This is a genomic window from Herbidospora galbida (assembly GCF_005233835.1).
GTDB classification, from domain to species: domain Bacteria; phylum Actinomycetota; class Actinomycetes; order Streptosporangiales; family Streptosporangiaceae; genus Herbidospora; species Herbidospora galbida.
In genome coordinates this window covers 1-47492 of sequence record NZ_SZQA01000048.1, presented here as the reverse complement: position 1 = coordinate 47492, position 47492 = coordinate 1, and the positions used below count along the sequence as shown (strand labels likewise).

Sequence of the window (47492 nt, the reverse complement as noted above, 5' to 3'; positions counted from 1 at the left end):
AGCGCGGCCTTCCCGGCGGCGGCGCGGGCCAGCCGCCCGATGGGCCACCGCATCGTGTGGTGGGGCCGCCCGGCCACGCGCAGGGCCCGGACCGGCCGCCACCCGAGCCGGGTGAACAGCGGGACGGCCCGCTCCTGCACGTCGGCCTCGAAGCGCAGCACGCCGGCCTCTTCGGCGAACGCGCACGCCGCCCGGACCAGCGCGGGCCCCACCCCGGGAGCCCCGCGCAGCGCCGGGTCGACGACCAGCCGCGAGCCGCGCCACCAGCCGATGTCGGGCCCGTCGTCCTCCGGCCCGAGCCGCACCCCGCCCAAAACGACCCCGGCGGCGTCGCGGGCCACCAGGACGACGGTGCGCGGATCCTCGTCGCGGTGGTCCAGGTCGTCGTCCTCGAACAGGCCCTGTTCCTCGACGAAGACCCGCCGGCGGAGCAGCCGGTAGGCGTACAGGCAGCCGCGGTCGGCGGTCGCCTCGACGACGAACCGGGCGGGTTCGCGCCCGATCAGCCCGGCCCCGAGCAGCGCGGGCACGTCGAGCGGGCGCGCGGCGGCGGGCCCGGGCGAGCCGGTGAGCAGGACGTCGCAGACCGATGCCACGCCGGTCACGCCGGTCACCCGCCCGCCGTCGCCAGGGCGCTGCACGCGCCGCAGGCCGCGCATCCGGCGCCCTGCTCGGCGCCGGTCATCCCGGCGCCGCGCAGCATCGCGGCCACGCGTTCGGTCACGTCCCCGACCAGCTCTCCCGACGGCGCCGGTACGCCGTCGCGCCGCCCCAGCGTCCCGGCGAGCGGCCGGTAGGGCACCACGAAGGGGTAGACGCCGCGCGCGATCAGCTCGGAGGCGCCCGCGACGAGTTCGTCCGCCGACTCCCCCAGCCCGATCAGCAGGTAGGTGGAGACCCGGTTGCGGCCGAAGACACGGACCGCCTCGTCCCAGGCGGCCCAGTAGTCGGCGAGCGGCGTGCGGGCCTTGCCGGGCGTCCACCGCCGCCGGACCGCGTCGTCGAGCGACTCGACGTGGATCCCGATCGCGTGCGCCCCGGCCCGCTTCAGCTCCGCGATCCAGGCCAGGTCGGCGGGCGGCTCGCACTGCACCTGGACCGGCAGCTCCGGCACCGCCGCGAGGACGGCCCGGACCGACCGCGCCAGCACCTTCGCCCCCCGGTCGGGGCCCGACGTGGTCCCGGTCGTCATGACCATCTGCCGCACTCCGTCGAGCCGGACCGCCGCGGCGGCCACCTCGGCGAGTTGCGCGGGCGTCTTGGCCGCCACGGTCGCGCCGGAGGCCAGGGACTCCTCCACGGCGCAGAACCGGCAGCGCTCCTCCTCGGCGTACCGCACGCAGGTCTGCACCACGGTCGTGGCCAGCACGTCGGCCCCGTGGAGCTTGGCGATCTTCTCGTAGGGCACCCCGTCGGCCGTGGTCAGGTCGTAGAACCGGGGCCGGCGGACGGCCCGGACGGCCACGCCCATGTCGGTGCCGCCGAGGTAGAGCCGCCCGTCGCGGACGACGTAGGGGCTGGCGGGGTCGAGGGGCAGCGCCGCGTTGGCGCCGTCGACGAGCAGGTGCCCGTCGTCCGACGGACCGGCGCCTCCGGTCCGCCGTACGGGCGCGTCGAGCCGGACCCCCCGGATGGCCACGTCGACGCGGGTCGAGACGCGGTCGGCCATCAGAACATGTACGTCGAGTTGATGACGGCGCCCTTGCGGGAGTAATGGATCAGCGCGTCCTGCACGTCGAGCGGGTGCGTCGGGATGACCCCCTCGATGAGGTCCTCCTCGCGCGCGCCGTGCAGTGACAGCCCGAACCGGCAGCAGAACACCTTGCCGCCCTCGGCGATGAACGTCTTCAGCGAGTTGTTGATGTTGTGCTCGCCGGGGAACGCCGAGTTGCCGGTCGTGGGGAAGCCGCGGGTGGCCAGGCAGTTCAAAGATCCTGGCCCGTAGAAGTAGATGGCCGACTCGAAGCCCTTCCGGAGCGCCCGGGTCGCCTGGAGGATCGCCACGAAGCTGACCGACGACTCGTGCGCGATGCCGTGCACCAGCGTGAAGTACGTCTCGCCGTCCTCGGCCTTGTAGTCGGGGAAGACCTTCGTCTCGCCGTAGAGGCTCGACCCGTCGGGCAGCGACGGGTGGGGGATCTCGGTGAGGCTGGCCTGCTCCAGCTCGGTCAGTTCGGTCATTTCCGGGCTCCTGTCTTGAGGGCAGCTATCCATAAAGTTTTTCGAAGGTGTCGTGGAAGACCAGCCGGGCCAGCTCGCCGTCCCCCACGGCGGCGCTGAGCCGGGCGTGCTCCCCGGGGTGGTCGCCCCAGGGTTCGTCGCTGGCGAACAGCAGCCGGTCGTGGCCGAGGCCGCGCCGGTCGATCTCCTGGGCCAGCCAGCGCGGGGCGAACCCGATGGCCCAGGAGAGGTCGGTGTAGACGCGCTTGCCGGCCGCGATCCAGTCGAAGAACCGCGACCCGGCGAGCTTGATGTGGCCCGACGCGCCGCCGCCGAAGTGGACGAGGTGGATGGCGACGGCGTCGCCGTACCGCTCGACCAGGTGGGCGATCTCGTCGACGTCGGAGGCGGCCCCGGGCGAGGTGTGGACGTGCACGACCAGATCCCCGTCGCGGGCGACGGTGAAGATGCGGTCGAGCAGCGCCCGGCAGGAGGGGTCTGCGGGGCGTCCGCCGAGCAGGAAGCTCAGTTTCAGCGCCCGGACTCCGGGTTCGCTGGCGAGGGCGAGCGCGGCCAGCGTGCGCGCCTCGTCGGCGGGCAGCGGCGAGACCCACAGCCCGGCCCGGATGCGGTCGTCGCGGACGGCGGCCTCGACGCAGAGGTCGTTGAAGGAGAAGGCGACGGCCGGGTCGGGCACGCCGTAGTTGGGGATCACCAGCGCCCGCTCGGTGCCCTCGCGGTCGAGGTCGCGCAGGAGCTCGGCGATGGTGGCGCGGGCGCCGACGTCGGGCCGGACCGGCGGCCCGCCGTAGAAGGGGTGGGCGGGCAGGATCCCCAGGTGGCGATGGGCGTCTCGGATCATCACGTCCCCAATAACTCGGGGTGGACGTGGTAACCGGAGGCCGAAGGAGCCCGCCCGGCGAGGTGGGCGGAGATGTGCCCGGCGAGGTGCTCGGCGTCGCGGCCGACCCCCACGATGCGGCCGGAGCCCCACGTGTGCTGCCAGGGCAGGCCGAGGAAGTAGAGACCGGGCCAGCGCGTCACCCCGCGCGTGTGGGCGGGGTAGCCGGTCCCGTCGAACACGGGGACCCTGATCCACGAGTGGTCGCGGCGGAAGCCCGTACACCAGACGACCGAGGCGATCTCCTCGGCGCGGACCGTCGAGGTACCCGCCGGCGGCCGCCAGACCGGGACGTAGCGCTCCTCGACGGGGGCCGGGATCCCGTTCGAGGCGATGTACGCGTCCACGGAGTCCTTCACGCCCTCCGACACCGCGTCGGCGTGGTCGAGGTTGGCCGCCAGGTCGTCGGCGAACTCGAGAACGCCCCCGGTGATCCCGGTGAGCCGCCCGTGTAAGCGCATCCCCTGAAGGGCGAAGGCCCGCAGGTCGATGTCCCGTCCGCCGTCGCGTCCGGTCACGTAGTGGTTGGCGCGGGCCCGCACCGCGTCCGGGTCGTCGAACTCGGTGATCGGCCGGTCGTAGTGGCCCATCAGGTCGAGCCACTCGACCACGTCGCGCCCCCGGTAGCGGCGGGCGACCCGGGGCGCGGTCCCGACGGCGAGGTGGACGGTCCGCCCCGCCAGGAACAGGTCTTCGGCGATCTGGCAGCCCGACTGCCCGCTCCCGACGACGAGCACCGGCCCGTCGGGCAGATCGGCCGGGGCGCGGTAGGCGTCGGAGTGCAGCGACGGCACGGTGAGCCGCTCGGCCAGACGGGGCACCACCGGCGTCTGGTAGGGCCCGGTCGCGACCACCACCTGCCCGGCGGTGACGACGCCCCGGTCGGTGGCGACGGCGAACCCGCCCTCGACGGCGGTCAGCCGGGTGGCCGTCACGCGTTCGGCGACGGGCGGCGCGAACGAGGCGGCGTACCCCTCCAGGTAGGCGACGATCTCCTCCCTGACCATGAAGCCGTCGGGATCGCCGCCCGCGTAGGGGTATCCGGGCAGGTCGCACTGCCAGTTCGGGGTGACCAGGCAGAAGGAGTCCCAGCGCCGGGAGCGCCACGACTCACCGACCCGGCCACGCTCCAGCACGACGTGGCCGACGCCCAGGCGGGTCAGACAGTGGCTCATCGACAACCCGGCCTGGCCGCCGCCGATCACGACCACGGGGTGGGCCGAACCGTCGACTCTCATGCCCCTCAGTGCATGAGCGGGCCGTTGCCGATCGATGTCATCCGGAACAAATCCCCGTCAACGGATGCGCACGCGCCGTGACGGGGGCTCGTTACTTGAGCAGCTTGCGGATCTTCTTCTTGGCGCGGTAGCCGTAGCGGAGCACCTTGGGCGGCACCTCGATGCGCAGCCGGGCGCGGCGGCGGGCGGCGGCGTGCTGGGGGCCGTCGAGCAGCGACGACGACGGCGTCAGGGTGCCCGCGCGGGCGGCCTCGACGAGCGCGAGGGTGCGCAGGGCCCAGTCGTTGTGGGCGGCCTCGTGGAAGTAGTTGGCCGCGCACCACTCGGGGGTCGGGGTGCGGAAGTCGGCCTTGGCGAGGTCGTCGAGCGTGCCGAGCGAGCCGGAGCCCTCGAACACCAGGTTGATCATCTCGGCGCTGACCCCGAAGTCGGACAGCACGAGCAGCGGCACGCCCTGGGCGATGGCCTCCAGCGCCGCCGTCGAGGAGACCGTGACGAACCCGTGGGCGCGGGCCAGGTGCTCGTGCATCGGCCCGGCCTCGAACGACAGCAGGCCGGCCGGGACCCGGCCTTCGGCGGCCATGGTGTTCCAGAGCCGCTCGTAGTGGTGCTTCTCGTTGTGGGTCTGGCGTTCGTCGTCGCGGGCCCGCAGCTTGACGACCACCCGCAGGTCGGGCCGGGCCTCGGCGAGCGCCTTCAGCGCCAGCAGCACGCTCTCGCGGTCGTCGCGCCTCACCGGCACCTTGGCCTGGGTGGCGAACACGACCCGGTCGCGGGTCTCGCCGGCCGAGGGGTGGCCGGTCAGGTCGAGGTAGGGCAGCCGCGCCAGCGCCACCTGGCCGCCGCCGCCGAGCCGCTGGGCGATCTCGCCGAACTCCCGCACCTCGCGGCCGGAGTGGAGGATGAACAGGTCGCAGCCGCTGCGGTAGATCCAGGCCTTCTCGGTCGCCGGGACCGAGATGCCCGGCAGGCCGGTGACGAACACGGGACGCGGCTTCAGCCCGGCCAGGATCTCGCTGACCAGCGCGTCGACGACCGGGCCGGTGCACGACACCAGGATCACGTCGGGCCGGAACCGCTCGGCGGCCTTGCGCAGCGCCCGCGCGCCCAGCGTCGGCACGTCGTGGAAGCGGGTGCCGCTCACGGCGGCGGCGATCTGCGACTCCGAGGGCGCGATGGGGGTGCGCACCACGGCGAGTTCGAGCTTCCAGTCGCCGGGCGCCCCTGCGACGAGCCCCGCGGCCCATTTCAGGTAGGAGTCGGAATCGGCCACGGCGAAAACGCGGATCAAGGAGCGACTCTTTCGTGTGCGAAAAGCTGGAGGTGGGAGCGGAGCGACGGACCCGCCGAGGCGGTCCACCATTCGTCCGGCACGTCGACCGTCTCCACCGAGACGCCGCGTGCCCGCAGCAGGATACGGAGAGAAGTGACCGCCGTCGACGGCAGACTCAGCACCCGCTGACCGGGCCGCAGGTCGCGCAGCGTCATCTCGGCGGGGGCGCCGCTCTCGTAGACCGTGACGCCGTCGATGCGGCGGACCCGGTCGAGGTCTTTGGGGTCTTCGCGGCGGTGCGGGTAGTAGGCGACCGGCTCGTCGAGCCCGGTCAGCCACTTCACGTAGGCCTCGCGGTGGATGAGCCCGTTGCGCACCAGCGAGGTGCCCAGCACGACCGTCTTCTCGGCCGGCGGACGCCTCCCGGGCTGGCTGCGCAGCCACGGGAAGTCGTGCTTGACGACGGCGGCGCCCAGGGCGCGGACGGCGTCGGCGACGTCGTCGGGCACCGGCAGCGCGGTGAAGACGGTGAGGCGGCCCCGGCGGGCCAGGCGGCGCAGCCGCACCCCGGCGACCGTCCCCATGGCGGTGCGCGCGGCGCCCGGCACGGCGCGGGCGCGCAGCAGCGGGCGGCGCTCGGCGAGCAGTTCGAGGAGCCGGATGGTGGCCAGCCCGTCGTCGACGAGCAGCAGCCGGCGTACCGGAGAGGTCAGGAGGCTCAGCTGGACGCGGCCGGAGAAGGCGTCGCCGACCGCCCACGACCGGCCGGGCTTGGGCATCTTCGCCGACGGCTCGGCGAAGCTCAGCCCGTCGGGCAGCGCGAGCCGGGAGATCTCGTTGCGGGTCAGCCGAAGCGCGGGCAGGCCCGAACGCGGCACGACGACGGCGTCGTCGCCGAGCAGACCCGCGTGCTGCGCCTCGATGACGCAGAGCAGCTGAAGCGGGGACTCGACCCACGCGACGGACGAACCGCCATTACTCGCAGAACTCTCCATGGACCCGTTCACGACGGGCTCACGGTAGCCGCCGATCGCAACAGGACAGGGAACGACGGGTGAACAGCCGAATACGTGAACCCCCGGATCTCATACGAGTCACTGTCCCGGAGGCGTTAGAACGGTGCAACCGGTTGGGAGAATCAACTACGTAACGTGTACGATCCGCTGCTAAATGTACGTTTTCGCAGGTGTAACAGTGGCAATGATCTGCCTCATGTTGAAGAGGAGTCTCACCTTCGGCCTCGCCTTGGCCCTCTTGGCGGCGCCGCTGACCATCACGCCGGCCACGGCGAAGTCGAACCCGAAGGCGCCCGCGAAGGCGTCCGTGAAGGCTCCTCCGAACGTCGTCTTCATCCTCGCCGACGACCTCGACACGGCCGACCTCCACCGGTTCCCCAACATCTCCCGGCTGGCGGCAAGCGGGACCACGTTCTCCCACTTCTACGTGACGAACCCGTGGTGCTGCCCGTCGCGCTCGTCGATCCTGCGCGGGCAGTACATCCACAGCCACGGCGTGACCAGCAACCGCTTCCCCAGCGGCGGCTTCCCCCGGTTCAAGCCGCTGGAGGAGAGCACGATCGGCACCTGGATGAAGGCCGCGGGCTACCGCACGGCCCTGTTCGGCAAGTACCTGAACCAGTATCCGAGCCCCGAGGTGCCGCGCACCTACATCCCGCCGGGCTGGGACGAATGGGCGGTCCCGGTCACCAACCTCTACCGCGAGTACGGCTACGCCCTCAACGACGACGGCATCATCGTCGAGCGCGGCGAGCAGCCGGAGGACTATCTGACCGACGTGCTGGCCCAGAAGGCCGCCGGGTTCGTCAGCCGCAGCGACCCGTTCTTCCTCTACCTGTCGCCGACCGCGCCGCACCGCCCGGCCAACCACGCGCCGCGCCACGCCGACGCCTTCGAGGGGGTCAAGGCGCCGCGCACCCCGTCCTACAACCAGGAGGACGTGTCGGCCGAGCCGCTCTGGGTGCAGCAGCGCGGGCGCATGTCGAAGCGGGTCAAGCGCAACATCGACCAGATGTACCGCGACCGGCTGCGCTCCACGGCGGGCCTCGACGACCTGGTCGGCACGGTCGTCTCGGCGCTGGAGCAGGCCGGGAAGCTCGACGACACCTACATCTTCTTCGGCTCGGACAACGGCTTCCACCTGGGGCAGCACCGCCTGCGGTCGGGGAAGACGACGCCCTACGAGGAGGACATCCGGGTCCCGATGATCGTGCGCGGGCCGGGGGTGCAGGCCGGCCGGGTCGACACCTCGCTCGGCTCGACGGTCGACCTGGGCCCGACCTTCGCCGAGCTGGCCGGCGCGCAGGTGCCGGGCTTCGTCGAGGGCCGGTCGCTGGTCCCGCTGCTGCAGGGCCGGCGGGTGCCGTGGCGTGACGCGGTGCTGGTGGAGTTCGACAAGCCCGACTACGCTCCCGGCTGCCCGCCCACCTACCGGGCGCTGCGCACCGAGACCCACGCCTACGTCGAGTACGCCACCGGCGAGCGCCAGCTGTACGACATGATCAGCGACCCGCACCAGCTCACCAACCTGGCCGCCACCGCCGACCCGGCACTGGTCGCCGGTCTGTCGGGCCGGCTGGCCGCGCTGCACGCGTGCTCGGGGGCGGGCTGCCGGGTCGCCGATACGATTTTGGGCGAACGCTCAGATTTCCCCCCGTCAGGAGTGCAATGGATCGGACCCCGACCCCAGAACGCGCCGCATGTGATCGGCTGAGCCCCGGCTTCGGGCACCTCATCCGGTCGGCCACCGCGCTGGAACGCCTGATCGACAGGGCGTTGCAGGAGGAGGTCGGGATCAGCCACGTGATGTTCGAGGTGCTCCTGCGGCTCTACCGCGACCACGGCGCCTGCACCGCGATCAACGCCCTCGACCTGACCCTGACCAGCGGGGGGATGACCCGGCTGCTCGACCGGATGGAGAAGGCGGGGCTGGTCACCCGGGGCCGCCACGACGGCGACCGCCGGGTGACCCTGATCCGGCCCACCGACGAGGCTTCGGAGATCTTCCTGCGCGCCGTCGACGTGCACGTACGCGTCGTCGACCGCCACTTCGAGGCCCCGTTGTCGGCCGTCGAGCGGGAGACGCTGCGGCGGGCACTGGCCCGGCTCGAGGAAGTCCTGGCCGAATAAATTGATTGCACGGGAAGATATTGCACGAGCAGAAGGTTGTTGGGCAACATGAGTGCCATGACAACCCAGAGCGCCCTCGACGTCACGGGCCAGGACCTGCTCTTCCGCGCCGCACGGACGGCCAACACCTTCACCGACGAGCCCGTCTCCGACGAGACCGCGCACGCGATCTACGACCTGATCAAGTGGGGCCCGACCGCGATGAACACCCAGCCGCTGCGCATCGTCTACGTCCGCTCCCCCGAAGCGCGGGCCAGGCTGGTCGACCACATGTCACCGGGGAACAAGGCGAAGACGGCAGCCGCCCCGCTGGTCGCGATCCTGGCCGCCGACGTCGAATTCCACGAGCACCTGCCGAGGACGTTCCCGCACTTCCCGGGCGCGAAGGACGCGTTCGCCGACCGTGACCAGCGGGTCGAGTCGGCGCGGTTCAACGGCGCCCTGCAGGTGGGCTACTTCATCGTGGGCGTGCGCGCCCACGGCCTGGCCGCCGGGCCGATGGCCGGATTCGACAAGGCCGCCCTGGAGAAGGAGTTCTTCCCGGAGGGCCGGCACGAGGTGCTCGCCGTGGTCAACATCGGCAGGCCCGGCCCGGACGCCTGGTACGCCCGCAGCCCCCGCCTCGACCTTCACGAGGCCGTGACCACCGTCTGAGCGCTCCCACACCAGTGGCCCGTCTCCACAGTGAGATGGGCCACTTTGTGCTGTATGAACTGGGAGCGCTCCCAACTGCGGGTATGTACTTTTTGTCGATTCATGTCCATTTCTACGCCTCTAACCGTTACAGGAGTAACAGTTAGGTTTCGGCATATTGACGGGTGCGTTGCCCATAGTGGACTCTTCGTGGGAGCGCTCCCAACCTGCTGAGCAGTCGGGGATCGGCCGGGAGCCCACCTTCTGTCACAGATTCGGGAACCACCTGAGAGGGGTCCGGAATGATGAACAACACGCGCCGCGGTGTGCTCGCGGCCGTGGCCGCAGGGACGCTGGCCTTGACGGCCGCTGCCTGCGGCGGCGACGAGGCACCCGCAGCGGCACCAAGTGCGGGCGGCTCCGCGGCCCCTGCCGAGAAGATCGAGATCACACTGAACACCTTCGGCGGCGGCGAGAACTTCGCCTACGACGACGCCGTGGCCCAGTGGAACGCCGCGAACCCGAACGTTCAGGTCAAGTACGTCAACCTGACGGACCGGTTCGAGGACACCTACCTGCCGCAGGTCCTCCAGTGGCTGGAGGCCGGCAGCGGCGCCGGCGACATCATCGCCATGGACGAGGGCGCGATGGGCCTCATGGCCGCCCGCCCGCAGTACTTCGCCGACCTCGGCCAGTACGGCCTCGACAGCCGCAAGGCCGACTACCCCGCGTTCAAGTACGACGTGGGCGTCAACACCGAGGGCAAGCTGTTCGCCCTCGGCACCGACATCGGCGGCATGGCCATGTGCTACCGCACCGACCTGTTCGAGAAGGCCGGCCTGCCGACCAACCGCGACGAGGTCTCCAAGCTCTGGCCGACGTGGAACGACTACCTCGAGGTCGGCAAGAAGTTCAAGGCGAAGGTCCCCGACGCGGGCTTCGTCGACGGCGCCAACACCGTGTACAACTCGGTGCTCGCCCAGGAGGCCGGCAAGAACGGCGGCCTCTACTACTTCGACAAGAACCAGGCCCTCGTGGTCGACAAGAACCCGGGCGTCAAGGCCGCGTTCGACTACGTGCAGTCGCTCAGCTCCGCCGGCCTGACCGCCAAGCTCCGCTCCTGGAGCGAGGAGTGGAACACCGCGATGCAGAAGGGTGGCTTCGCCACCATGGGCTGCCCCTCGTGGATGCTCGGCGTGATCTCCGGCACCTCCGGCGAGTCCAACGCGAAGAAGTGGGACGTCGCGGCGGTGCCCGGCGGCTCCGGCAACTGGGGCGGCTCGTGGCTGATGGTCCCGTCGCAGAGCAAGCACCCGAAGGAGGCCGCCGACGTCCTCAACTTCCTGACCGGGAAGGACGGCCAGGTCGCGGCGTTCAAGGAGGGCGGCAACTTCCCGAGCGCCATCCCGGCGCAGCAGGACCCGACCGTCGCCGAGGCGAAGAACGCCTACTTCAACGACGCCCCGAGCGGCCCGATCTTCGCCGCCTCGGTCGCGAAGCTGGCCCCGGTGTTCTTCGGTGAGAAGCACGCCCAGGTGAAGGCCGCCGTCGAGGAGGTCCTCGTGGGCGCCGACCAGGGCTCGGTCAAGTGGGACGAGGCCTGGACCCGATTCGTGGAGGAGGGCGTGAAGGCCGCGGGCTGACCCCCCGGCCGTGCCCGACCGGCCCCTGCACCGAGGGGCCGGTCACTCACTTGAGCGGCCGGATCCCCCCGGCCGCTCCTTCCACGAAAGGTTGACGATGAGCCTCAGCGTCGACGCGGGCTCCCGGACCCGCACGGTGCCACCCGGGCCCCGGCGGCACGCGCGGCCGCCGGGCGGCCGGAGATTCTGGTCCTGGCTGGACCTGCGGGCCACTCCCTATTTGTTCGTCTCGCCCTACTTCATCCTGTTCGCGATCTTCGGCGTCTTCCCGCTGATCTTCACCGCCTGGGTGTCGCTGCACGACTGGCAGCTCGCCGGCGACAAGACGTTCATCGGCATGGAGAACTACACCGAGCTGCTGGCGGACGACAAGTTCTGGAACTCGGTGCTCAACACCGTCGGCATCTTCGTGATCGCGACGGTGCCGCAGCTGCTGCTCGCGCTGCTGCTGGCCAACGCACTGAACAAGAAACTGCGCGGCCGGCTGGTGCTGCGGCTGAGCGTGCTCGCGCCGCTCATCACCTCGGTGGTCGCCGTCGCGGTCGTCTTCACCCAGCTGTACGGCCGTGACTACGGCCTGGTCAACTGGGTGCTGGGCGCGTTCGGGGTGGACCCGATCCACTGGCAGAACGAGAAGTGGTCGTCGTGGATCGCCATCGCCACGATGATCGACTGGCGCTGGACCGGCTACAACGCGATCATCTACCTGGCCGCGATGCAGACGATCCCCAAGGACCTCTACGAGGCCGCCGCCATCGACGGCGCCTCCCCGCGCCGCCAGTTCTGGGGCATCACGGTCCCGCTGCTCAAGCCCACGATCATCTTCACCGTCATCGTCTCGACGATCGGCGGTTTCACCCTGTTCGCCGAGCCGGTGATGTTCGGCGCCGGCCTGATGACGGGCGGCACGACGGGCCAGTTCCAGACGGTGGCCATGTTCATCGTCAAGGAGGGCTTCCGGGACTTCCAGTACGGCTACGCCGCGGCCGCGGCCTGGATCCTGTTCCTGCTCATCATGATCACCGCGCTGATCAACTTCGCCATCGTCCGCGGCATCGGGAGATCACGATGACGACGATCACACATCGGGCGCCCCGGGCCCCGCGCCCCACGGGGGCCGGCACCTCGCGGCTCGACCCGTTCAGGGCGACCGTCCTGACCAAGGCGAGCCTGGGCCTGGCCATCTTCCTGTCGATCTTCCCGATCTACTGGATGATCGTCATCGCGACCCGCACCAACGAGGACGCGCACAGCATGCCGCCGCCGCTCCTCCCGGCGGGCAACCTCGGCGAGAACATCAGGGCCGTCTTCGAGGCCGAGAACGCCCACTTCATGACGGGCATCATCAACTCGATCATCATCGCCTGCACGGTGACGATCGGCATCGTGATCATCTCGACCCTGGCCGGGTTCGCGTTCGCCTCACTCACCTTCAGGGGCCGCAACCTGCTGCTGCTGTCGGTCGTGCTGACCATGATGGTGCCGCTGCAGCAGATGGGCATCGTCCCGCTCTACCAGATGATGGTGACGCTGGGCTGGACGAACACCCTCAAGGCGGTCATCCTGCCGTTCCTGGTGAACGGTTTCGGGGTGTTCCTCATGACGCAGTACACGCGCCAGGCCGTACCGCGAGAACTGGTCGAGGCCGCGCGGGTCGACGGCGCGAGCACCCTGCGCATCTGGTGGAACGTCGCGGTGCCGGCGGTCCGGCCCGGCATGGCCGTGCTGGCGATCCAGACGTTCATGCTGATCTGGAACGAGTTCCTCTGGCCTCTCATCGTGCTCACGCCGGACAATCCGACTGTGCAGGTCGCGCTGAGGGCTCTGAACGACCGTTATTCGACCAATTACGTGCTCATCTTCGCGGGCACTACGGTCTCGATCATTCCTCTTCTGCTGGTATTCGTCTTTTTCGGCCGCCAGATCATCGGCGGACTCATGGAAGGTGCGGTCAAGGAGTGACCCAGAACACAGAGACCCAGATCGACACCCCTGGTCTGGTCTTCCCCACCGGCTTCGTCTGGGGCAGCGCGACGTCGGCCTACCAGATCGAAGGCGCGCTCACGGCCGACGGCCGCGGCCGTTCCATCTGGGACACCTTCGTCGCGCAACCCGGGCGGGTCGTCGAGGGCGACGACGCCTCGGTGGCCATCGACCACTACAACCGCTACCGCGACGACGTGCGGCTGATGGCCGACCTGGGGCTGAGCGCCTACCGGTTCTCGGTCTCCTGGACGCGGATCCAGCCCGACGGCAAGGGCGAGGTCAACGCCAAGGGCCTCGACTTCTACAAGCGCCTGGTCGACGAGCTGCTCTCCTACGGCATCTCGCCGTGGGTGACGCTCTACCACTGGGATCTGCCGCAGACCCTCGAAGACGAAGGCGGGTGGCCGTCGCGCGACCTGTCGAAGCGCTTCGCGGACTTCGCCGCCATCGTGCACGGCGCCCTCGGCGACCGGGTCGCCAACTGGGCCACGGTCAACGAGCCGTGGTGCGCGGCGTTCCTCGGCTACTCCTCGGGCGAGCACGCCCCCGGCCGCCGGAACCCGGCGGAGTCGATCAAGGCGGCCCACCACCTGAACCTGGCCCACGGCCTGGCCGTCCAGGCGATGCGGGCCCAGCGCACCGACACGCGGATCGGCGGCTGCGTCAACCTCTACGCGATCAGCCCCCAGAGCGACAGCGAGGCCGACCTCGACGCGGCCCGCCGCATCGACGGCATGCAGAACCGCTTCTTCCTGGACGCCCTCATGCGCGGCAGCTACCCCCAGGACGTCCTCGACGACCTGACGCCGCTGATCGCGCCCGAGGAGTACATCAAGGACGGCGACCTGGAGCTGATCGCGGCGCCGCTCGACATGCTGCTGATCAACTACTACAGCCGCTTCACCGTCACCGGCGCCGAGGGCGGCCCCAAGTCGGCGTCCGCGGCCCCCACCGACAGCGGCTCGGCGTGGCCCGGCAACGAGCACGTCGGCTTCGTCAACGGCGGCCGCCCGGTCACCGGCATGGGCTGGGAGGTCGACGGCAACGGCCTGCTCGAAGTCCTCACCCGGCTGCGCGACGAGTACCCCGCCGTGCCTCTGTACATTTCAGAGAACGGCGCCGCCTACGACGACGTGGTCACCGACGACGGCGCGATCCACGACGTCGAACGCCAGGCCTACATCGACACCCACCTGAGGGTCTGCCACCAGGCCATCGAGGCGGGCGTGCCGCTGGAGGGCTACTTCGCCTGGTCGCTCATGGACAATTTCGAGTGGGCGTGGGGTTATGGCAAGAGATTCGGCCTAGTGTACGTGGACTACCCAACCCAGACGCGCATCCTGAAAGATAGCGCTCTCTGGTACGCCGAAACCATCCGGCACGGCGGCCTCCGGGGTCCGGCACAATAGCTTGAACGTGGTGAGGGGGCAGGACTGATGAACGGGGACCGCCGCTCGGTCGCGAGACCGACGCTCGAAGCCGTCGCCGCGCGTGCCGGAGTCGGGCGAGGAACGGTTTCACGGGTCATCAACGGCTCACCGAAGGTGAGCGAGAAGGCCCGCGACGCCGTCCTGCTCGCGATCGACGAGCTCGGATACGTCCCCAACCGGGCGGCCCGCACCCTCGTCACCAACCGGACCGACACCATCGCCCTGGTGGTGTCGGAATCCGAGCAGCGCGTGTTCGACGAGCCCTACTTCGCCGGCCTGATCAGGGGAATCGGGTCGGCGCTGGCCGAGACGGGCCTGCAGCTGATTCTGAGCATGGCCCAGAACCGCAACGAACACGACCGCCTGGAGCACTACCTGACCGGGCAGCACGTCGACGGCGTCCTGCTGACCTCGGTCCACGGCGCCGACCCCCTGCCGGGACGTCTCGAAGAGCTGGGCGTGCCCACCGTCCTCGGTGGCCGCCCCGTGGGGCTCAACCCCTACAGCTACGTCGACATGGACAACCGGGCGGGGGCCCGGCAGGCGGTCAAATATCTGCTCGGCAAGGGTCGCACCCGCATCGCGACCATCGCAGGTCCCCAGGACATGGGCGTGGGTGTCGACCGACTGGCCGGCTACCGCGACGCCCTCCTCGCGACCGGCCTGACCGAACGCGTCGCCTACGGAGACTTCTCCGAAGAGAGCGGCTCGACGGCGATGCGCGAACTGCTCGACCGCCACCCCGAGCTCGACGCCGTGTTCGCGGCCTCCGACCCGATGGCGGTCGGCGCGCTGCGGGTGCTGCGGGAGCGGGGGTGCGCGGTGCCGCAGGACATCGCGCTGATCGGGTTCGAAGACTCGAAGGTCGCCCTGCACACCGAGCCGCCGCTGACCAGCGTCCACCAGCCGACCGAGGCGATGGGCCGGCAGATGGTGCAGCTCCTCGTCGCCCGCATCAACGGCGAGCCGCTGGAGCAGCCGGTGGTCATCCTCGACACCCACCTGGTGATCAGGGCGTCGACCTGATCAGCCGGTGGTGAAGAAGGCCGGGTAACCCGCGCAGCTCGCGCTCTGCAGCCGCTTGGCCGAGGAGATCTTGTCGTTGAACTTCCAGCGCGACGAGCTGAGGTTGGGCACCGTCTCGCCGGGCCGGATGCAGTAGTGGCGGTCGCGGTAGTTCTTGTCGTCGTAGACGACCCAGGCGTTCCAGTCGTAGTTGGTCAGCGAACTGGTCTTGTCGCTGAAGCTGGTGAGGTCGGGGTGGGAGATCTGGGTGCGCACCCAGAACTGGCCGAGCTCGTTCCACACGAGCGTCATCAGGTGCCGCCACCCGCCTTCGTACCCCGCGTCGTCGTAGAGGCTCAGGGTGTAGAACTCCTGGTTCGCGTGCGCGGGGGTCGCGGCGCCGAAGACGCCCAGCGCCACGATGGCCGCGCCCAGGAACCGCTTGCTGATCATCGACATGACTCCTCCTCGAGACCGGCTGACCCGGTGTCTGCGAAGAGCCTGCCGATCACGGCTTGGCGCTGACTTGTGACGGCGCTTGGTGCCGATCGAACTCCCCGCGCGTCGCGCCGCCATGGCCGGTTCCCCAAGCGGCCGGCCCGGCTCTCCCGACCGGACCGGCTGCTCGACTCGGGGGTCAGCTCATCGCGACCAGGACCCGGCGGGAGCCGGTGAAGGGCCGGCGGCCGTGGCCGACCAGCACGTTGTCGATCAGGAGCACGTCGCCGGTCTGCCAGTTCACGTCGACGGCGTGCTCCAGGCCACGGTCGCGCACCTGGATCACATGGTCGGGCGGGATGGGGCTGCCGTCGGCGTACTGGACCGACTGCGGGAGGTCCTCCGGCGGCATGATCTCGGCGAGCATCATCGCGGTCTCGTCGCCGAGGGAGGCCGGGTGCCACTGGTCGGACTGGTTGAACCAGACCTCCGCCCCGGTGACGGGGTGGCGGGTCGTCGCCGGGCGGACCTGGCTGACCCGCAGCCCGCCGTCGGGCCGCCACGACCACTCGGCGGCGGAGGCGTCGAGGAAGGCCTCGACCGCCTTCGTGTCCGAGGTCTCGAAGGTCTCCTGCCAGCTCTTGCCGAGGCCCATCCCCCCGTGCAGGTTCTGGGTGTAGCGCACGCCCTTGGCGAACGCCTCCCGGACCGGCGCGTCGAGGGACTCCAGCCACGTCACGCCGTCGACGACCGGCGTCGCGCCGCCCGACTCGGCGGCCTTGGCGCAGAAGAACATCAGCCGCGACGGCCAGGACGCCGCGTAGGACAGCTCGTTGTGCATGGAGATCGTGTACTCGGCCGGGTACTCCGTCGAGGTGTACACGTTCTGGCCGACCTTGGTGCGCGGGGAGTTGCCGTGGACGTAGGCCAGCCGGTTGGGCAGCAGCAGGTCCATCGGCGCGTCGAGGGAGGCCTCGGTCACGCCGAAGCCGCGGAAGACCAGGGCCTTCTTCTCGACCAGGAGGTCGTCGACGGGGGTGTCGCGCAGGAAGTCGGCCAGAGGTCTGCCGTCGCCGCGTAACTCATGGGGTTGCCAGCTCATCGGGATCCTTTTCGGAGGTGGCGTCGGAGCGCTTCGCGCTGGGATTCCGTGAGGACGGGACGAGCCGGGCGCGGCGGGCCGAGAAGCGAGGCAACGAGGGCCGCCGCTTTCGTGATGCCCGCCGACGGATCGAGGTCCTCCGGTGCTGCCGGCCGCTCCCCCGATGTGAGCAGGTCGCGCAGCTGTTCCCCCGCCTGGGGCCATTTCCCGGGCGGAAGCCATCGTGCCAGCCCGAGTTTGGCGAGCCGGGCGGCGTTGTCGGGACGGTCGGCGCCGTCGGCGAGCACCAATTGCGGGGTGCCTGCCATCAACGCGCGGGTGAGAGTGCCGATGCCGCCGTGGTGAACAACCGCTCTGACTTTCGGTACGACCTGGTCGAACGGCAACCGTTCGAACCAGCGCACCCCGTCGGGCAGCGGCGCGGGCAGCAATTCGGGATAGGGCGTGACGACCACGGCCGGAAATCCCTCGACCGCTTTCAGGGCGGAGGCGTAGAAGGCCTCGTTCAGCATGCGCCCGGTGCCGCCCGAGACCAGGACCGGGCGATCGGCGACGACGTCGTCGGAGAACGTTTCCCGCGATGCGGCGTCGGGCACGGCGAATCCGGCGAGTTCGAATCGGGCCGGTGATTTCGCGCCGGCCTGGTCGAACCAGCGGGGCCACAGTCCTATGTCCATCGTGGCGCCGGCGAACCAGCCATGCCAATCGGCTATGGGCGGCAGGCCGAGGTCGTCGCGGACCGACTGGAAGCCCTCGGCGAGTTCGGTGGCGTACATGTGGGCCGCGAGGCGGGCGCCCATGACCTGGATCGGGGAGACCGCGACCCAGGCGACCGGGCAGCCGAGCAGCTCGGCGGCGAACCGGACCGACAGGGCCGAGGTGTGCCGGCCGACCAGGACCGTCCGTCCCGGCTGGTGCCGTTCGGCGATGGCCTTGACCTCGAAGGAGAGCTGCTCGAACAGGCCGTTGCGCTCGTAGAAGGCGAGCCAGCCGAGGCCGCCGCGGGTGTCCATGAGCTGGGCGGTGTCGGCCTGGTGGCGGGCGAACTGCTCGGCCGTGTCGATCGCGGTGAAGTCGAGGCCGGCGGCCGCCGCGCGGTAGGGCTCGTGCGTGATCAGGGTCACCTCATGGCCCTGGCGGCGGAGTTCGGATCCGAGCCGGACGAAGGGCATCACGTCGCCGTCGGTGCCATGGGTGACGGCGATTATCCTCGGCACGCCACCCGCCCGGCGCCCGGAATTTCGGCTGACAGTGAGTTGCGCATGAAAGTTTCTGTTCCCTTGCATCGGTGGCGGCCGGTGGGTGATACTCCGACTGAGAAAGCGCTCTCTTGTTCCCGGATGCCCGTCCTGGAATGCAACCAAAGAAGCAGTAGCGACATGTTCCTGTCAACGGTGATCCCGCATAATGGAACGACGCTTCCCGTGCTCCGGGATTGTGGGGCAGACTCATGGTCGTGACTTTTTTTAAGTTCTATACTATCCTGCTTCCGGATGCCTGACCTGCGCAACAGCAGAGTGAAGGAGGGCTGCTCGCTTACTCATGGGTAATTCGCGGGTAAGCCGACATTCCCCGACGGGGCGTGGCGCGCACTTGCGCGCGGCGAATAGGTTCCATTAATCTCTTGTGGGGGTGCAGTGGGAGCGCTCCCATGACGGTTAATTGGGTTCCGCAAGTTTCTGCAACTCAGTGCAACATTAGGATGGCGCTTATCGCGCCGGCCTTTTTCGGGTTGCCTTGGACCGTTCAAAGAAAGGCCACTCCGTGGCAGTGACGTCCACCTCCACACCCGAGTCCGCGCCTCGTAGCTCCCTCGGCGGGCTCTCCCCCGCGCGTCAGGCGGCCCTCGCCCGCCTGCTCACCGCGCGTCCGAAATCCCCCATCCCCGTCGTCCCGCGCGACCAGGGCCCCCTCGCCTGCTCCTTCGAACAGCGGCAGATGTGGCTCGGCGCGCAACTCGACGGCGTGTCCCCGGCCCCCAACGCCACCCTGGGCCTGCGACTCGACGGCCCGCTCGACGTCCCGGCGCTGACCGCCGCCCTCGACGCCCTGATCGCCCGACACGAGAGCCTGCGTACCGTTTACGCGACCCCCGGCGACCAGGCCGCTTACGGCGACGAACCGCTGCAGACCGTCCTCGATCCGTTCCCGATGCCGCTGGAGTTCCACGGCGGCCCCGACCGCGCCGAGGAGATCACCGCCGAGGCGGTGACCCGGCGGTTCGACCTGTCGAACGGGCCGGTCGTGGCGGCCACGCTCATCCGGCTGGCCGAGGAGTCGCACGCCCTGCTGGTCGTGTGCCACCACATCGCCGCCGACGGCTGGTCGATGGGCATCCTCGCCGACGAGCTGGCCACGCTCTACCGGGAGGCGCTCGGCGGAGAGCCGGGCACGCTGCCCGCGTTGCCGGTGCAGTACGCCGACTACGCCGCCTGGTCGCGGGCCGAGCTGACCACCGAGACGCTCGATCGCCGCACGGCCTACTGGCGGACCGCGCTCGACGGCGCCCCGTCGGTCGAACTGCCGGTGCGCCGTGAGCGGCCGGTGCCCGGCGGGCGGCGTACCAGCACGAACTGGAGCCTGCTCGCCCCGGGCACCCTCACGGCGCTGCAGGCCGCCGGCGGGCCGGGCACGACGCCGTTCACCGCCCTGCTGGCGCTGTTCTCGATGCTGCTGGCCCGCTACACGGGCGCCGACGGGGTCACCCTGGCGACCACCAACGGCGGGCGCCGGCGGCGCGAGCTCGAAGGCGTCGTCGGGTGCTTCGTGAACGCGGTGCCGATCCACGGCGACCTGTCCGGCGATCCCACGTTCCCCGAGGTCGCCGCGCGGATCCGGGCGGCGGTCGGCGGCGCGCTGAGCAACCAGCTGCCGCTGTCGGTGCTGGCCGACGCGGTCGGCCTGAAGCTGCCGGTCAGCTTCTCCTTACGCGGCTTCCGCGACCAGCGCGGCGACTGGCCCGGCCTGACCGCCTCGATCTGGGACCACGAGGTCGACCACCAGGGCTACGAGCTGTCGCTGCTCGTCCACCTCGACGGCGACGTCACCGGCCTCGACTTCACCTACCGGCGCGACCTGCTCGACGACGACGTCGTCGACCGCATGGTCGGCCACTACCACCACCTCGCCGCCCAGATCGCGGCCGACCCGACGGCCACGCTGGCCGAGCTCGACCTGGTGACCCCCGAGGAGCGGGACACGATCTTCGGGACGTGGAACGACTCGGCGCGGCCGTACCCAGAGAGAGCGCTCCCTTTGTTGCTCGCGGAGCACCGGGAGTCCACCGCGACCGCGGTCAGGTTCGCCAGCCGGGACACCTCCTACGCCGAGCTGCACGCCCGCGCCAACCAGATCGCCCGGCGGCTGCTCGCCGAGGGGGTCACGCCGGAGAGCACGGTCGGGGTGCTGCTCGACCGCTCCCCCGACCTGATCGCGTCGTTGCTGGGCGTGTGGCTGGCCGGGGCGGCGTACGTGCCGATGGATCCGGCGTTCCCGCCGCAGCGCATCGCCGACATGCTCGAGACGGCGGCCACGCCGCTGGTGCTGACCGAGCGGAAGTACCTCTCCCGGTTCGACGGCCCCACGGTCGTCGAGGTCGCCTCGATCGACGGCGACACCTCCCCCGTCGACGTCGAGCCCGACCTCGACCGGCTGGCCTACCTGATCTTCACCTCGGGCTCGACCGGGAAGCCGAAGGGCGTCCAGGTCACCCACCGGGGGCTGGTCAACCACGTGTGGTGGGCCGTCGAGGAGCTCGCCTCCCGGGGCGAGGGCGGCGCGCCGCTGCTCGGGTCGGTCGCCTTCGACCTGGTCGTGCCCAACCTGTGGGCGCCGCTCGTGACGGGCCAGGCCGTGACCGTCCTCGACCAGGACTTCGACATGGGCGAGCTCGGCGAGCTCCTCAGCGGCAAGGACTTCAGTTTCATCAAACTCACCCCCGGCCATCTGGAGGTGCTGGGCCACCAACTCGACGACGCCCGCGCCGCCGCGCTGGCCGGGGTGATCGTCGTGGCCGGGGAGGCCCTCCCCGGTTCGCTCGCCGACCGCTGGCTCGAGATCCTCGGCCCCGGACGGTTGATCAACGAGTACGGCCCCACCGAGGCCACCGTCGGCACGTGCGTCTACCCGGTCACCCACCGGCAGCACCACGAGGTCGTCCCCATCGGGGCGCCACTGCCCAACATGCGCATGTTCGTTCTCGACCCGCACCGCCGCCTGCTCCCCGCGGGCGTCCCGGGCGAACTGTACGTCGGTGGCGTCGGCGTCACCCGCGGCTACATGAACCGACCGGACCTGACCGCCGAACGGTTCGTGGAGTTCGAGGGTGAGCGCGTCTACAAGACGGGCGACCGGGTCCTCTGGCTGCCCGACGGCAACGTGGCGTTCCTCGGCCGGTTCGACGACCAGGTGAAGATCCGCGGTTACCGCATCGAGCTGGACGAGGTCAGGGCCGCGCTCCTCGACCATCCGGGCGTGCGGGACGCGGTGGCGGCGGTGCACGAGGAACGACTGGTGGCCTACTACGTGCCGGTCGCCGAACCGGTGCGGGGCCTGGACGAACACTGCGCGCTCCGGCTCCCCGAGTACATGGTCCCGGTGGTCTTCACCGAGCTCGACCGCATGCCGCTCAACGCGAACGGCAAGGTCGACCGCAAGGCCCTGCCCCTCCCCCAGGTCACCGCCTCCGCGGGAAGAGCGCCGAGCACCGAGACCGAACTCCTCATCGCCGGCGTCTGGAAAGAGGTCCTCAACGTCGAGACCATCGGCGTCGACGACGACTTCATGGCCCTGGGCGGCCACTCGCTGCTGCTCATCCGCATGATCGCCAAGCTGCGCCAGACGATGCCGGACAAGCCGATCAGCGTCGTCGACGCGCTGGCCAACCGGACCGTCGCCGCGCTGGCCGCGCTGGTCGACGGCCCGGCCGAGGAGCCGGGCGGCCTGCTGGTGCGCCTCACCCCACCGGTGCCCGCCCCCACGATGACGCTGGTCTGCGTGCCCTACGGCGGCGGCAGCGCGGTCGTCTACCAGGCGCTCGCCGAGGCGCTGCCGAAGGGCGTCGCGCTCCAGGCCGTCGCCCTGCCCGGCCACGAGCTCGGCGTCGACGAGGAGATCCTCCCCTTCGACGAGGCCGCCGAGAAGATCTGCGCCGAGATCCTGGCCAAGGTCAAGGGCCCGCTGGTCCTGTACGGCCACTGCGTCGGCAGCGCCCTCACGACCGAGATCGCCCGCCGCGTCGAGGCGGCCGGCCGGGAGGTCGACGCCGTCTACATCGCCGGCAGCTTCCCGTTCGCCGTCCCGACCAAGGGCCTGAGCGGCCTGCTGAACAAGCACTACTTCAACAACCGCCGGCTGCGGAACAACAACTCCGAGGCCAACTGGCTGCGCGCCATCGGCGCCGACCTCGACGGCCTGGGCGGCGAGGAGGTCGAGCGCATCGTCACCACCATGCGCTCCGACGCCAAGGCGGGCGAGGCCTACTTCACCAAGCTCATCGACGAGGGCGCGACCCCGCTGACCGCCCCGGTCATCTCGATCGTCGGCAGCCGCGACCCGATCACCGACTTCTACGAGGAGCGCTACCGCGACTGGCACGTCACCGCCAGGACGACGGCGCTCGTGGTGATCGACGAGGCGGGCCACTACTTCCTCCGCTACCGCGCCGGGGAACTGGCGAGGATCATCACCACCGTCCACACCGACCTCGACGGCCCGCACGCCGCCGAGACGTGGCGCAAGGAGGCGGTCTCCCGCGAGGCCCCGCCCGTCGAGGCCACGCTGGGCCGGTTCCTGCGGGTCGCCGTCGGCCAGACCGTGTCGATGGTCGGCACGGCCATGACCGAGTTCGCGGTCCCGATCTGGGCCTACCTGAAGACCGGCTCGCTCCTGCAGTTCAGCCTGTTCGCCATCATCGCCCTGGTGCCCGGCCTGCTGCTCTCGCCGCTCGTCGGCGCGCTGGTCGACCGCAGCGACCGGCGCAGGGCGATGCTCATCGGCGACGGCGCCTGCCTCGGGCTGCAGGCGCTCATGCTGGGGCTGCTGCTCACCGACACCCTCCCGATGCCCGCGCTGTACGGAATCCTCATCCTGCTGAGCGTGGCGCTGACGGTGCAACGCCTGGCCTGGGCGTCGGCCGTACCGCAACTGGCGCCCAAGCACTATCTCGGCCACGCCGGCGGCGTGCTCCAGCTCGGCAACGCGATCGGCCGCCTGATGGTCCCGCTGTTCGCCGTCGGGGTGCTGGCCGCGATCGGGCTGAACGGGATCCTGATCGCCAACGTCGTCTGCTACCTGTTCGCCGTCGCCGTCACCCTGCTCACGCCGTTCCCCAAGGCCATGGCCTGGACACGGCGGGAGAGCGTCGGCGCGGAGATCCGCAACGGCTTCCGCTACCTGTGGCGGCGGCCGGGCCTGCGGGCGATGGCGATCACCATGTTCGCCGTCAACTTCTTCCTGTTCACCGCGTTCACGATGATCTCGCCGCTGGTGCTCTCGATGGGCGACCTGGGCGACACCGGGACCGTGGCCCTGGTCGCCGCCGCCGGCGCGGTGACGGGCGGGTTCGTGATCTCGATCTGGGGCGGCCCGCGCCGCCGCCGGATGTTCGGGATGCTCTCGGCCGTGGCCGTCGTGGCGCTGTTCGCCTTCTCGATGGGCCTGCGGCCGTGGCTGCCGCTGGTGGCGGTGGGCGCGGCCGGGATGGCCCTGTTCATGACGATCAGCGACGGCATCTGGATCACGATCATCCACTCGAAGGTGCCGCAGCGCTACCACGCCCGCGTGATCGCCATCAACCAGATGCTCGCCATGTCGACGCAGCCCATCGGCCTGGCCGTGCAGGCCTGGCTGGCCGGGCTGGTGTTCGTCCCGCTGCTGCGCGAGGACGGCGCGCTCGCCTCGACGGTCGGCGCCGTGATCGGCGTCGGCGAGGGGCGCGGCATCGGCCTGCTCTACCTGATCTGCGGCCTCGCCATGGCCGTCACGATCGTGATCGCACTGAGGCACCGGGCGCTCCGGAACTTCGACCGGGACACCCCTGACGCCGAACCCGACGACTTGGTCGGTCTCGCAGAACTGAAGGGAACCTCCGCATGACCCCCACCGAATCCGCCGTCGCCGAGATCTGGACCGAGCTGCTCGGCCAGGCCCCTCCGTCGGTCGACGACGACTTCTTCGAACTCGGCGGCCAGTCGCTGACGATGGTCCAGTTCCTGGCCAGGGTCGAGGAGCAGTTCGGCGTCGAGTTACCCATCGACGTGCTGTTCGCGTCGGGGTTCACCGTCGCGGAGGCGTCCAAGGCGATCGACCAGGGCCGGATCGCGGCCGTGGACGACGACGAGCTGGCCGCCCTGCTGAAGCAGCTCGACGGCATGTCGGACGACGAGATCAACGAACTGCTCTCCGACAACGCATGAGAGTCCTGCTCGCCCAGAACATGTTCCACCTGCCCAGCCACGGCGGGGCGAACAAGTCCAATCGGATCATGATGGAGCAGCTCGCGGCGCGCGGGCACGAGTGCCACGTCGTGGCGCCGATGAGCGGAGCGCTGCGCGCGACGTCCACCGACGACCACGTGACCTATCTCAGGGGTCTCGGCGCGGAGGTGACGTCGGCCACCCCCGACGTGCTGGTCTACGAGTACAACGGGGTGCGGGCGCACGTGGTGACCCGGGCGTCCCTGCTCGCCAGGCGCATCGGCGAGGTGGCGGCCGAGGTCTCCCCCGACTGGACGCTGGTCCCGTCGGACGACCCCGGGCTGATCGTGCTCGGGGCGGCGCTCAGGGCGACCCCCGAGCGGGTGGTCTACCTGGCGCACACGCTGCAGCAGCTGCCGTTCGGGCCCGGGGCGTTCTATCCGAGCGCGGCCGGGACCCGGATGGTGAAGCTGGCGGCGTCGGTGGTGGCGGTGAGCCAGGCGGCCGGGACGTACCTCCAGAAGTGGGGCGACATCTCGTCCACGCTGATTTATCCGCATATTTACGGAGATCCGCCGGAGCTGCCCGCCGGGGACCTGGTCACGATGATCAACCCGTGCGGCTACAAGGGCCTCAGCGTGCTCCTCGGCCTGGCCGACGCGCGGCCGCACCTCCGGTTCCTGGCCGTGCCGACCTGGGGCACCACCGCCGACGACCTCGACGAGCTCAAGCGGCGGCCCAACATCGAGATCGGGCCGCCCTCCGACGACATCGACGACATCCTGTCGCGGGCGAAGGTCCTGCTCATGCCCTCGCTCTGGGACGAGACCTTCGGGTACGCCTGCGTCGAGGCCATGGCCCGGGGCGTGCCCGTGATTGCCAGCGCCGTCGGTGGCCTGTCGGAGGCCAAGCTCGGCGTGCCCTACTCCGTCCCGGTGCGCAGCATCGAGCGCTACGAGTCGGTCGGCCAGGCCCGGCCCGTCCCGGTCGTCCCGGCGCAGGACCTCGGCCCGTGGCTGAACGCCCTCGACCCCGTGACGGGCGACGAGGCGCTGCACCGCCACCTGGCCCGCCGGTCGAGGAAGGCCGCGCTCGACTTCATCGGCTCGCTCGACGCCGGCGCCCTGGAAGCCCACCTGACCGCCCTGCGCCCCAACCGCCGCCTCGCCGCGCTGGCCGCGCTGGCGGCGGCCCGCGCGAAGGAGTCCCAGTCATGATCGGAGCGGTGCGGGAGCGCACCCTGACGCCCGTCTCGGAAGCCGACCTGTCGCGGATGCTGCGGATCCGGCACTTCGAGAAGGCCCTGCTGCGCCTGTTCGAGCAGGGCCGCCTCAACGGCACCACGCACACCTGCCTCGGCCAGGAGCACGTGCCGGTCGCGGTCAGCGCCCTGCTGCGGCCCAAAGACCATGTGTTCAGCAATCACCGCGGGCACGGCCACTTCCTGGCCCGCTACGACGAGCCGCACGCCCTGCTGGCCGAGATCACCGGCCGTGAGGGCGCGCTCTGCAACGGGGTGGGCGGCAGCCAGCACATCTACCACGAGCGGTTCCTGTCGACCGGCGTCCAGGGCGAGTCGCTCCCGGTCGCGGTCGGGGTGGCGCTGCGGCACCGGCGGACCGGCGACGGGATCGCGTGCGCGTACATCGGCGACGGCACCTGGGGTGAGGGCTCGGTGTACGAGGCCCTCAACATGGCCCAGCTGTGGGGCGCCCCGCTGCTGGTCGTGGTCGAGCACAACCGGATCGCCCAGTCGACCCCCACCACGGCGCAGCTGGCCGGGTCGATCGCGGGCCGCTGCGCCGGGTTCGGGGTGCTGCACCACCGGGTCGAGTCGGTCGACGTGAACGTGGTCCGCGCCGAGCTCGCGCCGCTGGTCGAGCGGGTGCGCGCGGACAAGCGCCCGGCGGTGTTCGAGGTGTCGGTCCACCGGGCCGGCCCGCACAGCAAGGGCGACGACACCCGGACCGCCGCCGAGCTGGCCGAGGCCGCCGCCGGCGACTGGTACGCCCACTACGCGCGCGACTTCCCCGCGCAGGTCGCGGCTCTGGAGGAGATCGAGCGCGCGTTCATCGACGCCGCGGTGGAGAACGTGCTGGCCCGGCCCCTGTCGGAGTGGTCATGAGAGTCGCCGAACACCTGAACCGGTCGCTGCACCTGCTGATGGAGAACGACCCGTCGGTCCACCTGCTGGGCGAGGACGTCTCCGATCCGTACGGCGGCGCGTTCAAGATCACCAAAGGCCTGTCGGACCGCTTCGGCCCGCGCGTGATGTCCACGCCACTGTCCGAAGGGGGCATCGTCGGCGTCGGCGCCGGGCTGGCCCTGGCGGGCGACCGGGCCGTCGTGGAGATCATGTTCAGCGACTTCGCCACGCTGGCCTTCGACCAGCTGGTGAACTTCGCGGCCAAGTCGACGGCCATGTACGGCCGCCGGGTGGACGTACCGCTGATCGTGCGCCTCCCCACCGGCGGCCGCCGGGGCTACGGGCCGACGCACAGCCAGAGCCTGCAGAAGCACTTCATCGGCGTCCCGGGCCTGTCGGTGTACGAGATGAGCCCCTTCCACGACGCCGCGCGGCTGTTCACCGAGATCTTCGCGAGCGGGACCCCGGCGGTGTTCTTCGAGGACAAGGTCCTCTACACCAAGCCGATGCTGAGCGGCGGCGACGGCCTGCACACCTTCGAGGTGCGCGACGGCTGGGCGGTGATCCGCGCGGAGCAGGACACCGAGGACGTGCTGCTGGCCCCGGGCGGCCTCACCGACCGCGCCCTGGCCGCCCTGCGCGACCTGCTGGTCGAGGACGAGATCGCCTGTACGCTGCTCGTCCCCGCCCGCCTCCACCCGCTCGACGTGACCCCGGTCGCCGACGTGCTCGCGGCGGCCAGACGGGTGCACGTCGCCGAGGACGGCACCGCCAGCGGCACCTGGGGCGCCGAGGTGGCCCGGCTGCTGCACGAGCGGCTGTGGGGCCGGCTGACGGCGCCGATCACGCACATCTCGGCCCCCGACTCGATCATCCCGACGGCCGCGCATCTCGAGGCCCGCTGCACCGTCCAGCCCGCCGACATTCGAAGAGCCATAAACACATGACCGAATTCCGCATTCCGAAGCTGAACAACAACGATGACAGTTACATCCTCGTGGAATGGCTCGCGGCCGACGGCCAGGAGGTGAGACAGGGCGACCCGCTCGTGGTCATCGAAACGTCGAAGACGGCGGAGGAACTGGAAAGTCCGGCGGACGGGACATTGGTCATCCGGGTCCATTCCGGCGACTGCGCGCCGGGCGAACTGATCGCCGCCATCGGCGCGGCGGTCGAGGTGGCGGAACCGGTCGTCCCGGAGGTGCCGCCGCTGGCGTCCGGGGAGATCGACGTCGTCATCACCCGCCCGGCCCAGGCGCTCATCGAGCAGCACGGCATCCCGCTCGACCGGGTGCGCGCGCTCGGCAAGAAGGTGGTCCGGGCCGAGGACGTGGCGTCGCTGGCCGACCCGCGCGAGGTCGTCACGCTGCCGAGGGCGCAGCGCCAGGCGGCCGACGTGGTGGTGCTGTCGCACCAGACCATCCCGGCGGCGTTCACGGCCGTCAAGGCCGACGTCACCGACACCGCCAAGCTCACCCGGGACCTGTCCAAGCACGCCCGGACCCTGATCGGACTGTCGGAGCTGCTGGTCAAGGCGGTGGCCGACCAGCGGGCGGAGTTCCCGCACCTGTTCGCCTCCTGGCTCGGCGACGGCCGGATCCGCCTCGCGGAGGGGTCGCACGTCGGGGTCACCATCGACGTGGGCAAGGGCCTTTTCGTGCCGGTCGTCCGCGACGCGGACGTGCGTCCGCTCGACGCGGTGGCCCGCGAGCTCATGGACTACCGGATGACCGCGCTGCGCGGCAGCTTCCGCGAACGCGATCTGGAGGGCGCCAACATCGCGGTCACCCTGCACAGCGAGGCGGGCGTGGAGTTCGCGATCCCGATCATCTATCCCGGCCACGTGGCGGCGCTGTCGCTGGCCTCGACGCAGCAGGAGGTCCAGCCGGGCGATGAAGGTTTCATGGTCCGCCAGACGGTGCGGATCGGGCTGGCCTTCGACCACCGCGTCGTGAACGGCCGGGACGCCGCGCTCTTCCTCGGAGCGGTCAAGCGGTTGCTGGAGGAACCGCGCAGATGGTTGGAGTGACGCGTCGTGGTGTATTTGTGCTGATGTCACTCAGCGCCGCCGGCGCCTGCGCCGCACACCGACCGAGGAGAACCATGACGCCCGTACGCTTCCCGCGCGACTTCGTCTGGGGGGCGGCCACCTCCGCCTTCCAGGTGGAGGGCGCCACCAAGGAGGACGGCCGGGGGGTGTCGGTGTGGGACACCTTCGCCGCCACCCCCGGAAACGTGCGGGACGGCGACACCGGCGATCCGGGCGCCGACCAGTACCACCGCTTCGAGCAGGACGTCGAGCTGATGCGCGAGCTCGGCCTGGAGAGCTACCGCTTCTCGATCGCCTGGCCGCGCGTCCAGCCGACGGGCGCCGGCCGCCCCAACCTCAAGGGCCTCGACTACTACAAGCGCCTGGTCGACGCCCTGGTCGGCGCCGGCATCCGCCCGATGGTCACGCTGTTCCACTGGGACCTCCCCCAGGCCCTGCAGGACGAGGGCGGCTGGGAGAACCGCGACACGGCCCACCGTTTCGCCGAATACGCCGAGATCATGTACGACGCCCTGCACGTCCGTGACTGGATCACGATCAACGAGCCGAAGACCGTCGTCGACTGCGGCTACCGCACCGGCATCCACGCCCCCGGCGTCCGCGACGACGACCGCGCCCTGGTCGCCTGCCACCACCTGCTGCTGGCCCACGGCCTGGCCTCCCGCGTCCTGCACGACCGGCACCCCGGCCGCCGGATCGGTCCCGCGCTGAACCTGCACCCCACCTACCCGGCCGACGACTCGCCGGGGGCGAAGGAGGCCGCGCGCCGCCAGGACGCCCGCGAGAACCGCCTCTACCTGGAGCCGGTCTTCACCGGCGCCTACCCGGAGGAGGCCATGACCCGGCATGACATGATCATGGACGGGGACATGGAGATCATCAGCGAGAAGGTGGACGTGCTCGGGGTGCAGTACTACACGCCGCTCTTCATGGACGCCGAACAGCGGCGCGTCGTCCGCCACCCGGTCAGGGTGGCGAACTGGCTGGAGGACTACCCCGACGGCCTGCACGACATCCTGCTGCGCGTCAGCCGCGACCACCCCGGCGTGCCGATCGTCATCACCGAGAACGGCCTGGCGACCGACGACGCCGTCGCGGCCGACGGCGGCGTGCACGACGACGACCGGATCAGCTATCTGCGCGGCCACATCGGCGCGATGCACCGCGCCATGAAAGCGGGCGCGAACGTCGAGGGATATCACGTGTGGTCGCTGCTCGACAATTTCGAATGGGCCGAGGGATACAGCCAGCGATTCGGCATCGTGCACGTCGACTACGAGACGCAGAAGCGAATTCCCAAAGACAGCGCCCTTTGGTACCGGAATCTCATCGAGACCGGCGAACTGCGGTGACCTGCCTCTTTTTCGTTGACTCATCAACCCAATTCACACTAGGTTGTGGGAGCGCTCCCACTCGGGTGGCCAGGAGGCTGCCGAGCTGGGCCGATCACGTGGCGCATACCCTTGACCTTGTCTCTCGGAGAAAGGACACCCCCCGTGCCCCAGTACACCCTCCTCGGCGGCGGCTACCGCGCGGAGCTGACCGAACTCGGCGGCGCCGTGTCGGCCCTCACGCACGGAGGACGTGACCTGATCCCGAGCCGCCCCGTCGACGGGCCGATCGAGTTCTACAACGGCACCCTGCTCGCCCCGTGGCCCAACCGGGTCGTCGGCGCCCGCTACGTCTTCGCCGACGAGTGCTTCGAGCTCCCCGTGAACGAGCCCGACCGGGGCCACGCGCTGCACGGCTTCGTCTCCGACGCCCACTGGTCGTGCGTGGAGTTCACCGCGATCGAAGACCACCGCTCGTCGGCGGTCATGACCTACACGCTGGAGCCCCACCAGGGCTACCCCTACCGGCTCGCCCTGACCACGACGTACGTCCTCGACGAGTCGGGCCTGACGACCACGCTGAAGGCCGAGAACATCGGCGAGGCCGCCGCCCCCTACGGCTGCGGCCCCCACCCGTGGCTGCTGGCCGGCCCCGACGTGACCGAATACACGCTGTCCCTCCCGGCGGGGAAGGTGTTCCTGACCGACGAGCTGCTCGCCCCCACGGAGCTGGTCGCGGTCGACGGCACCGACTACGACTTCCGCGAGGCGCACGCGCTCGGTCAGGTCGCGATCGACCACGCGTACACCGCCCTGACCGAGGGCCGCGTCGTCGTGAGCGGCCCCGGCGGCGGCGTGGCCGTCACGTGGGACCACGAGTCCCTGCCGTGGGTCCAGGTCTGCAACGGCGTGGGCCTGGGCTACAAGGGCGTCGCGGTGGAGCCGATGACCTGCCCGCCCGACGCCTACAACAGCGGCACCGACCTGATCGTCCTCAAGCCCGGCGACACGCACGAGGCGAGCTGGACCATCTCGGCGGCCTGACGAGTCATGGACAGCAAGACGAAGCGGTCCCTGACGACCGCCCAACTCGACGCGCTCGCCATCGGAGCCCTGGGAGCGGGCGTCGTGACGGCCGAGGAACTGCCCGACGGCTTCGCCAACGCCGTCTGGCGCCTCGGCCTCGACGACGAGTCGCAGGTCGTGCTGAAGGTCGGCCCGCCGCCCGACCTGCCGCTGCTGACCTACGAGCGCGACCTGCTGCGCACCGAGGCCATGGTCTACCACCTGGCCCAGGGCACCGGCCTGCCCATGGCCACGCTCCTCCACGCGGGCTTCGACGACCCCGAGATCGGCGGCGACTGGCTGATCCTGTCGGCGCTGGCGGGCACGCCGTGGAACCGCGCGGCGCCCGACCCCGCGCGCGACGCCGCCCTCCGCCGCGAGATGGGCGCCCACCTGGCCACCCTGCACCGCATCCCCGGCACCGGCACGTTCGGCTACCCCTACGCGGGCCTGACCGGAGCGACGTGGCGCGAGGCGTTCCTGAAGATGGTCGGCGCGATCCTCGACGACGCCGTGAAGTGGGAGACCCGCCTGCCGGCCACGATCCTCGACCTGGTCGGCGCCTTCCACCGCAACGCGGCGGCCCTCGACGACGTGCAGGCCCCCACGCTGGTCCACTTCGACGTGTGGCCGGGGAACGTGTTCCTTAACCCCGACGGAACGGTCGAGGCCCTGATCGACCACGAACGCGCCTTCTGGGGCGATCCGCTGGCCGACTTCGTGACCCCGACCATCTTCTCCGACCTGACCGGCGACGACCCGATGCTGGCGGGGTACCAGGAGGGCGGCGGGCGGGCGGGGTTCACCCCGACGTCACGGGTGCGGTTCGCGATGTACCAGGCGTACCTGTACCTGATCCTGCTGGTGGAGGACGGGCCCCGGCAGTATCCGGAGGCCGACTACGCCCGGCTCCGGAACGGGGCGACGGAGGGGCTGGTCCGGGCGCTGGGCATCCTCACGAACTGATCTCTCGCGAACGGCAGGGCAATTTATGAAATATGCCCTGCCGTTCGGCATTTCTGGCGAAATCGCCCACACATTGGAAACACCACTCTTTTCTTTTTCCCTGAAACGAAGTAAGCCCATCGGGCGAAACCTCTTTGATGCTCCTCATGCCGGCAATGGCCGACGCACGCGGATAGGGGGGCGCCGGGAGACGGAATTGAACAGGACGATCGCCCGCATGCTCACCATGGCGGCGCTGCTGGTGGCCGCGGGGGTGGCCGTCAACCAGATCTTCGCCGTCGGGCGCCTGACCTGGTCGTGGGGGTATCTCTCACTGGGCCTCGCCGTGATGACCATCCTTTACGACCTGCGGCTTCAATCCAACGCCGGGACCCACTCGGCGAAACACGCGGAGCAGGAACTCGCCAGAGCCGTTCATCGGCAATGGCACGCGACCGCGGTCGCCTCGGGTCTCACCGGATCGCTGGAACTGCCGGTCAGATGGACGGTCGACGGAGAAGTGTGGGGCGCCTCCGTCTTCCACATCGCGGAGGCGTTCTGGTCGCTGCCCAATCATCGAATGATGATCACCGGACCTCCCGGCTCGGGGAAGACGAGTCTGGCCATCCGGCTCGCGCTGCACATGCTGGGCCAGCGCAATGTCCAGGACCGGCCATTGCCTTTCCTGACCGGACTCCACTCCTGGGATCCGGACAAGGAGCCGTTTCACGATTGGCTGGCCGCCCAGATCCTCGCCGATCATCCGTGGCTCGCCGGCCAGAAATTCGGCGCCGACATGGCGAAGGTGCTGGTGGGTCGCCGCCGGATTCTGCCCATTCTCGACGGCTTCGACGAAATCCCGCCGTCGAGGAGGCGGTTGGCGTTCAACGCGCTGGAGCAGGCGTTGACACCGGGTGAATATCTGATCATCATCAGCCGGTCGCTGAACAGCCGGCAGGTCAGCCGCCTGCTGCTCGGCGACCGACGCGGCTACGGCTTGGTGGTCGAGGCGCAGGCCCTCGTGCCCCAGGCGGTGGCGAAGTATCTGGACGAGATCCGCCCGGCGGTCACCCCGTTCGACTCGGGGTGGGACCAGGTCGTCGGAGCGCTGTCCGGCGGCGGGACCGGGCCGTTGGCCGAGGTGCTGGCCAGACCCGTCATGCTCGGGCTGTTCCGCGACGTCTACGAGTCAGGCGAGGGGAATCCCGCCGAACTCTTCGATTCCACCCGCTTTCCCACCTCCTCGGACATCGAACGCCACCTGCTCGACCGCTATCTGGATGTGCGGTCCCTGATGCCGTTCGAGCGGCTCTACGGCTCGGCGGCCAAGCGATGGTTACGTTTCCTGGACCGTTACATGCGCTCGGGTCAACAGGAGCTGGCGTGGTGGCGGCTCCATGAAGTGGTCTCCCCTCGCGCGTACACCGCCACCGGGGTGGTCTTCGCCGTGACTCTCCCGGTGCTCATGGGCACATGGTGGGGTTCCTGGAGCGACGCCCTGATCCTCCTGCCGGCCGCGCTGGTGGGCGGGTACCGGATCGCCTCCACCACGAGGCGACGGCCCACGATGCGCGTCCATCGCCCGCCGTTCGCGACCGGCGGCGCGAGCACTCCGCGGGCCGAGGTCCGCAGCGGACTGCTCCGCGGCCTGGCACTCGTGGTGGGCGTAGACGCCGTCGCGGTCGGCCTGGCGACCGCCCTCCAGTGGATACTTCCGGGACTCGGCCTCGACTGGAACGTGAAGCTGGCGCTCGGCCTCGTCAGCGGCTTCGCCGCCGCGCCGGGAACGCCCGCCTTCGACTATCTGCTGGCGGTCGGGCTGCTCGGCGTCCGAGGGAGGGCTCCCCTCCGGTTGATGGTCTTCCTGGAGCGGGCCGAACGGTACGGCCTGCTCCGGCGCGTCGGTTCCGCCTACCGATTCCGCGCACTGGAGTTCCAGGGCCTGCTGACAAGCCGCGACAGCACGGCGGGCCTCGATGACCATGTGGACGACGACCTCCGCACGACGACGGCCGAGGGCCTCGCCGACGGAGTGGCCACCGGTGATCCCGCCCAGGTGACCGTGTCGGCGATCGGGGCGGAAGCAGGCGGCATCGATCACGTCATCCGGACGAAGGTCCGGGAGGAGGCCATGGGCCTGCCGGAGGTGCAGCTGAAGCTCGGCCGGGCTGGGCAGGGAAGAAGCCGCAAGGCGGCGGACGAGCTGATCCTGCCGCTGCTGGACGAACACGCCGAGGAGATCGAACTCGCCGCGCAGTTCCACCATGAGCGCTACGTCAAGGCGCGTGAGGCCCTCGTGGCGGCGGCCCGGCTCTCCGTGTGGAGCTATCCGGCGCACCTCTACCGGTGGCTGGCGTGGGGGGCGGGTGCCGCGACCGCCTGGCTCGCGGGCATGATCTGGCTGTCGCCCGCCGTGCTTCTCCCGACGTTGGGCCTCGCGTCGGCGGGCTACGCCGCGACCTCCGTGGCCACCTTCGTCTGGACGGCCTTCCTCAGGGCCCGGGACCTGGGCGGGAAGCCCGGCCCCGGTCGGCCGGAGGAGCGCCGGGAGCGGCTGAGGGACGGCGGCCGGGCGGTGCGCCGGCTGCTGGTCCGTCCACTGCCGATCCTCCTTTTCGGCGGGCTGGCCGTCACCTGGGCCTTCACCCTCGCAGGAGCCTCGGGAGTCGCGGAAGCGGCGCAGGCCGGGGTGTGGGCAGGGCTCGGGATCGCACTTCTCTCGGTGCTGATGTGGTGGGTGAGCGCTCCCGCCCAGCGGGTGCGGACCATCCTGGCCGACCCGGACCCCGCGGCCTGGCTGCGGTTGCCGTCCGGGCTGGCGAGGTTCCGGGTGGCGGCGCAGCAGGCACACCAGGACTGGGTCCGTGCCCTCGTACGGGAGGGTCTGCTGCCGCTGATCAGGGCCGAACTCGGCGACGATCACGACGCCATGGCCACCACCCTCCCCGACATCGATCCGGGACGGCTGGGCCGGTGGAGCAGGATCGACGAGTTCGTCGGCACGACGGCCAGCGACTTCCTCGAGGAGGTCATCGTCCAGCACGGCAGCGCGAGCGTGGGGCTGAGCGGCGCGCGCGGGGCGGGCAAGAGCACGACGCTGCGCCGGATCTGCTCCCCCGACCGGCCCCAGAGCGGCGCTCACCTCTGCGTGCTGGTGCACGCCCCGACCGCCTACGATCCGAAGGAGTTCATCACCCATCTGTTCCTGCGCGTGTGCGAGCAGGTCACCGGTGAGACGAGGGAGCGCGCGCCCCGGCTGGCACTGCGGGCCCGGCTGCTGGAGGCGATCCCGCTCGCGGCCGCCCTCGTCGGGGCGTCGCTGCTGGGGATCGCCTGGCTCTGGGACTGGCTCCGAACCGTCACGGCCGAGGCCGGGCGGAACCCGCTGGCGCTGGTCGGCGCGGGGGGCGTGACCCTGATCCTCGTCGGACTGTCGGTGGCCTGGCGCAGAGCCCGTAGATCGCCGCAGGCGCTCGGCTCCAGCGCCTCGGAGGTGTCGGCCCGCGCGCATCTGCGTTCGTTGCGCTACCTGGAGGCGGTCACCCAGACCAACTCCGGGGAGGTCGGCCTGCCGGGCGGGTCGAAGGTGGCGCGTCAGGCGGCCGTCCAGCGGACCGAGCACGTGCGCGGCTATCCGCAGCTGGTGGCCGATCTCCGGGATCTGCTCGGCCAGATCGCCCTGGACCGGCAGGACCGCAAGGGCAAGGTCATCATCGGGATCGACGAGCTGGACAAGATCGGCACAGCCGACGAGACCGAGCGGTTCCTCAACGATCTCAAGGTCATCTTCGGTGTGCACGGATGCTTCTTCCTCGTCGCGCTCTCCGAGGACGCCATCGTCGGCTACGAACGGCGCAGCCTGGGCGTGCGCAACACCTTCGACAGCTCCTTCGACCGGATCATCCGCATTCCGGCGCTGCGGAGCGGTCAGTCACACGACCTGCTCGTCCGGCGGAGTGTTCCCCTGCCGCTGCCGTTCGTCTGGCTCTGCCACGCGCTGACCGGCGGCGTGCCCCGCGACTTCCTCCGTTCCGTGCTCGACCTGACCGTGCTCGCGGCCGACGGAGACGGCGACCTGGGCACGCTGGCGGCCCGCCTGATCCGCCGGGACCTCGAGACGAGCATCGCCGCGCAACTGCGGGTGGCCGCCCGGCTCGACGACCGGAAGGCGGCCGAGGTGACCCGATGGCTGGCGACGTGCGTCGACGTCCCGCTCACCTCCGCCGAGCTCGACCGGCTGGCCGATCAGTCGTTGACGGACCAGGAGGCGGACGAGACGGTGGTCGTCCAGTCCCGCGCCTACCTGTCGACGCTCGCGATGCTGATCCAGATCTTCGTCGAAAGCCCGGAACCCGCGCTGGAGAAGCTCCGCGCCGATCCCGGGCCGATCGACGCCGTCGCCGAGGCCCGCCTGCTGCTGGCCACCGATCCGCACCTGGCCTGGCACACGATCAATCGCATCCGCCGGCAGGGGCCGTTCGCCGCGTCCCCCGCCGCGGAGTGAAGATCATCGATGTCAGACCACCTTCGCGAGCATCACCGGCTCCGTCGTCGGCTGCCGCGAGCCCCCCGCCGGTTCCACCGTCACCCCGAAGTGGTCCGTCCCCGCCGGCAGGTCCACCGTCGCCGTCCGGACCCCTCCCCCGTCGACCAGCCCCGCCGACCGGATCCGCTCGCCGCCGATCGTCCACAGCTGGTAGGTCTTCGACGCGTCCAGCGCCGGCAGCTCGGAGGTGAACATCACCTTCCCGTACGTCTCCGAGGCCACCACCGTCGCCGACCCGCCGCCGACCATCTCGACCTTCCGGACCACCGCGTCGGGTGCGGCGAGCAGGTTCCGGGTCTCCTCGATCGAGGCGTCGCGCGAACGGATCTCGTTGACCGCGACGACGCCGATCGACACCGCCGCGGCTGCCGAGACGGCCGCAAGCGCCAGGGCCCACCGGCCGGAGCGGCGGCGCAGCGGGACGACGACCTCGGGCTCCCCGGGCGGCTCCTCGATCAGGGGCGGTTCCTGGCGGACCTCGGCGATCTGGGCCATGACCCGCGACTTCAGGGCCCGGGGCGGCGCTTCGGCCACCGCGACGCCCAGGCGGGCGGTCGTCTCCTGGAGGCCGCGAACCTCGATCGTGCAGGTCTCGCACCTCGACAGGTGGCCCTCGAACTCGCCCAGTTCACGCAATGGAAGGGCGTTCAGGGCGTACGCCCCGGAAAGGGTGTGGATCTCGTCGTTCACCGTTCCACCCCCATGCAGTCTCGCAGTCGTACCAGCCCGTCGCGCATCCGCGTCTTCACGGTCCCCAAGGGGACCTTCAACAGCCCGGCCACCTCGGGATAGCTGTAGCCTCCGTAGTACGCCATCGTGACGGCCTGGCGTTGCAGTTCGGTCAGGCCGTCGAGGCAGCGGCGGACGCGTTCGCCTTCGAGCCGGGTGGTCACGGTCTCGGCCACGTGGTCGTAGGCGACCTCGCCGCCCATCCGGGCCACCCGGTCCTCGCGGTCGGAGGCGGCCTGGGCCGACCTCACCCGGTCGACCGCGCGCCGGTGGGCCACGGTCATCACCCAGGACATGGCGCTCCCCCGGGCCGGGTCGAAGCGGGCGGCGGTGCGCCACACCTCCACCATGACCTCCTGGGCGACCTCCTCGGCCTGGGCCCGGTCGCGCACGACCCGCCGGATCAGTCCGAACACCGAGGCGATCAGTCTGTCGTACAGACGCTCGAAAGCCGTCTCGTCGCCGCGGGCGACCAGTGTCAGCAGCTCGTCGAGCTCGGGGCTGCGGCCCGTGACGGATATGGGCACGACATCGTTCACAAACCCCATTCGCCGCTGTCCGCCCCGTGGATTGCTCGGGTAGAAGGGGAAATATGGAAACCACCGTGGTGATCGCCGGCGGCGGGCCCGCCGGGGCGATGCTGGGGCTGCTGCTCGCGCGGGCCGGAGTCGAGGTCGTGCTGCTGGAGAAGCACGCCGACTTCTTCCGCGACTTCCGGGGAGACACGATCCACCCCTCGACGATCCAGGTCCTCGACGAGCTGGGGCTGCTGGAGGAGTTCGAGGCCATCCCGCACCGCTCGTTCGACTACTTCGCCCTCTACACGGGCGAGGAGTTCATCCCGGTGGCCGACTTCCGGGGCCTGCCCGGCCCGCATCGGCGGCTGGCGATGGTGCCGCAGTGGGACTTCCTGAAGCTGATCACCACGGCGGCGGCCGAATACCCGAACTTCCGGCTGCTCATGGAGCACAAGGCCGTCGACGTGATCCGCGAGAACGGGGCGGTCCGCGGGGTCAGGGTCGAATCCGACGGGGTCCGGACCGAGATCCGGGCCGCGCTGACCGTGGCGGCCGACGGGCGGCACAGCGATCTGCGCGCGGCCGTCGGGTTCGAGCCGGTCGACATCGGCGCGCCGATGGACGTGCTGTGGTTCCGGCTGCCGCGCCACGACGGGCACCCCGACGACGTCTTCCTGCGGCCGGGACGGGGCACGGCGCTGGTGTCGCTCAACCGGGGCGACTACTGGCAGATGGCCTACCTGATCCCGAAGGGCGGGTTCGACGACCTCAAGGCGGGCGGACTGGAGCACTTCCGGTCGAGCATCACCAGTCTCCTCCCCTACCTCGACACGAGCGAGGTCACCTTCGGCGACGTCCAGCTGCTCACCGTGGTCGTCAACCGGCTGCCGCAGTGGCATCTGCCGGGCCTGCTGATCATCGGCGACGCCGCCCACGCCATGTCTCCGGTCGGCGGGGTCGGGATCAACCTGGCGATCCAGGACGCCATCGCGGCCGGGAACCTCCTCGCCGGGCCCCTCGCCAGGGCGCAGGAGAACCGGCGGCCGGTGCTCGACCCCGTGCCGGCTTCTCTCCTGGCGAAACTGCGCCGCCGGCGGTGGTATCCGACGGCCGCGACGCAGGCGGTCCAGGTGCAGATCCAGAACCGGATCATCGCCCGGGTCCTCGCAGGCGACGCCGATGCGGGGTCCATCGGCGCCGCCGTGCGCAAGATCCCTTCGCCGGTACGCCGCCTCCTCGGCCGCGCCATCGGGCTGGGATTCCTCCCCGAGCACGTCAGCTCATCTCACTGAATGGACATGGCAGGCCGGTCCTCGGGACGAGGAACGATAACCTCGTATGTCGTGAGCGCACTCAACCTCGACACCTGGCGTGACCTGCCCGCCGCCCAGCAGCCCGAGTGGCCCGACCGCGGCGCGCTCGACGATGTGGTCACCGAGTTGCGCGGTTTGCCGCCGCTGGTCTTCGCCGGGGAGTGCGACCGGCTGAAAGACGAGCTGGCGGCGGTCGCGCGCGGCGAGGCGTTCGTCCTGCAGGGCGGTGACTGCGCCGAGACGTTCGCCGGCGCCACCGCCGACAACGTCCGCAACAAGATCAAGACGCTGCTCCAGATGGCGATCGTGCTGACCTACGCCGGACGGGTGCCCGTCGTCAAGATCGGCCGGCTCGCCGGGCAGTTCGCCAAGCCGCGGTCGAAGAACACCGAGACCCGCGACGGCGTCGAGCTGCCCGCCTACCGGGGCGACATGGTCAACGGGTTCGACTTCACCGAGGCCTCGCGGGTGCCCGACCCGGGCCGCCTCCTGCGGGCCTATCACTCCTCGGCGGTGACGCTGAACCTGGCGCGGGCCTTCACCAAGGGCGGCTACGCCGACCTGCGGCAGGTCCACGCCTGGAACCAGGACTTCGTGGCCGGTTCCCCGGCCGGTCAGCGCTACGAGCGGCTGGCCCGGGAGATCGACCAGGCGCTGGCGTTCATGAGCGCCTGCGGCGCCGAGCCCGCGGAGTTCCACACGGTCGAGTTCTACTCCTCCCACGAGGCCCTGATCCTCGACTACGACCACGCGATGACCCGCATCGACAGCCGCACGGGTCTGCCCTACGACGTCTCGGCCCACATGGTCTGGATCGGCGAGCGCACCCGCCAGCTCGACCACGCCCACGTCGAGTTCTTCAGCAAGATCCGCAACCCGATCGGGGTCAAGCTGGGCCCGACCACGACCGCCGACGAGGCGCTGACGCTGGTCGAGAAGCTCAACCCGTCGAACGAGCCGGGCCGGCTGACCTTCATCAGCCGCATGGGCGCCGGGAAGGTCCGCGACGCCCTGCCGCCGCTGGTCGAGAAGGTGACCGCGAGCGGCGCCGTGGTGACGTGGATCTGCGACCCGATGCACGGCAACACGTTCGAGGCGAGCGGCGGCTTCAAGACCCGCCGCCTCGACGACGTCCTCGACGAGGTGACCGGCTTCTTCGAGGTGCACCGCGCGCTGGGCACCCACCCCGGCGGCATCCACATCGAGTTCACCGGCGACGACGTGACCGAGTGCGTCGGCGGCGGCCACCAGATCCTCGAAGAAGACCTGGCGCTGCGCTACGAGACGGCCTGCGACCCCCGGCTGAACCGGTCGCAGTCGCTCGACCTGGCGTTCCGGGTCGCGGAGCTCTACCGGGGCGACTGAGCCCAGACACGCGAAAGGCCCCCGGTTCGGGGGCCTTTTTCGTCTGGCCGGATTAGTTCTTGTTGATCTCCGCGCTGATCTCGGCCCGGATCGCGTCCATGTCGAGGGCGCGGACCTGGGTGATCAGGTCGTCCAGGGCGGGGGCGGGGAGGGCGCCGGGCTGGGCGAAGACCACGATGCCGTCACGGATGGCCATGATGGTCGGGATCGCGGTGATGTCGAACCCCTGGGCCAGGGCGGGCTGGGCCTCGGTGTCGATCTTGCCGAACTTGATGTCCTCGTGCTTGGCCGAGGCCTTCTCGAAGATCGGGCCGAACGACTTGCACGGTCCGCACCACTCCGCCCAGAAGTCGAGCAGGACGATGCCGTCGTCGGCGATCTCGTTGAAGTTGCTCTCGGTTACCTCGATGGTCGCCACTCGCGACTCCTTTCCTCTCGGGGTGCAACCCGATTGGGTCGCGCCGCATTCCAAGGCCTATCACGCCGGTCAGGTTGCCCGGTCGCACCCCTGGGTACGTCCCGCGTCCCGACGACGGCAGGAGACTTCCATGATCCCCGGTTGTGGCTCGTGTAACTGCAGCGACGAGATCCTCAGCACCCTCCGCCCCCCGCGCATCACCCAGTTGAGCACCGAATGAGCGAAAACGGCCCCGGAAGAACACGTCCGGGGCCGTTTTCCGTTCCGAGGGTGTCAACGACGACACATTTGACAGGGGGCCGGAAAACGGCCGGAAGAATTGCCGATCGTGGGTAAGCCTTTGACATGAGGCAACTCCTTTCCTGGAGCACCTGCGCCACGAGCGCCGATTGCGTAGGGGTGGCGCGGCAGCCGTACAACCGCTGCCTGACCCACCTGGAAGCCGAAGAACTGGAAGCCCACCTCGCCACGCTGACGCCGGGGCAGGCCCTCGACCTGCGCGGCACGACCCTCCCCGCCGGGCTGCTCGACCGGATTCTCGCCGCGATGGAGAACATCGTCGGCCGGGCCCGTTTCGACCAGGCCGTGTTCCGCTCCCCCGCCCGATTCGGCGACGTCACTTTCACCGGCGACGCGTCGTTCGACGAAGCCCGGTTCGAGGCGCTCGCGTCATTCTTCAACACCCGTTTCAGGGGAAATGTCTCATTTCAGGGCGTGCGTTTCGGCCGGGAGATCTCTCTGTACGGCTCCCGCGTGCGCGGCCACCTCTCGATGGACGAGTCCGCCGTCGCCAGTGACGCCCTCTTCGGCGAGGCGTGCTTCGGCTCGGCGTCCTTCCGCCGGGCCGAGTTCCACGGGTTCAGCTCCTTCGACCTGGCCAGGTTCCACGGCGACGCGACCTTCCGCGGGGCCAGGTTCTCGCGTCCGGTGTCGTTCCTGAAGACCGCGTTCGAGGGCGCGGCCGGGTTCCAGTCGGTCAGGTTCGGGGCGAAGGCGTTCCTGGCCCCCTCGGTGGTGGGCCGGCACCTGGCGCTGACCCAGGCGCGGGCCAGCGGCCCGGTGGAGCTCCACGTCACGGGCTGCCCGGTCGACCTGTCGGAGGCGCGGGTGCTCGGCCGGCTGACCGTGCGCGCGGGCGACGCCGACCTCGACCTGACCGGCCTGACCAGCCGGGGCCGGTCGAAGGTCGGCCGCAAGGGCGGCCCGATCAGGGTCCTGTCGATCGCCGGCCTCGACGCCGACGACCTGACGATCGAGGGCGCCGACCTGACCCGCTGCCACCTGCCCGGCGTGGTGAACGCCGAGCGGCTGCGGCTGCGCGACTGCGTGTTCGCCACCAGCCCCGGCGGCCGGCGGCAGCTGCGGTTCAGCTGGCCGCCCTTCCGGCGCACGTTCTTCAGCCGTCTGTCGTGGGTGGCGCTGCTCGCCCTGGTGGCGGTGGCGGCGGTGCTCTCGTCGTCCACCCCCCAGCAGCAGCAGAACCGGCACCCCCGCCCGGCGGTGACGCAGGGCGGGACTTGGGCGCATTCGTCCGGGACGGACCAGGGTTCGCCCTGATGTGAGGTCCCCGGATCCCCCTATAGCCTGGCGAACGACCATGGACACCGCATACGAGACGGCCACCGTCGACGGCTATGTCGACGAGCTGGCCAAGACGCTCCGAGGCCCCCGGCGGGCCAGACGCGATCTCCTCGCCGAGGCCCGCGACGGCCTCTGCGACGCGGCCGAGGCCTACGCGGAAGAGGGCCTGTCGCCCGAGGAGGCGCAGGCTCGCGCGGTGGCCGACTTCGGCCCGGTCGCCGAGGTGGCGCCGGAGTTCCAGGAGGAGCTGACCGCGGTCCAGGTCCGTCACACGGCCCTGCTGCTCTTCCTCGGCACGCCCCTGCTGACGCTCATGTGGACGTTCCTCTGGCAGATCTTCCCCGCGGGGCCCGGCTACGCGATGCGGCCGGGCTGGTTCGACGTGGTGGCCAAGACGGTCGACGTCATGCAGCTCCTGACCGGGCTCGCGGGGGGCGTGGCGCTGTGGCGGCTGCGCCGGACCCGCCGGTCGCGGCGGGTGGCCTGGGTGCTGGGCCTGCTGGTGTGGTGCCAGCTTCCGTTGATGGCGGTGCTGTCCTCGGCCCTGACCGAGACGGCGAACGTGCTGACCGCCTTCGACGACTACGTCCCGGGCATGGTGGCGACGTGGGTGAGCCTGTCGTTCTGGGGCTGGAAGCTCTGGAGCGCGGCCCACTGCCTGCGGACGGCGGGCCCGGCCCCGAAGGGCCGGTAGGGCTCACGTCTGCGGGTCCAGGACCCGTCCGATCACGCGGGTGAACCTGCTCCAGGCCGAGCGCTCCCCGGCCAGTTCGGCCCGGCCCGAGTCGGTCAGCCGGTAGGTCCGTCTCTTGCGGCCGCCGACGGTCGCCCATTCGCTGGCCAGGAAGCCGGCCCGCTCCAGCCTGCGCAGGGCGGGGTAGACCGTCCCTGTCGGCACGTCGAGGGCGCCGCCGGACCGCTCCCGCAGGGCTTCGATGATCGCGTAGCCGTGGAGGGGTTCGTGCTCCACCACGGACAGGAGAAGGGCGTCCATATGCCCACGGAGCGCGTCGGGGTTCACGAGTTCACCTTAACCGTGTTCGGCATGTAGCCAGTCTACATGTAGGCTCTCTATATGTAGCCAGACATAAGGAGCCTTCCATGGACGTCCTCGACCTGGCCCGGTTGCAGTTCGCGGTGACGGGGAGCCTGCATTTCCTGTTCGTCGTGCTCACGCTGGGCCTGGCCCCCCTTGTGGCGATCATGCACACCCGATACGCCCGCACCGGCAGCACCCTCGACGAGCGCACGACGCGCTTCTGGGGGCAGATCTACGTGACGAACTACGCGCTCGGCATCGTCACCGGCATCGTGATGGAGTTCCAGTTCGGGCTGAGCTGGAGCGGCCTGACCCACTACGCCGGCGACGTCTTCGGGGCGCCGCTGGCGCTGGAGACGCTGATCGCGTTCTTCCTGGAGTCCACGTTCCTCGGCCTGTGGATCTTCGGCTGGCACCGGCTGCCGAAGTGGCTGCACGTCGCGACGATCTGGCTGGTCACGATCACCGCCTACGCCTCCGCCTTCTGGATCATGGTGGCCAACTCGTTCCTCCAGCACCCGGCCGGGGCGGTGCGCGACGGCGACGTGCTGCGGCTCGACGACTTCGGGGCGCTGCTGACCAACCCCTCACTGTCGATGGCGCTGCCCCACGTGCTGTCGGCCGGCCTGACCGTGGGCGGCTTCGTGGTGATGGGCGCGAGCGCCTACCACCTGTTCCGCCGGACCCCCGACCAGGAGCTCTTCTCCCGCTCGATGCGGATGGGGATCTGGACCTCGTTCGCCGGCACGATGATGGTCGTCGGCTTCGGGTTCGCCCAGTTCGGGCCGGTGACCAGCGTCCAGCCCGACAAGTTCGTCGACCGGCCGGCGGCCGCCTTCGGCCTCGGCATGATGATCCTCCTCGGGCACCTGCTCCAGCTGGTCGCCCTGGTGCTGGTGATCGTGGTCAAGTGGGCGCCGCGCTGGCGGTTCCTCCACCCGCTGATCGTGCTGGTCACCCCCCTCCCCTTCGTCGCGGCGATCCTCGGGTGGATCGCCCGGGAGGAGGGCCGCCAGCCGTGGATGATCTGGGAGCGGCTGAAGGTCGCCGACGCGATCACCCCCGGGCTGACCGGCGGCCAGATCATCCTGTCGTTCGCCGGATTCGTGGGCGTGCTGACGCTGCTGACGGTGGCCAACTACGTGCTGATCGTGCGGATCATCCGGCGCGGCCCCCACGAGATCGCGCTCGGCGAGAACCCCGCCGCGCCCGCCCCCGCGCTGACCTTCTAGGAGCTACTGATGGAGATCCTGTGGTTCGGCGTCCTGGCGCTGCTGCTGATCGGTTACTTCGCCCTGGAGGGGTTCGACCTCGGCGTCGGCCTGCTCCTGCCCGTCACCGCCGACCGCGACCGGGCGATCGGCGCCATCGGCCCGTTCGTGCTGGCCAACGAGGTGTGGCTGATCGCCGTCGCGGGCGTGCTGTTCGGCGCGTTCCCCGCGTGTGAGCACGCCCTGAGCGCCAACTACACCGCCGTGGTGCTGCTGCTGGTCTCGTGGGTGGTGCGCGACATGGGCCTGTGGTTCCGCCGCCGCCTGTTCGCCCGCGCCTTCTGGGAGTGGGTCATCGCCCTCGGCTCGCTCGGCGTCTGCCTGGCCTGGGGGCTGTTCCTGGCCGGCCTGGCCGGGTTCTCGTTCCCGTTCGGGCTCCTGTACGGCCTCCTCATCGCCGCCCTGTTCGTGCTGCACGGCCGGCGGTTCCTCGACTGGCGGCTGACCGGCGGGGGATCTCCGCTGGTCACCGGGGCGCTGGCGGCCGTACCGGCGCTGGTGCCGCTGGTCGGGTTCGCCGGAGCGGTGGTCGGCAACGCGGCCCCGTCGGCGACCCTGACGGTCATGACGTTTATGGTGTTGCCGTTCGTCCCGGTCATGGCCGGGGCGCAGATCTGGGTGTGGAGGGCCTTCGGGAAGGGGCCGGTCCCCACCTACTTCTGAGGGGGGCTCGGTGCACAAAGGTCTCGTGCGGCTGCTGCCGCGCCGCCACCTCATGGTGTGCCTGGGCGCGGCGGTGGCGGCCGGGCTGCTGGTCCTGGTGCAGGCCGAACTGCTGGCCGGGGTGCTGTCGGGGCGGTTCGCCGTGGGCGTGCTGGGCTGGCTGGCCCTGGTGATCGCGGCCCGGGGCGCGCTGGGCTGGGTCCAGGGCATGGCGGCCGGGGCCACCGCGAGCGGGGTGAAGTCGGAGCTGCGGCACCGGCTGCTGCGCCGATTCCAGGGCATGAGCCCGGCCGAGACCCGCTCGGGCGAACTCGTGACGCTGACCGGCCGGGGCCTCGACGCGCTCGATCCCTACCTGACGGGCTACCTGCCGTCGATCGCCGTCGCCGCCGTGGTGCCGGTGGCGGTGATCGTCCGGCTGTTCGCCGCCGACCTGACGACCGCCCTGATCGTGCTGGTCACGGTGCCGCTGATCCCGATCTTCGGGGCGCTGGTCGGCATGACGACCAAGGCGGTGACCGAGCGGCAGTGGGCCGCCCTGTCGCGGCTCGGCGGCCACTTCCTCGACGTGGTCCGGGGCCTGCCGACCCTGCGGGCGTTCGGCCGGGCCCGCTACCAGGCGAGCGTCATCCACGACGTGGCCGGGGCCCACCGCTCGGCGACGATGAAGACCCTGCGGGTGGCGTTCCTGTCGTCGCTGGTCCTCGAGCTCGTCGCGTCCCTGTCGCTGGCGCTGGTCGCGGTCCCGGTCGGCCTGCGGCTGCTGTCGGGGTCGCTCGACCTGACGACGGCCCTGCTCGTGCTGCTGCTCGCCCCCGAGGCCTACCTGCCGCTGCGCGCGATGGGCACCCGCTTCCACGCGGCCATGGAGGGCGTCACCGCCGCCGACCAGGCCTTCGCCCTGCTCGAAGGGGCCGAACCGGCCGCCCCGCGCGCCGCGGCCGTCGACGAGCGGGTGCCGGAGATCCGGATCGAGGGCGTGACCGTCCGCTATCCCGGCCGCGACGACCCCGCCCTTCTCGACGTGTCCCTCACCATCGCGCCCGGCGAACGGGTCGCCCTGGTCGGCGAGAGCGGGGCCGGGAAGAGCACCCTGCTCCACCTCCTGCTGGGCTTCGTCGCCCCCTCCGAGGGCCGCGTCCTGGTCGGCGGCGTCGACCTGGCCACCCTCGACCTCGACCAGTGGCGGCGGCGGCTGGCCTTCGTCCCGCAGCGCCCCCACCTGTTCGCCGCCTCGGTGGCCGGCAACATCTCCCTCGACGGCGCGGCCTCTCCCGAGGAGATCCGCGCCGCGGCGGTCGCCGCCCAGGCCGACGCCTTCGTCACCGACCTGCCCGACGGCTACGACACCGTCATCGGCGAACGCGGCGCCGACCTGTCGGCCGGCCAGCGCCAGCGCTTGGCCCTGGCCCGCGCCTTCTGCCGCCCCGACGCGGGCCTGCTGCTCCTCGACGAACCCACCGCCCGGCTCGACGGCCGCAGCGAGGCGGCGGTCATCGAGGCCACCCGCACCCTGGCCGAGGGCCGCACCGCGGTGATCGTCGCCCACCGCCCGGCCATGATCGCCCTGGCCGACCGGGTGATCAGAGTCGACGACGGAGTGATCAAATGACCTCTTCGGTGATCTGGAACCGGCGGCTGCTGATCGCCGCGCTGGCAGGTTCGGCGGCCGACCTGGCCGGGCTCGGGCTGATCGCCTCGGCGGCCTGGCTCATCACCCGGGCCGCGCAGCAGCCCGAACTGGCCGCGCTGTCGGTGGCGATCGTGGCGGTCCGGGCGTTCGCGACCTCCCGCGGGGTCTTCCGCTACGCCGAGCGGCTGTCGGGGCACGACGTCGCGCTGCGGGCGCAGGCGGCGACCCGGGAGCGCCTCTACGACTCGCTCATCCCGGCCGGGCCGCTCTCCCACCGGGGGGCCGACCTGCTGAGCCGGATGGTCGACGACACCGACGCCGTCCAGGACCTGCTGGTCCGGTGCCTCCTTCCCGCCGTCGCCGCGCTGGTCACGGGGGTGACGGCCGTCGTCATCGCCGCGTTCCTGCTGCCGCTGGCGGCGGTGGTGCTGGCGGCGGGGCTGGCAGTCGCGGGGGTGCTGCTCCCGGCCGCGACCGCCGCGCTGGCCCGCCGCTCGACCGCCCGGCTG

At 70.7% G+C, this 47492-nt stretch carries 39 protein-coding genes and 1 pseudogene; 26 read left to right on the top strand and 14 right to left on the bottom strand.

What is annotated here, in order from left to right:
• From FDA94_RS34175 to FDA94_RS34145, 7 genes are all read right to left on the bottom strand, one after another.
• The coding region (locus FDA94_RS34175) for an MSMEG_0567/Sll0786 family nitrogen starvation N-acetyltransferase (RefSeq protein ID WP_212735635.1) at positions 1–605 on the bottom strand (605 nt) is incomplete at its 3' end.
• A 5-nt stretch (positions 606–610) separates the two neighbouring features.
• Complete coding sequence (locus tag FDA94_RS34170) at positions 611–1669, bottom strand: MSMEG_0568 family radical SAM protein (protein ID WP_137251194.1); 1059 nt, start codon at positions 1667–1669, stop codon at positions 611–613.
• On the bottom strand, positions 1669–2181 hold the full coding sequence (locus tag FDA94_RS34165) for an MSMEG_0572/Sll0783 family nitrogen starvation response protein (RefSeq protein WP_062433344.1): 513 nt from the start codon (positions 2179–2181) through the stop codon (positions 1669–1671). The genes FDA94_RS34170 and FDA94_RS34165 overlap by 1 nt, the downstream gene beginning before the upstream one ends.
• 25 nt (positions 2182–2206) lie before the next feature.
• The gene (locus tag FDA94_RS34160; protein ID WP_170991247.1) at positions 2207–3022 is read right to left on the bottom strand and encodes an amidohydrolase family protein; all 816 of its coding nucleotides are present in this window, start codon (positions 3020–3022) and stop codon (positions 2207–2209) included.
• Positions 3022–4299, bottom strand: a complete 1278-nt coding sequence (locus tag FDA94_RS34155; RefSeq protein ID WP_137251192.1) for an MSMEG_0569 family flavin-dependent oxidoreductase — start codon at positions 4297–4299, stop codon at positions 3022–3024. Before FDA94_RS34155 ends, FDA94_RS34160 begins: the two co-directional genes overlap by 1 nt.
• A 91-nt stretch (positions 4300–4390) precedes the next feature.
• Entirely contained in the window at positions 4391–5590 is a 1200-nt protein-coding gene (locus FDA94_RS34150; protein WP_246060304.1) for a DUF6716 putative glycosyltransferase, read from the bottom strand.
• On the bottom strand, positions 5587–6567 hold the full coding sequence (locus tag FDA94_RS34145) for a hypothetical protein (RefSeq protein WP_137251191.1): 981 nt from the start codon (positions 6565–6567) through the stop codon (positions 5587–5589). Before FDA94_RS34145 ends, FDA94_RS34150 begins: the two co-directional genes overlap by 4 nt.
• A 217-nt stretch (positions 6568–6784) precedes the next feature.
• On the opposite strand from FDA94_RS34145, the gene FDA94_RS34140 reads away from it, so the two are divergent.
• The 8 genes from FDA94_RS34140 to FDA94_RS34105 all read left to right on the top strand — a co-directional run bounded on the left by FDA94_RS34140 (position 6785) and on the right by FDA94_RS34105 (position 15436).
• Entirely contained in the window at positions 6785–8302 is a 1518-nt protein-coding gene (locus FDA94_RS34140; protein ID WP_137251190.1) for a sulfatase family protein, read from the top strand.
• Positions 8257–8718 (top strand): MarR family winged helix-turn-helix transcriptional regulator, encoded by a 462-nt coding sequence (locus tag FDA94_RS34135; RefSeq protein WP_137251189.1) that lies wholly within the window; start codon positions 8257–8259, stop codon positions 8716–8718. The genes FDA94_RS34140 and FDA94_RS34135 overlap by 46 nt, the downstream gene beginning before the upstream one ends.
• A gap of 57 nt (positions 8719–8775) precedes the next feature.
• On the top strand, positions 8776–9372 hold the full coding sequence (locus FDA94_RS34130; protein ID WP_137251188.1) for a malonic semialdehyde reductase: 597 nt from the start codon (positions 8776–8778) through the stop codon (positions 9370–9372).
• Positions 9373–9653: 281 nt separating this feature from the next.
• On the top strand, positions 9654–10994 hold the full coding sequence (locus FDA94_RS34125; RefSeq protein ID WP_137251187.1) for an ABC transporter substrate-binding protein: 1341 nt from the start codon (positions 9654–9656) through the stop codon (positions 10992–10994).
• Positions 10995–11091: 97 nt separating this feature from the next.
• Entirely contained in the window at positions 11092–12066 is a 975-nt protein-coding gene (locus FDA94_RS34120) for a carbohydrate ABC transporter permease (RefSeq protein ID WP_062331113.1), read from the top strand.
• Complete coding sequence (locus tag FDA94_RS34115) at positions 12063–12956, top strand: carbohydrate ABC transporter permease (protein ID WP_137251186.1); 894 nt, start codon at positions 12063–12065, stop codon at positions 12954–12956. Before FDA94_RS34120 ends, FDA94_RS34115 begins: the two co-directional genes overlap by 4 nt.
• On the top strand, positions 12953–14389 hold the full coding sequence (locus FDA94_RS34110; protein WP_137251185.1) for a GH1 family beta-glucosidase: 1437 nt from the start codon (positions 12953–12955) through the stop codon (positions 14387–14389). The genes FDA94_RS34115 and FDA94_RS34110 overlap by 4 nt, the downstream gene beginning before the upstream one ends.
• A gap of 27 nt (positions 14390–14416) precedes the next feature.
• Positions 14417–15436, top strand: coding sequence for a LacI family DNA-binding transcriptional regulator (locus FDA94_RS34105; RefSeq protein ID WP_137251184.1), 1020 nt, complete (start codon positions 14417–14419; stop codon positions 15434–15436).
• Here the strand turns inward: FDA94_RS34105 and FDA94_RS34100 are convergent, their stop codons facing one another.
• From FDA94_RS34100 to FDA94_RS34090, 3 genes are all read right to left on the bottom strand, one after another.
• Positions 15437–15874: a beta/gamma crystallin-related protein gene (locus FDA94_RS34100; protein WP_137251183.1), complete on the bottom strand. Its 438-nt coding sequence runs from the start codon at positions 15872–15874 to the stop codon at positions 15437–15439. It abuts the gene before it with no gap.
• Between the two features lie 178 nt (positions 15875–16052).
• Positions 16053–16955: a TauD/TfdA family dioxygenase gene (locus FDA94_RS34095; protein WP_137251182.1), complete on the bottom strand. Its 903-nt coding sequence runs from the start codon at positions 16953–16955 to the stop codon at positions 16053–16055.
• Positions 16952–18172 carry a glycosyltransferase gene (locus tag FDA94_RS34090; RefSeq protein WP_170991246.1) on the bottom strand — a complete coding sequence of 407 codons (1221 nt, stop codon included), beginning with the start codon at positions 18170–18172 and terminating at the stop codon, positions 16952–16954. Before FDA94_RS34090 ends, FDA94_RS34095 begins: the two co-directional genes overlap by 4 nt.
• 547 nt (positions 18173–18719) lie before the next feature.
• On the opposite strand from FDA94_RS34090, the gene FDA94_RS34085 reads away from it, so the two are divergent.
• From FDA94_RS34085 to FDA94_RS41260, 10 genes are all read left to right on the top strand, one after another.
• Positions 18720–24050: a non-ribosomal peptide synthetase/MFS transporter gene (locus FDA94_RS34085; RefSeq protein WP_137251180.1), complete on the top strand. Its 5331-nt coding sequence runs from the start codon at positions 18720–18722 to the stop codon at positions 24048–24050.
• Positions 24047–24370, top strand: a complete 324-nt coding sequence (locus tag FDA94_RS34080) for a phosphopantetheine-binding protein (RefSeq protein ID WP_062331086.1) — start codon at positions 24047–24049, stop codon at positions 24368–24370. Before FDA94_RS34085 ends, FDA94_RS34080 begins: the two co-directional genes overlap by 4 nt.
• Positions 24367–25587, top strand: a complete 1221-nt coding sequence (locus tag FDA94_RS34075; protein WP_137251179.1) for a glycosyltransferase family 4 protein — start codon at positions 24367–24369, stop codon at positions 25585–25587. The genes FDA94_RS34080 and FDA94_RS34075 overlap by 4 nt, the downstream gene beginning before the upstream one ends.
• The gene (locus FDA94_RS34070) at positions 25584–26495 is read left to right on the top strand and encodes a thiamine pyrophosphate-dependent dehydrogenase E1 component subunit alpha (RefSeq protein WP_137251178.1); all 912 of its coding nucleotides are present in this window, start codon (positions 25584–25586) and stop codon (positions 26493–26495) included. Before FDA94_RS34075 ends, FDA94_RS34070 begins: the two co-directional genes overlap by 4 nt.
• Positions 26492–27463, top strand: coding sequence for an alpha-ketoacid dehydrogenase subunit beta (locus tag FDA94_RS34065; protein WP_137251177.1), 972 nt, complete (start codon positions 26492–26494; stop codon positions 27461–27463). Before FDA94_RS34070 ends, FDA94_RS34065 begins: the two co-directional genes overlap by 4 nt.
• Positions 27460–28545, top strand: coding sequence for a 2-oxo acid dehydrogenase subunit E2 (locus FDA94_RS34060; RefSeq protein ID WP_137251176.1), 1086 nt, complete (start codon positions 27460–27462; stop codon positions 28543–28545). The genes FDA94_RS34065 and FDA94_RS34060 overlap by 4 nt, the downstream gene beginning before the upstream one ends.
• Positions 28546–28619: 74 nt before the next feature.
• On the top strand, positions 28620–29918 hold the full coding sequence (locus tag FDA94_RS34055; RefSeq protein ID WP_137251175.1) for a GH1 family beta-glucosidase: 1299 nt from the start codon (positions 28620–28622) through the stop codon (positions 29916–29918).
• A 144-nt stretch (positions 29919–30062) separates the two neighbouring features.
• Positions 30063–30941 (top strand): aldose 1-epimerase family protein, encoded by an 879-nt coding sequence (locus FDA94_RS34050; protein WP_137251174.1) that lies wholly within the window; start codon positions 30063–30065, stop codon positions 30939–30941.
• Between the two features lie 6 nt (positions 30942–30947).
• Positions 30948–31928: a phosphotransferase family protein gene (locus FDA94_RS34045; RefSeq protein ID WP_137251173.1), complete on the top strand. Its 981-nt coding sequence runs from the start codon at positions 30948–30950 to the stop codon at positions 31926–31928.
• A gap of 196 nt (positions 31929–32124) precedes the next feature.
• Positions 32125–36411, top strand: a complete 4287-nt coding sequence (locus tag FDA94_RS41260) for an NACHT domain-containing protein (RefSeq protein WP_170991245.1) — start codon at positions 32125–32127, stop codon at positions 36409–36411.
• A 12-nt stretch (positions 36412–36423) separates the two neighbouring features.
• On the opposite strand, the gene FDA94_RS34035 is transcribed toward FDA94_RS41260, so the two are convergent.
• The gene (locus tag FDA94_RS34035) at positions 36424–37143 is read right to left on the bottom strand and encodes an anti-sigma factor (RefSeq protein WP_137251171.1); all 720 of its coding nucleotides are present in this window, start codon (positions 37141–37143) and stop codon (positions 36424–36426) included.
• Positions 37140–37730, bottom strand: coding sequence for an ECF RNA polymerase sigma factor SigK (gene sigK / locus FDA94_RS34030; protein ID WP_137251170.1), 591 nt, complete (start codon positions 37728–37730; stop codon positions 37140–37142). The genes FDA94_RS34035 and sigK overlap by 4 nt, the downstream gene beginning before the upstream one ends.
• A 44-nt stretch (positions 37731–37774) precedes the next feature.
• Here sigK and FDA94_RS34025 point away from each other — a divergent pair, with 44 nt between their 5' ends.
• A complete protein-coding gene (locus FDA94_RS34025; RefSeq protein WP_137251169.1) occupies positions 37775–38992 on the top strand; it encodes an FAD-dependent oxidoreductase in 1218 nt (405 codons plus the stop codon).
• Between the two features lie 51 nt (positions 38993–39043).
• Complete coding sequence (locus tag FDA94_RS34020; protein WP_246060302.1) at positions 39044–40378, top strand: class II 3-deoxy-7-phosphoheptulonate synthase; 1335 nt, start codon at positions 39044–39046, stop codon at positions 40376–40378.
• A gap of 52 nt (positions 40379–40430) precedes the next feature.
• Here the strand turns inward: FDA94_RS34020 and FDA94_RS34015 are convergent, their stop codons facing one another.
• A complete protein-coding gene (locus FDA94_RS34015; protein WP_062331051.1) occupies positions 40431–40796 on the bottom strand; it encodes a thioredoxin family protein in 366 nt (121 codons plus the stop codon).
• Positions 40797–41141: 345 nt separating this feature from the next.
• Here FDA94_RS34015 and FDA94_RS34010 point away from each other — a divergent pair, with 345 nt between their 5' ends.
• Positions 41142–42353, top strand: coding sequence for a pentapeptide repeat-containing protein (locus tag FDA94_RS34010; RefSeq protein ID WP_137251167.1), 1212 nt, complete (start codon positions 41142–41144; stop codon positions 42351–42353).
• Between the two features lie 40 nt (positions 42354–42393).
• Positions 42394–43071: a permease prefix domain 1-containing protein gene (locus tag FDA94_RS40130; RefSeq protein WP_212735634.1), complete on the top strand. Its 678-nt coding sequence runs from the start codon at positions 42394–42396 to the stop codon at positions 43069–43071.
• A gap of 3 nt (positions 43072–43074) precedes the next feature.
• Here FDA94_RS40130 and FDA94_RS34000 read toward each other — a convergent pair whose 3' ends face one another.
• Positions 43075–43371, bottom strand: coding sequence for a helix-turn-helix transcriptional regulator (locus tag FDA94_RS34000; RefSeq protein WP_051759994.1), 297 nt, complete (start codon positions 43369–43371; stop codon positions 43075–43077).
• Between the two features lie 107 nt (positions 43372–43478).
• Here FDA94_RS34000 and FDA94_RS33995 point away from each other — a divergent pair, with 107 nt between their 5' ends.
• The 4 genes and pseudogenes from FDA94_RS33995 to FDA94_RS33980 all read left to right on the top strand — a co-directional run.
• Positions 43479–44648 carry a cytochrome ubiquinol oxidase subunit I gene (locus FDA94_RS33995; RefSeq protein ID WP_137251166.1) on the top strand — a complete coding sequence of 390 codons (1170 nt, stop codon included), beginning with the start codon at positions 43479–43481 and terminating at the stop codon, positions 44646–44648.
• 9 nt (positions 44649–44657) lie between these two features.
• Positions 44658–45350: a cytochrome d ubiquinol oxidase subunit II gene (locus FDA94_RS33990; protein ID WP_137251165.1), complete on the top strand. Its 693-nt coding sequence runs from the start codon at positions 44658–44660 to the stop codon at positions 45348–45350.
• 10 nt (positions 45351–45360) lie between these two features.
• On the top strand, positions 45361–46962 hold the full coding sequence (gene cydD / locus FDA94_RS33985; protein WP_246060301.1) for a thiol reductant ABC exporter subunit CydD: 1602 nt from the start codon (positions 45361–45363) through the stop codon (positions 46960–46962).
• Positions 46959–47492 (top strand): annotated as a pseudogene (locus FDA94_RS33980) (thiol reductant ABC exporter subunit CydC); the annotation flags it as partial. The gene cydD and the pseudogene FDA94_RS33980, both read left to right, overlap by 4 nt.

Bases quoted from the DNA above. Each gene is read 5' to 3' on its own strand.
- FDA94_RS34170 (WP_137251194.1), bottom strand. From the start codon at position 1,669: ATGGCCGACCGCGTCTCGACCCGCGTCGACGTGGCCATCCGGGGGGTC.
- FDA94_RS34165 (WP_062433344.1), bottom strand. From the start codon at position 2,181: ATGACCGAACTGACCGAGCTGGAGCAGGCCAGCCTCACCGAGATCCCC.
- FDA94_RS34160 (WP_170991247.1), bottom strand. From the start codon at position 3,022: ATGATCCGAGACGCCCATCGCCACCTGGGGATCCTGCCCGCCCACCCC.
- FDA94_RS34155 (WP_137251192.1), bottom strand. From the start codon at position 4,299: ATGAGAGTCGACGGTTCGGCCCACCCCGTGGTCGTGATCGGCGGCGGC.
- FDA94_RS34145 (WP_137251191.1), bottom strand. From the start codon at position 6,567: ATGGAGAGTTCTGCGAGTAATGGCGGTTCGTCCGTCGCGTGGGTCGAG.
- FDA94_RS34140 (WP_137251190.1), top strand. From the start codon at position 6,785: ATGTTGAAGAGGAGTCTCACCTTCGGCCTCGCCTTGGCCCTCTTGGCG.
- FDA94_RS34135 (WP_137251189.1), top strand. From the start codon at position 8,257: ATGGATCGGACCCCGACCCCAGAACGCGCCGCATGTGATCGGCTGAGC.
- FDA94_RS34130 (WP_137251188.1), top strand. From the start codon at position 8,776: ATGACAACCCAGAGCGCCCTCGACGTCACGGGCCAGGACCTGCTCTTC.
- FDA94_RS34125 (WP_137251187.1), top strand. From the start codon at position 9,654: ATGATGAACAACACGCGCCGCGGTGTGCTCGCGGCCGTGGCCGCAGGG.
- FDA94_RS34120 (WP_062331113.1), top strand. From the start codon at position 11,092: ATGAGCCTCAGCGTCGACGCGGGCTCCCGGACCCGCACGGTGCCACCC.
- FDA94_RS34115 (WP_137251186.1), top strand. From the start codon at position 12,063: ATGACGACGATCACACATCGGGCGCCCCGGGCCCCGCGCCCCACGGGG.
- FDA94_RS34105 (WP_137251184.1), top strand. From the start codon at position 14,417: ATGAACGGGGACCGCCGCTCGGTCGCGAGACCGACGCTCGAAGCCGTC.
- FDA94_RS34100 (WP_137251183.1), bottom strand. From the start codon at position 15,874: ATGTCGATGATCAGCAAGCGGTTCCTGGGCGCGGCCATCGTGGCGCTG.
- FDA94_RS34095 (WP_137251182.1), bottom strand. From the start codon at position 16,955: ATGAGCTGGCAACCCCATGAGTTACGCGGCGACGGCAGACCTCTGGCC.
- FDA94_RS34080 (WP_062331086.1), top strand. From the start codon at position 24,047: ATGACCCCCACCGAATCCGCCGTCGCCGAGATCTGGACCGAGCTGCTC.
- FDA94_RS34075 (WP_137251179.1), top strand. From the start codon at position 24,367: ATGAGAGTCCTGCTCGCCCAGAACATGTTCCACCTGCCCAGCCACGGC.
- FDA94_RS34070 (WP_137251178.1), top strand. From the start codon at position 25,584: ATGATCGGAGCGGTGCGGGAGCGCACCCTGACGCCCGTCTCGGAAGCC.
- FDA94_RS34065 (WP_137251177.1), top strand. From the start codon at position 26,492: ATGAGAGTCGCCGAACACCTGAACCGGTCGCTGCACCTGCTGATGGAG.
- FDA94_RS34060 (WP_137251176.1), top strand. From the start codon at position 27,460: ATGACCGAATTCCGCATTCCGAAGCTGAACAACAACGATGACAGTTAC.
- FDA94_RS34055 (WP_137251175.1), top strand. From the start codon at position 28,620: ATGACGCCCGTACGCTTCCCGCGCGACTTCGTCTGGGGGGCGGCCACC.
- FDA94_RS34045 (WP_137251173.1), top strand. From the start codon at position 30,948: ATGGACAGCAAGACGAAGCGGTCCCTGACGACCGCCCAACTCGACGCG.
- sigK (WP_137251170.1), bottom strand. From the start codon at position 37,730: ATGGGGTTTGTGAACGATGTCGTGCCCATATCCGTCACGGGCCGCAGC.
- FDA94_RS34025 (WP_137251169.1), top strand. From the start codon at position 37,775: ATGGAAACCACCGTGGTGATCGCCGGCGGCGGGCCCGCCGGGGCGATG.
- FDA94_RS34010 (WP_137251167.1), top strand. From the start codon at position 41,142: ATGAGGCAACTCCTTTCCTGGAGCACCTGCGCCACGAGCGCCGATTGC.
- FDA94_RS40130 (WP_212735634.1), top strand. From the start codon at position 42,394: ATGGACACCGCATACGAGACGGCCACCGTCGACGGCTATGTCGACGAG.
- FDA94_RS34000 (WP_051759994.1), bottom strand. From the start codon at position 43,371: ATGGACGCCCTTCTCCTGTCCGTGGTGGAGCACGAACCCCTCCACGGC.
- FDA94_RS33995 (WP_137251166.1), top strand. From the start codon at position 43,479: ATGGACGTCCTCGACCTGGCCCGGTTGCAGTTCGCGGTGACGGGGAGC.
- FDA94_RS33990 (WP_137251165.1), top strand. From the start codon at position 44,658: ATGGAGATCCTGTGGTTCGGCGTCCTGGCGCTGCTGCTGATCGGTTAC.